Source organism: Devosia sp. (assembly GCF_036676215.1).
Taxonomy (GTDB): Bacteria; Pseudomonadota; Alphaproteobacteria; order Rhizobiales; family Devosiaceae; genus Devosia.
Genome location: NZ_JAKFDJ010000075.1, coordinates 54,120 through 110,347, shown reverse-complemented (window position 1 = coordinate 110,347; position 56,228 = coordinate 54,120). Strand labels below are relative to the sequence as shown.

At 63.9% G+C, this 56,228-nt stretch carries 54 protein-coding genes (2 of these 54 cut by a window edge); 31 read left to right on the top strand and 23 right to left on the bottom strand.

Going from position 1 to position 56,228, the window contains the following annotated elements; translation table 11 throughout:
- Both V6M52_RS08385 and V6M52_RS08380 read right to left on the bottom strand, forming a co-directional pair.
- On the bottom strand, positions 1-390 hold the 5' portion of the coding sequence (locus V6M52_RS08385; RefSeq protein ID WP_332700686.1) for a DUF1109 domain-containing protein. 249 nt of this gene lie to the left of the window's left edge; the window shows 390 of its 639 coding nt (coding positions 1-390); it begins with the start codon at positions 388-390; the stop codon falls past the left edge of the window.
- Positions 387-938 carry a sigma-70 family RNA polymerase sigma factor gene (locus tag V6M52_RS08380; RefSeq protein WP_332693761.1) on the bottom strand — a complete coding sequence of 184 codons (552 nt, stop codon included), beginning with the start codon at positions 936-938 and terminating at the stop codon, positions 387-389. Before V6M52_RS08380 ends, V6M52_RS08385 begins: the two co-directional genes overlap by 4 nt.
- Positions 939-1,107: 169 nt before the next feature.
- Between V6M52_RS08380 and V6M52_RS08375 the strand changes: the two genes are divergently transcribed.
- The 5 genes from V6M52_RS08375 (at position 1,108) to V6M52_RS08355 (ending at position 6,204) form a co-directional block, all read left to right on the top strand.
- The gene (locus V6M52_RS08375; protein WP_332700685.1) at positions 1,108-1,428 is read left to right on the top strand and encodes a pentapeptide MXKDX repeat protein; all 321 of its coding nucleotides are present in this window, start codon (positions 1,108-1,110) and stop codon (positions 1,426-1,428) included.
- A gap of 86 nt (positions 1,429-1,514) precedes the next feature.
- Positions 1,515-2,363: a cytochrome b/b6 domain-containing protein gene (locus tag V6M52_RS08370; protein ID WP_332700684.1), complete on the top strand. Its 849-nt coding sequence runs from the start codon at positions 1,515-1,517 to the stop codon at positions 2,361-2,363.
- The gene (locus V6M52_RS08365; RefSeq protein ID WP_332700683.1) at positions 2,360-3,148 is read left to right on the top strand and encodes a molybdopterin-dependent oxidoreductase; all 789 of its coding nucleotides are present in this window, start codon (positions 2,360-2,362) and stop codon (positions 3,146-3,148) included. Before V6M52_RS08370 ends, V6M52_RS08365 begins: the two co-directional genes overlap by 4 nt.
- A gap of 534 nt (positions 3,149-3,682) precedes the next feature.
- Complete coding sequence (locus V6M52_RS08360; protein WP_442881831.1) at positions 3,683-5,251, top strand: DEAD/DEAH box helicase; 1,569 nt, start codon at positions 3,683-3,685, stop codon at positions 5,249-5,251.
- A 65-nt stretch (positions 5,252-5,316) separates the two neighbouring features.
- A complete protein-coding gene (locus tag V6M52_RS08355; RefSeq protein WP_332693749.1) occupies positions 5,317-6,204 on the top strand; it encodes a 2-dehydropantoate 2-reductase in 888 nt (295 codons plus the stop codon).
- A gap of 35 nt (positions 6,205-6,239) precedes the next feature.
- Here V6M52_RS08355 and V6M52_RS08350 read toward each other — a convergent pair whose 3' ends face one another.
- The 8 genes from V6M52_RS08350 to V6M52_RS08315 all read right to left on the bottom strand — a co-directional run bounded on the left by V6M52_RS08350 (position 6,240) and on the right by V6M52_RS08315 (position 12,827).
- Complete coding sequence (locus V6M52_RS08350) at positions 6,240-7,655, bottom strand: alpha,alpha-trehalose-phosphate synthase (UDP-forming) (protein WP_332700682.1); 1,416 nt, start codon at positions 7,653-7,655, stop codon at positions 6,240-6,242.
- A gap of 23 nt (positions 7,656-7,678) precedes the next feature.
- The gene (otsB, locus tag V6M52_RS08345; protein ID WP_332700681.1) at positions 7,679-8,452 is read right to left on the bottom strand and encodes a trehalose-phosphatase; all 774 of its coding nucleotides are present in this window, start codon (positions 8,450-8,452) and stop codon (positions 7,679-7,681) included.
- Positions 8,453-8,756: 304 nt separating this feature from the next.
- Entirely contained in the window at positions 8,757-9,380 is a 624-nt protein-coding gene (locus tag V6M52_RS08340; protein ID WP_332700680.1) for a nucleoside deaminase, read from the bottom strand.
- A 59-nt stretch (positions 9,381-9,439) separates the two neighbouring features.
- Positions 9,440-10,222 carry an META domain-containing protein gene (locus tag V6M52_RS08335; protein ID WP_332700679.1) on the bottom strand — a complete coding sequence of 261 codons (783 nt, stop codon included), beginning with the start codon at positions 10,220-10,222 and terminating at the stop codon, positions 9,440-9,442.
- Between the two features lie 108 nt (positions 10,223-10,330).
- The gene (locus V6M52_RS08330; protein ID WP_332687501.1) at positions 10,331-10,822 is read right to left on the bottom strand and encodes an ureidoglycolate lyase; all 492 of its coding nucleotides are present in this window, start codon (positions 10,820-10,822) and stop codon (positions 10,331-10,333) included.
- Between the two features lie 9 nt (positions 10,823-10,831).
- Positions 10,832-11,260, bottom strand: coding sequence for a cupin domain-containing protein (locus V6M52_RS08325; protein ID WP_332687502.1), 429 nt, complete (start codon positions 11,258-11,260; stop codon positions 10,832-10,834).
- A 24-nt stretch (positions 11,261-11,284) separates the two neighbouring features.
- Complete coding sequence (locus V6M52_RS08320; RefSeq protein WP_332700678.1) at positions 11,285-12,106, bottom strand: bifunctional allantoicase/(S)-ureidoglycine aminohydrolase; 822 nt, start codon at positions 12,104-12,106, stop codon at positions 11,285-11,287.
- Between the two features lie 37 nt (positions 12,107-12,143).
- Positions 12,144-12,827 carry a glutathione S-transferase family protein gene (locus V6M52_RS08315; RefSeq protein ID WP_332687504.1) on the bottom strand — a complete coding sequence of 228 codons (684 nt, stop codon included), beginning with the start codon at positions 12,825-12,827 and terminating at the stop codon, positions 12,144-12,146.
- 111 nt (positions 12,828-12,938) lie between these two features.
- Here V6M52_RS08315 and V6M52_RS08310 point away from each other — a divergent pair, with 111 nt between their 5' ends.
- The gene (locus V6M52_RS08310) at positions 12,939-13,085 is read left to right on the top strand and encodes a hypothetical protein (protein WP_332687505.1); all 147 of its coding nucleotides are present in this window, start codon (positions 12,939-12,941) and stop codon (positions 13,083-13,085) included.
- 17 nt (positions 13,086-13,102) lie between these two features.
- Here V6M52_RS08310 and puuE read toward each other — a convergent pair whose 3' ends face one another.
- Complete coding sequence (gene puuE, locus V6M52_RS08305; RefSeq protein WP_332700677.1) at positions 13,103-14,518, bottom strand: allantoinase PuuE; 1,416 nt, start codon at positions 14,516-14,518, stop codon at positions 13,103-13,105.
- 150 nt (positions 14,519-14,668) lie between these two features.
- Between puuE and uraH the strand changes: the two genes are divergently transcribed.
- The 11 genes from uraH (at position 14,669) to V6M52_RS08250 (ending at position 29,629) form a co-directional block, all read left to right on the top strand.
- Complete coding sequence (gene uraH / locus V6M52_RS08300) at positions 14,669-15,025, top strand: hydroxyisourate hydrolase (RefSeq protein WP_332687507.1); 357 nt, start codon at positions 14,669-14,671, stop codon at positions 15,023-15,025.
- Positions 15,026-15,028: 3 nt separating this feature from the next.
- Positions 15,029-16,495, top strand: coding sequence for a xanthine dehydrogenase small subunit (gene xdhA / locus V6M52_RS08295; protein WP_332700676.1), 1,467 nt, complete (start codon positions 15,029-15,031; stop codon positions 16,493-16,495).
- Entirely contained in the window at positions 16,492-18,819 is a 2,328-nt protein-coding gene (gene xdhB, locus V6M52_RS08290) for a xanthine dehydrogenase molybdopterin binding subunit (protein ID WP_332700675.1), read from the top strand. The genes xdhA and xdhB overlap by 4 nt, the downstream gene beginning before the upstream one ends.
- A 166-nt stretch (positions 18,820-18,985) precedes the next feature.
- The gene (gene xdhC, locus V6M52_RS08285) at positions 18,986-19,849 is read left to right on the top strand and encodes a xanthine dehydrogenase accessory protein XdhC (protein WP_332700674.1); all 864 of its coding nucleotides are present in this window, start codon (positions 18,986-18,988) and stop codon (positions 19,847-19,849) included.
- 1 nt (position 19,850) lies between these two features.
- A complete protein-coding gene (locus V6M52_RS08280) occupies positions 19,851-21,383 on the top strand; it encodes an ABC transporter ATP-binding protein (protein ID WP_332700673.1) in 1,533 nt (510 codons plus the stop codon).
- Positions 21,364-22,446 carry an ABC transporter permease gene (locus tag V6M52_RS08275; RefSeq protein ID WP_332700672.1) on the top strand — a complete coding sequence of 361 codons (1,083 nt, stop codon included), beginning with the start codon at positions 21,364-21,366 and terminating at the stop codon, positions 22,444-22,446. Before V6M52_RS08280 ends, V6M52_RS08275 begins: the two co-directional genes overlap by 20 nt.
- Positions 22,443-23,372 (top strand): ABC transporter permease, encoded by a 930-nt coding sequence (locus tag V6M52_RS08270; protein WP_332700671.1) that lies wholly within the window; start codon positions 22,443-22,445, stop codon positions 23,370-23,372. Before V6M52_RS08275 ends, V6M52_RS08270 begins: the two co-directional genes overlap by 4 nt.
- 52 nt (positions 23,373-23,424) lie before the next feature.
- Positions 23,425-24,513, top strand: a complete 1,089-nt coding sequence (locus V6M52_RS08265; protein WP_332700670.1) for a BMP family ABC transporter substrate-binding protein — start codon at positions 23,425-23,427, stop codon at positions 24,511-24,513.
- A gap of 237 nt (positions 24,514-24,750) precedes the next feature.
- Positions 24,751-25,977, top strand: a complete 1,227-nt coding sequence (locus tag V6M52_RS08260) for a urate hydroxylase PuuD (RefSeq protein ID WP_332700669.1) — start codon at positions 24,751-24,753, stop codon at positions 25,975-25,977.
- Positions 25,974-27,269, top strand: coding sequence for a guanine deaminase (gene guaD, locus V6M52_RS08255; protein WP_332700668.1), 1,296 nt, complete (start codon positions 25,974-25,976; stop codon positions 27,267-27,269). The genes V6M52_RS08260 and guaD overlap by 4 nt, the downstream gene beginning before the upstream one ends.
- A 200-nt stretch (positions 27,270-27,469) precedes the next feature.
- Positions 27,470-29,629, top strand: coding sequence for a malate synthase G (locus tag V6M52_RS08250; RefSeq protein WP_332700667.1), 2,160 nt, complete (start codon positions 27,470-27,472; stop codon positions 29,627-29,629).
- A 10-nt stretch (positions 29,630-29,639) separates the two neighbouring features.
- Here the strand turns inward: V6M52_RS08250 and ade are convergent, their stop codons facing one another.
- Positions 29,640-31,349, bottom strand: a complete 1,710-nt coding sequence (gene ade / locus V6M52_RS08245; protein WP_332700666.1) for an adenine deaminase — start codon at positions 31,347-31,349, stop codon at positions 29,640-29,642.
- A 118-nt stretch (positions 31,350-31,467) separates the two neighbouring features.
- Between ade and V6M52_RS08240 the strand changes: the two genes are divergently transcribed.
- Positions 31,468-31,626, top strand: coding sequence for a hypothetical protein (locus V6M52_RS08240; RefSeq protein ID WP_332693916.1), 159 nt, complete (start codon positions 31,468-31,470; stop codon positions 31,624-31,626).
- Between the two features lie 298 nt (positions 31,627-31,924).
- Here the strand turns inward: V6M52_RS08240 and V6M52_RS08235 are convergent, their stop codons facing one another.
- Together V6M52_RS08235 and V6M52_RS08230 are read right to left on the bottom strand one after the other, a co-directional pair.
- Positions 31,925-34,150, bottom strand: a complete 2,226-nt coding sequence (locus tag V6M52_RS08235) for a putative bifunctional diguanylate cyclase/phosphodiesterase (protein WP_332700665.1) — start codon at positions 34,148-34,150, stop codon at positions 31,925-31,927.
- Positions 34,151-34,244: 94 nt separating this feature from the next.
- Entirely contained in the window at positions 34,245-35,447 is a 1,203-nt protein-coding gene (locus V6M52_RS08230) for an ROK family transcriptional regulator (RefSeq protein ID WP_332700664.1), read from the bottom strand.
- Between the two features lie 318 nt (positions 35,448-35,765).
- Between V6M52_RS08230 and V6M52_RS08225 the strand changes: the two genes are divergently transcribed.
- From V6M52_RS08225 to V6M52_RS08200, 6 genes are all read left to right on the top strand, one after another.
- Entirely contained in the window at positions 35,766-36,794 is a 1,029-nt protein-coding gene (locus V6M52_RS08225; RefSeq protein ID WP_332693906.1) for a sugar ABC transporter substrate-binding protein, read from the top strand.
- Positions 36,795-36,874: 80 nt separating this feature from the next.
- Positions 36,875-37,951: an ABC transporter permease gene (locus V6M52_RS08220; RefSeq protein ID WP_332693903.1), complete on the top strand. Its 1,077-nt coding sequence runs from the start codon at positions 36,875-36,877 to the stop codon at positions 37,949-37,951.
- Positions 37,948-38,766 (top strand): ATP-binding cassette domain-containing protein, encoded by an 819-nt coding sequence (locus tag V6M52_RS08215; protein ID WP_332693900.1) that lies wholly within the window; start codon positions 37,948-37,950, stop codon positions 38,764-38,766. Before V6M52_RS08220 ends, V6M52_RS08215 begins: the two co-directional genes overlap by 4 nt.
- Positions 38,767-38,922: 156 nt before the next feature.
- Positions 38,923-39,969 carry an NAD(P)-dependent alcohol dehydrogenase gene (locus V6M52_RS08210; protein ID WP_332700663.1) on the top strand — a complete coding sequence of 349 codons (1,047 nt, stop codon included), beginning with the start codon at positions 38,923-38,925 and terminating at the stop codon, positions 39,967-39,969.
- A gap of 144 nt (positions 39,970-40,113) precedes the next feature.
- Positions 40,114-40,899, top strand: coding sequence for an SDR family NAD(P)-dependent oxidoreductase (locus V6M52_RS08205; protein ID WP_332700662.1), 786 nt, complete (start codon positions 40,114-40,116; stop codon positions 40,897-40,899).
- Between the two features lie 57 nt (positions 40,900-40,956).
- A complete protein-coding gene (locus V6M52_RS08200) occupies positions 40,957-41,463 on the top strand; it encodes an MgtC/SapB family protein (RefSeq protein ID WP_332693890.1) in 507 nt (168 codons plus the stop codon).
- Between the two features lie 322 nt (positions 41,464-41,785).
- Here the strand turns inward: V6M52_RS08200 and V6M52_RS08195 are convergent, their stop codons facing one another.
- Positions 41,786-42,232, bottom strand: coding sequence for a hypothetical protein (locus V6M52_RS08195; protein WP_332693887.1), 447 nt, complete (start codon positions 42,230-42,232; stop codon positions 41,786-41,788).
- Between the two features lie 283 nt (positions 42,233-42,515).
- On the opposite strand from V6M52_RS08195, the gene V6M52_RS08190 reads away from it, so the two are divergent.
- The gene (locus V6M52_RS08190) at positions 42,516-44,258 is read left to right on the top strand and encodes a tetratricopeptide repeat protein (RefSeq protein WP_332700661.1); all 1,743 of its coding nucleotides are present in this window, start codon (positions 42,516-42,518) and stop codon (positions 44,256-44,258) included.
- Between the two features lie 75 nt (positions 44,259-44,333).
- Here the strand turns inward: V6M52_RS08190 and murD are convergent, their stop codons facing one another.
- Together murD and V6M52_RS08180 are read right to left on the bottom strand one after the other, a co-directional pair.
- Positions 44,334-45,623: a UDP-N-acetylmuramoyl-L-alanine--D-glutamate ligase gene (murD, locus tag V6M52_RS08185; protein ID WP_332700660.1), complete on the bottom strand. Its 1,290-nt coding sequence runs from the start codon at positions 45,621-45,623 to the stop codon at positions 44,334-44,336.
- Positions 45,613-46,944 carry a hypothetical protein gene (locus V6M52_RS08180; protein ID WP_332693878.1) on the bottom strand — a complete coding sequence of 444 codons (1,332 nt, stop codon included), beginning with the start codon at positions 46,942-46,944 and terminating at the stop codon, positions 45,613-45,615. Before V6M52_RS08180 ends, murD begins: the two co-directional genes overlap by 11 nt.
- 131 nt (positions 46,945-47,075) lie before the next feature.
- On the opposite strand from V6M52_RS08180, the gene V6M52_RS08175 reads away from it, so the two are divergent.
- Entirely contained in the window at positions 47,076-47,498 is a 423-nt protein-coding gene (locus V6M52_RS08175; RefSeq protein WP_332693875.1) for a YciI family protein, read from the top strand.
- A 27-nt stretch (positions 47,499-47,525) separates the two neighbouring features.
- On the opposite strand, the gene V6M52_RS08170 is transcribed toward V6M52_RS08175, so the two are convergent.
- On the bottom strand, positions 47,526-48,416 hold the full coding sequence (locus tag V6M52_RS08170) for a metallophosphoesterase family protein (protein WP_332700659.1): 891 nt from the start codon (positions 48,414-48,416) through the stop codon (positions 47,526-47,528).
- Positions 48,417-48,527: 111 nt separating this feature from the next.
- On the opposite strand from V6M52_RS08170, the gene V6M52_RS08165 reads away from it, so the two are divergent.
- Positions 48,528-49,004: an NUDIX domain-containing protein gene (locus tag V6M52_RS08165; RefSeq protein ID WP_332693869.1), complete on the top strand. Its 477-nt coding sequence runs from the start codon at positions 48,528-48,530 to the stop codon at positions 49,002-49,004.
- Positions 49,005-49,145: 141 nt separating this feature from the next.
- Here the strand turns inward: V6M52_RS08165 and V6M52_RS08160 are convergent, their stop codons facing one another.
- Positions 49,146-50,105: a glutathione S-transferase family protein gene (locus tag V6M52_RS08160; protein ID WP_332700658.1), complete on the bottom strand. Its 960-nt coding sequence runs from the start codon at positions 50,103-50,105 to the stop codon at positions 49,146-49,148.
- A gap of 349 nt (positions 50,106-50,454) precedes the next feature.
- Between V6M52_RS08160 and V6M52_RS08155 the strand changes: the two genes are divergently transcribed.
- The 3 genes from V6M52_RS08155 to V6M52_RS08145 all read left to right on the top strand — a co-directional run bounded on the left by V6M52_RS08155 (position 50,455) and on the right by V6M52_RS08145 (position 52,907).
- Entirely contained in the window at positions 50,455-51,012 is a 558-nt protein-coding gene (locus V6M52_RS08155; RefSeq protein ID WP_332700657.1) for a GNAT family N-acetyltransferase, read from the top strand.
- A gap of 96 nt (positions 51,013-51,108) precedes the next feature.
- Positions 51,109-51,735: a CoA pyrophosphatase gene (locus V6M52_RS08150; RefSeq protein WP_332700656.1), complete on the top strand. Its 627-nt coding sequence runs from the start codon at positions 51,109-51,111 to the stop codon at positions 51,733-51,735.
- On the top strand, positions 51,732-52,907 hold the full coding sequence (locus tag V6M52_RS08145; RefSeq protein ID WP_332700655.1) for a CCA tRNA nucleotidyltransferase: 1,176 nt from the start codon (positions 51,732-51,734) through the stop codon (positions 52,905-52,907). The genes V6M52_RS08150 and V6M52_RS08145 overlap by 4 nt, the downstream gene beginning before the upstream one ends.
- On the opposite strand, the gene V6M52_RS08140 is transcribed toward V6M52_RS08145, so the two are convergent.
- From V6M52_RS08140 to V6M52_RS08125, 4 genes are read right to left on the bottom strand one after another with little or no spacing between them, the layout of a single operon-like run.
- Positions 52,904-53,107 carry a DUF1059 domain-containing protein gene (locus V6M52_RS08140; protein ID WP_332693853.1) on the bottom strand — a complete coding sequence of 68 codons (204 nt, stop codon included), beginning with the start codon at positions 53,105-53,107 and terminating at the stop codon, positions 52,904-52,906. The two genes, V6M52_RS08145 and V6M52_RS08140, sit on opposite strands and share 4 nt — an antisense overlap.
- A gap of 3 nt (positions 53,108-53,110) precedes the next feature.
- On the bottom strand, positions 53,111-54,304 hold the full coding sequence (locus tag V6M52_RS08135) for an AAA family ATPase (protein ID WP_332700654.1): 1,194 nt from the start codon (positions 54,302-54,304) through the stop codon (positions 53,111-53,113).
- A gap of 8 nt (positions 54,305-54,312) precedes the next feature.
- On the bottom strand, positions 54,313-55,185 hold the full coding sequence (gene hemF, locus V6M52_RS08130) for an oxygen-dependent coproporphyrinogen oxidase (protein ID WP_332700653.1): 873 nt from the start codon (positions 55,183-55,185) through the stop codon (positions 54,313-54,315).
- Between the two features lie 20 nt (positions 55,186-55,205).
- Positions 55,206-55,676 carry a tRNA (cytidine(34)-2'-O)-methyltransferase gene (locus V6M52_RS08125; protein ID WP_332693844.1) on the bottom strand — a complete coding sequence of 157 codons (471 nt, stop codon included), beginning with the start codon at positions 55,674-55,676 and terminating at the stop codon, positions 55,206-55,208.
- Between the two features lie 246 nt (positions 55,677-55,922).
- On the opposite strand from V6M52_RS08125, the gene petA reads away from it, so the two are divergent.
- On the top strand, positions 55,923-56,228 hold the 5' portion of the coding sequence (petA, locus tag V6M52_RS08120; protein WP_332693841.1) for a ubiquinol-cytochrome c reductase iron-sulfur subunit. Its footprint extends 219 nt past the window's final position; 306 of the gene's 525 nt are visible here — the first part of the coding sequence; its start codon is at positions 55,923-55,925; its stop codon lies off the right edge, out of view.

Sequence of the window (56,228 nt, the reverse complement as noted above, 5' to 3'; positions counted from 1 at the left end):
GGGGCAGACCAGCGAGGTGCCGCCGATGATGAGCGGCATCATGTCGTCTGGTTCGGCGCGGGCAAGCTGGATGAAGGCGCCGATCACCAGCAGCGCGAGCAGGCCGAGCGCCGCAAACCACGGCCAGCGGATGCGGCCGTCAGGCCGGGCGAGGGCCATTGTGGCGACGCCGCCCAACAGGGCCACCGACAGCGTATAGCCGAATTTGGTCCAGAAGTTCATTGTGGACATGGCGGCGTCCAGGTCCGGCCGCATCCCGAGCCACATATTCATGGCAATAATGGCCACAAGGGTACTGGCAATGGTGGCGCCGATCAGCAGGCGCTGCAGCGCCATGGGGCGCACGGGCTTGAGATCGGCGGAAAGGTGGGCGATCAGGTCGTCGGTCATTTCGGCCCTCCCGCGAAGCGCGCGGCCAGCGATTTGAGGCCGCGGTGGATGGAGACCTTGGCTGCAGTCTCGGTAATGCCATGGGCCGCAGCCGCTTCGGCCACCGAAGCGCCGTCCACCCTGGTGCGGCGGATCAGGTCGCTGGTGCGGGGCGGAACGGCGTCGAGCACCGCGTCCAGATCGCGCCGAGCGATGGCGTCGGCGCTGTCGTCATGGGCGAAGATGGGCGCATCGTCTTCGAGCGGCACGGTCAGCCGGATCGACTGGCGGCGGACATGGTCGACGAATTTGTGATGCGCTACCGCATGCAGCCAGGCCGTGAAGGGGCGGCCCCGATCATAGGTCATGCGGCGGGTGTGAATGGCCAGCAGAGTTTCCTGCACGAGGTCCTCCGCGTGCGACGCGAAGGCGGGGGTGAGCCGCCGGGTGAAATACGGGCGCAGATGACGGCCGAGTTCGGCCAGCAGCGACCGATAGGCCGCGGCATCGCCGTCCAGCGAAGCAAGCATCAGCGCCCGCAGTCGCTTCTCGGTCGGATCAGTCTGCATTACTCGGTCATTCGGCCCCATGGCCGATATGGTTACATCGCCAGGGGAAATCAGGGAATGGCGATTTCTCGATCACGACAGCGTGAGTGGGTAACGGGCAGCAGGGACGCCGCGAATGGCATGGCATGAACCGCGCCGTTGGGGCGTGGTCGACGTCCGGGAGACAATCATGACCTCTGCACTGCGCGCCCTTTCCTTTGCCACTGTTACCGCCCTTTCCTTTGCCGCCGTTCCTGCCAGCTTTGCACAGGACGCCATGGCGACCGATGCCATGGCTGGCGACGCAATGGCGGCCGACGCGATGATGAGCGACGACGACCTCAAGCTTTGCCTCGAACAGGCGGCCATGATCACCTTTCCGCATGTGATGGACGTTGCGGCGGCCGCCTGCCATGAGGCCCATAACGGCATGATGGGCGACGCGATGGGCGGGGACGCGATGGCTACCGATGCCATGGCCACCGATGCGATGGCGCCTGCTACCAAGTAACAAATACGTGTTATCTGTCATTTTGCCCCGCACGGAGCCGTTGCTCATAGTGCGGGGCAGGTGGTCCCAGGACCAGCGGGGTAAACATGAGCGACGTATCCGGTCTGCCGGCGGCCAAGGGGCCGCTGATCTATCGCCAGTCGATCTGGACGCGGGTGACGCACTGGATCTGGGCGATCTGCCTGTTCTTTCTGCTGTTGACGGGCCTGCAGATATTCAATGCGCATCCGGCCCTCTATATCGGCCATGAATCGGGCTTCGAATATGAGAACGCCATCCTCGAGATCGGCGCGTTCAATACCGAAGCCGGGCCGCGCGGACGGACGACGATTTTCGGACAGACGTTCGACACGACCGGCGTGCTCGGCATGAGTGGCGCGGCCGAGCAGCCGGTTTTCACGGCCTTTCCCGGCGCAGTGACGATCCCGTCCTATCGCGATCTCGGCACTGGACGAGTGGTGCACTTCTTCTTTGGCTGGATCTTTGCCGCGACCATGATGGTCTGGTTCGTTGCCAGCTTCATCAACGGTCATATAAGGCGCGACATCGTGCCCGGGCCCGCCGACCTCAAAGGCCTGCCCAGGGATGTGGCTGAGCACGCGACCCTGCGTTTCAAGCATGGGCGCAACTATGCCCCGTTGCAGAAGCTGGCCTATTTCAGCGTGTTCTTCATCCTGTTCCCGCTGATCGTGGCCACGGGGCTGACCATGAGCCCTGGGGTCAACGCGGCGGCGCCGTGGATGCTCGACCTGTTCGGCGGGCGACAGACGGCGCGGACCATTCATTTCATTGTCATGCTGTTGCTGGTGGGCTTTTTCATCGTCCATATCGTGATGGTGCTGCTGGCCGGGCCGCTCAATGAACTGCGCTCGATGATCACCGGCTGGTATCGCGCCAGCCCGGGTACGCCGAGCATGGATGGAGACAAGCCATGAGCAACCTCATCACCCGTCGCAATTTCCTGCGGAGCTCGGCGGTGGCGGGTTCGGGGCTGGCTCTCGCCGGCTGCGACCAGTTCGATTTTCTCGGTTCCAAGGAAAACCAGGTCCGCAAGGTCATGGAACAGGCCAATGTGCTGACCTATCAGGTGCAGCGACGATTGATCGGGGCGCAGGCGCTGGCGCGCGAATATTCGGCCAGCGAAATCCGCCAGGGCATGAAGCCCAATGGCTCGGTGGAGCCGAGCACGCCCGAATACATGTTCCTGCAGGCGCAGAACTTCGCCGACTACAGGCTGACGGTCAAAGGCATGGTGGAGCGCGAGGTGAGCTTCTCGCTCGAGGAACTGCGCAACATGCCGGCGCGTAGCCAGATCACGCGGCACGATTGCGTCGAGGGCTGGAGTTGCATCGCCAAATGGACCGGCACGCGGCTGGGGGCGATCCTGGATATGGCGGGGGTGAAGCCGCAGGCGCGGTTCTGCGTCTATCACTGCTTCGACAATATCCAGCGGACGCTGAGCGGGGACATTCTCTACTATGAGAGCAGCGACCTGATCGATGCGTATCACCCCCAGACCATTCTCAGCTATGGCCTCAACGACCAGGTGCTGCCGGTGGCCAATGGCGCGCCGATCCGCCTGCGCATCGAGCGGGCGCTGGGCTACAAGCAGCCCAAATATCTGCACACAATCGAGCTGGTGGATGACCTGACGCCGTTCGGCAAGGGCAAGGGCGGATATTGGCCGGATAATGGCTATGACTGGTATGGGGGGATTTGAGGGCTCCTTTCGCTTTGGTCCGCGATAATGCAGTCGACACCCTCCCCCTTGTGGGGAGGGATCAAGGGTGGGGGTGGTTTGGCCCCTATTTAGGGGCTCTCGCACCCCCTCCCAGCCTCCCCCATCAAGGGGGAGGTGCCGTCCGGTGGATGGGCCGGATCGTGCCTTAGAGCCCCGGAGGATGGTAGGGCACGGCGCCCATCTTGCGTATCTGCATCCCCGCCATGCGCCGGCCCACCCCGAATTTCCTTGCTATTTCAGGTGCCTTCGCCCATATGACCTGCATCGTCGCGGCTGAGGCTTGAAGCCCAGCACACCATAATCGCGACGGACTTCTCTTCTTATCCCCTGCGGTGAGCGGCGAAGTCAGCCCGGAAACAGTTTGTCCGGGTTCGAGCCAGCACCCGCGCGATATCCCCCTTTTATCGCCCGATTGCACCTGTTGACCCGCCGACGCATAGCGTCCGGCGACATGCGCGCTTGCATTGTCCTGCGCGCGTTGCAGCGCCACATCGGCGCAGAAAGACGTGTCTTTTGAACGACTTCATTTCCCTCGGTCTGCCGACCGTACTCACCGACAGCCTGACTGCCGGCGGCTTTACCGAGCCCACCAAGATCCAGGCCCAGGCCATTCCAAAGCTTCTCGAAGGCCGGGACATGATGGGCATTGCCCAGACCGGTTCGGGCAAGACGGCGGCCTTCGGCCTGCCCATCCTGGCCGGCATCCTGACCCTGACCGGCCGTCCGCGGCCGCTGACCACCCGCGCTCTCATTCTTGCCCCGACGCGCGAACTGGCCGTCCAGATCGACGAAGCCATCCGCAAGTTTGCTGGCAGCAAGATGAAGCTTGATACCGTGCTGCTGCTGGGCGGCGTGTCGCGCTACCATCAGGTCAAGCGCCTCGAGCGCGGCGTCGACATCGTCGTCGCTACCCCGGGCCGCCTCAAGGACCTGATGGACGACGGCAAGATCAAGCTGGCCGAAACCCGCTGGCTCGTCCTCGACGAAGCCGACCGGATGCTCGACATGGGCTTCATTGCCCCGGTGCGTGCCGTGGTCAAGGCCATCGGCATCAAGCGCCACACCATGATGTTCTCGGCCACCATGGCCCCGGAAGTTGCGGACCTGGCCAAGAGCCTGCTGCAGGATCCGGTGCGCGTCGATGCTTCGGTCGCCGGCTCCACCGTGGTCAAGATCGACCAGCGCGTGATCCTCTCCGGCGCCAAGGCCAAGCGCGGCGTGCTCAATGAGCTGCTGGCCAGCGAGACCGAAAACATGGAACGCGTGATCATCTTCTCGCGCACCAAGCATGGTGCCGACCGCGTCGCCAAGAATCTCGAGATTGACGGCCACAAGGCTGCGGCCATCCATGGCAACAAGAGCCAGAATGCCCGCCAGGCGGCCCTCAAGGGTTTCACCACTGGTGACGTCCGGATTCTCGTGGCCACCGACATTGCCGCCCGCGGCATTGACGTGCCCGGCATCACCCATGTGGTGAATTACGAGCTGCCCGACGATCCGGAAAACTATGTGCACCGCATCGGTCGTACCGGCCGCAACGGCGCCTCGGGCATTGCCATTACCCTGTGCGACGGCACTGAGCGCGGCAAGCTGCGCGACGTGGAACGCCTGATCCGCCGTACGCTGCCCTATACGGGTGATCTGCATCTGGCCAACGATACCGGCGTGGTCGAAGCGCCGCGTTCGGCTTACAAGAAGCCGTCCGGTGGCCGTCCGGGTCCGCGTTCGTCGAAGAACCCGCGCGCGCCGCAGGCTGACCGCCGTTCGCCCGCCGAGCGCCGTCCGTTTGCCGAATTCGCCAAGGATGTCGGCGGCAGGAGCCAGCCGCATCACCAGCCTACGGACACCCCGCGTGCCCGTCCGGCGGAAGCGGCCCGTACCCGTCCGGAAGGCGCTCCGCGCACCCGTCCAGCGGAGGGTGGCCAGCCTGCTCGTGGCGTGCGCCGCGACATGGAAACCGGCAAGCCGATGGCCGCCAAGCCTGCTGGCGACAAGACCAAGCAGCGCTGGGGCAAGACGCAGAAGGAAGCGGCCCGCACCAATGGCCGCTCCAATGCGGATCGCCAGCGCGGTCGCGCCTAAAAGCCAATATCGACTAGATGAGAAGGGCGGCCCGAGGGCCGCCCTTTCTTGTTTGGAGCTTCGTCATGACGACAATCGCAGTCATTGGACCCGGTGCGATCGGCGGGACAGTTGCCGCCTGGCTGGCGCAGGATCCTGCTTTGGCGATCACCATCTGCGCCCGCACGCCGCTGGATGACCTGAGGGTCGAGACGCCGGGTGGGGTGATCACGGCGCGCCCCCAAGTGCTGACCGACCCGGCCACTGCGCGGCCGGTCGACTGGGTGCTGGTCGCGACCAAGACCTATGATGTCGAGTCAACCAAGGCCTGGCTGGACCATCTGGTCGATGCGCAGACGCGGGTCGCCATCATCCAGAACGGGGTCGAACATGTCAGGCTGTTTTCCCATCTCGTGCCACCCGAGCGCCTGGTGCCCGTGATGATCAACCTGCCGGCGGCGCGTAGCGCGCCGGGGCGGATCGTGCAAAGCCGACACGGAATCATCGCCGTGCCTGCCGGACGGAATGGCGACGAGCTGGTGGCGCTGTTTGCCCATACAGAGATTGAAGCGTCGGCCGACGCGGATTTCCTGTCGCAGGCCTGGATCAAGCTCTGCGGCAATTGCGCCGCCATCGTGCCAGCGCTCACGCTGAGAGCGACCGGCCCGGTTTGGAGCGAGGATCTGGAGACTATCGTCCGAGCGTTAGTCGAAGAATGTGCTGCGGTGGGTCGGGCCGAAGGGGCCAGTATTCCGCAAAGCGCCGTCGAGACGACAATCGCCAATTTCCGCAATATGGCCGAAGGATCAACGGGCGGTTCCATCCATGCCGACCGGCTGGCAGGCAACCGGATGGAAATCGATGCGCGCAACGGAGTCATTGTGCGGCTCGGCAGCAAACACGGCATTCCGACGCCGATGAACAAGGTGCTGGTGACCCTACTGGCGGCGTCGGGTAGTCCGTGGGTGAGGTGAAGAGGGTCTAGAGAAGGCGCGCGGCTGTGAGGCCGCTACGCCACCGACGCCAGATAGAGGATATCGCGTGTCGACGTGCCGTCGCGGGCGCTGACCGGTGCCAGTCGTTCGAGGAAGCTCTGGCTCCAATTGTCGATATTGTGCTTGCGCGCGGCGGCCATCAGCGACTGCCAGCGTTGCTTGCGTTCGTCGAGTGGCATGTCGAGCGCCATGCGCAGGGCCTCGGCGGTTTCGTCAGTGTCGAAGGGATTGACCAGAATGGCATCCTCGAAGATCTCGGCGGCGCCAGCGAAGCGGGAGAGCACCAGGACGCCAGGATCCTCGGGGTTCTGGGAGCCGATATATTCATGCGCCACCAGATTCATGCCATCGCGCAGTGGCGTCACCAGCCCGACGCGCGCCAGCCGGTAGAGTCCGGCCAGGCTTGGCTGGCCATAGGCGCGCTTCACGTAGGTTAGTGGCTGCCAATCGGGTTCGGCAAAGCGCCCCATGACCCGGCCGCACATGGCGTCCAGTGTGTCGCTGGTCTCCTGATATTCCTTGATACTGTCGCGTGAGGGCGGCGCCACCTGGAGCATGTGCACCAGCCGACGGAAGCGGCTGTTGTTGGCGAGAAGCTTTTCATACGCCTCGACGCGTTGCGGCAAGCCCTTGGAATAGTCGAGCCGATCGACACCAAGCACCAGTTCCTGCTCGCCCATGACGCGCTCCATGCGCTTGATCATCTTGTTGGCGGCGGGGCTGACGGCGAGTCGTGCGAAGGCGTCTGGATCCGAGCCGATGGGGAAGGCGGCCACTTCGGTGCGGCCGAAATCGACCGATTCCAGTGGCGAACCCGAGAGCGTCGAGGGGGTCTGGTGCTCGGCAAACTCGGTGAAAGCGGTTACGTCGCGATTGGCCTGCATGCCCACGAGATCGTAGCGCGACAGGTCGCGCATCAATTCCTGATGGTGCGGAATGGCATAGAGCGCATCGGTGGTGGGGAAGGGGATGTGGAGATAAAAGCCGATCCGGTTGCGTACGCCCAGATTGCGCAGTTCGCTGGCGAGCGGGATCAGGTGATAGTCATGTACCCAGATGATGTCGTCGGGCTTGAGCAGCGGCAGCAAAGCGCGGGCAAACTGCACATTGACCCTTCGATAGCCCTCGTACCAGTGCGCCTCGATGGTCGCGAGATCGAGCCGGAGATGGAAGCTCGGCCACAGGATCGAATTGGAAAAGCCGGCATAATAGGCGTGATGGTCTTCGCGGGTCAGGTCGATCTGGGCGACGGTCAAGCCGTCGATATCCTCAAGGCGGGCCTCGGCACCCGGGCTATCGACCAGCTTGCCCGACCAGCCAAACCAGAAGCCTTCGCGTTCCGCCAGTGCCTTGCGCAAGGCGACCGCCAGGCCGCCCGCGGCCGGACCCTTGCCCGGCGTTCGGTTTGAAACAACGATGATACGGCTCATGCAATGCCCCCGGTCAGTCCAGCTTAGTGTGTCAGATTAGCGTCGCGCTCCCGCGCCGCGATGTCTCCCAATCCACGGATCAACGCATGCACGGAGGCGACATTGGGAATGCGCATGCGCGCGGCCGTATCGCCTTCGCCGAGCTTGATGCCGACGCCGCCAAGATCCTGGGCAGCGACGAAGCCATCCTCGTCGGTGACGTCGTCGCCAATGAAGATAGGCGTGCGGCCCAGGAAGGGCTCTTCGCGCATGAAGGCGCGCAGGGCTTCGCCCTTGCTGACGCCGCGCGGTCGGGCCTCAAGCACCATCTTGCCGGCGACCAGGACGAAATCGGAAACGCTCCGGACGGCTTCTTCCATGGCGGTCCGCACGGCAGCTTCGAGTTCTGGCGCCTGGCGGTAGTGCAGGGCGACCGCCCCTTCCTTTTTCTCCAGCAGGAGGCTTGGATTGGCAAGGAGCAGCGGCTGCAGGGCCCGCGCGATGTCTTCGGCTCCACGAATGGAGGCGGGATCGACGGTTTCGACGAAGCCGTCGGCGCGGCGACGCTGGGTGCCGTGGGCACCGGCTATGGGCAGGTGCAGCGGGGCCAGATATTTGTCGATGTCGGCGATCTCGCGGCCGGTCAGCACGGCAAAGGCGCTGTCCAGCTCGCGCATGGCGTGCCGCAGCTCCTCGAGCAGCGTGTCGGCGACTTCAATGGCATCGGGAGTTTCTGCGAGTTCAACCAGCGTGCCGTCGAAGTCGGTAAAAATGGCGAGCTGCGGTACTGCGCGGGAAACGGCATCGATCTGCGACATCTTCTGGGCCTTCCAACAATGGGTCGGAAACAGAACGCGCTGTAGCGGAAATGGTTCGCTTCACATGGCTGACATGCGGGAACCGCTATTCTGAACAGAAGATTAATGCGCCATTGCTGCGGCGTTCAAACCCCTGGGACTAACAGAAGAGCCATGCGTCACCTTATGCCCGGATTGAACAAGATGTCCCAGTTCCTCCTCACCGCGCTTTTTGCCATCGCGCTGAGCTTCCTGACCTTCGCCGCCTCGTTCGCCGAGGTGCCGCGCAGCGAACTGGTGCCAGTGGCGGCAATCCAGCAATAGGTCAGGCCAGGGGAATGCCCTTGGCGCCCTTGCCCTTCTGGTAGGTGGCCGAGAGGTCGCCATAGAGCCCATTGAGGTCATCGAAGCGACCGAGCAGGGCCTCGCGGTTGTCGCGGTCGAGGCTGGCGATCATCTGCACGATATTGTGGCTGGCCCAATAGCGATTGGTGCGGTTGTAGAGTGGACGATCGGGCGGCACCGAGTCCTTGCCCGGATCGGGCACGGCATAGACTGCCTTCAGAATCTGGATGTCATAGGGGATGGCGAAGGCGTCGCGGCTGTCTTCGTGGCTGAACAGGTAATAGAAATTGTCAAAACCCGACCAGGTGATGCCCGAAAGGCAGAGCGAACAGGGTTCGTGTGTTGCCAGGAACAGGCAGTCCTTGACGTCGGGGCGCCGGTCGGTCGGCAGCTCGAAGAAGCGCTTGATGGCATGCATTTCGCCGTGCCAGAGCGGGTTCTCGATCTCGTTGTTGGTCTCGGCGACCACCACTGAAAGATCGGATTTGCGCAGGATGGCGGCGCCGAACAGCTTGTTGCCGCGCGCCACGCCGGCCCGCGTCACCGGGGCGATGTCGCGTTCGATGACGTCGAGCAGGCGAGAGACGAGAAGAGCGGTATCCATGGTGGCCCCGATTGCGATAGCCCGAGCCTAGTCACACCGCGCCCGGTTGGAAAGGCCGCTCAGTTTTGCCGGACCAGGCCCACCAGAGGTACGCCGGCCGCATCGAACAGCTTGAGGGTATCGCCTGCCAGTTCGTAGCCGACAGTGGCGCCGAGCGCAGCGAAGAAGCGGGTTTCCTGGGCCATGATAGCGGGAGCGCAGGCCATGCGGGTGCCAGCGATGGGGCCGAAGGTCAGAGGCGGGCCGGCGAAGCCGGCCTCGGTGAAGTAGTTGTTGCAGCCACTATTGCCACCGGCACGGTAGTCGGCAGCGATCGAGAAGGTCACCTTGCTCCCGGGCAGGGGCGGCTCCCCGCCGATGCTGGTGACGGTCCAGATGGTATCGAGCAGCGGGTTGGGCGTGTCGACCGGCGGCAGGATAGCCTCGGGCGCATCATGGGGCGGATCGGGCGAGAACGTGACCAGGATCAGGGTGTGGGCAGGCGCGCTAGCATCGACCGGAACGGGTTGCTGGCTCCTGAACAGCGTGCGGCCCTCGCTGCGGATTTCGGCAAGCAGGCCATAGCCGCCGCCGCCGGGTTTGACAACGCTGCTGCGCACGTCGAGCGCGAACTGCAGTGGGACATTGGCGCGCCCGACGACGTTGGCAGTGGCGCCGACGACGGGCGTGGCGCCGGGCAGGCGGACCAGCGTGATCTGGAGTTCCGCGCCGGGCGGCAATGCGATGCGTTCGCGGTAGGTGACTTCGCCGGTGAAGGTGATGTCGTCGGCAGCCGCCGGCATAATGAAGCCGATTAGCGCGACCAGAGCGACGACAAAGCGAACGAGCCGCGTGGGCACCATGATGACCTCCATCCCTTGCCTATCAAACTAGCGCAGGGGCGTTTCGGTTGCGAGACAGGATAGATGGTAGGGTTTACGGGCGTCGGAAATGTACATCCGCAGGGCCTGCTAGCGCGTCACCGTCCAGGGTAGGTCAAAGTGATGCTCTTCGAGATTAATACCCTCGCCGTCGCGGTCGACGATCAGGAAGTCCGCCTCGGCCTCCAACGGACACAGTACGCCGTGCCAGGCGTTCATGGCGATGTTGACGCCCTGGCCAGGGCCGGGGGCGAACGCACGCAAACGAACGGGGACGCCGCCATTATCTTCCGCGACGATGACCAGCCAGGGATTGGCCGAGAGCGGGTAAAAGGCCTGGCTGCCGAGCGGGTGGCGCTCGACGAGCCGGAGTGTCAGCGGCAGGTCATAGGGTTGGCCGCGAAAGATCGAGATCAGCGGCCGGGGATGGACCCCGCCCAGTTCGACCCGCGCCAGATCATGATAGCGCTCGGTCATGCCATTGTTGATCGGATAGTGCTGGGCACCCTCGATCTCGATCACCTGCCCGAACGGGGCGAAGGCCGCGGCGGTCAAGGGTTCGATAGTGATGAGCCGCGCCATCGGGGCCCCCTAGTTGAGCGGCACGGTATTGGCCTTGCCACCGCCGCCCATATAGACCGCGAGCAACTTCATGGGGATGCTGCCAGTATTGGTGCCGCTGTGCGGCACGTCCATGGCCTCGAACACACTGTCGCCGGCGCGGTAAATCTTGATGCGGCCCTCGCCATAGTCGACGGTGAGCTCGCCCTCCAGGATATGGGCGAAGAGGGGCACTTCATGGCGATGCAGGCCCGTCGTGCCCCCGGGCGGAATGGTGACGATGGCCGAGGTAATGTTGACCTCGCCTTCAGGATAGCGAAGCGGGTTACCCAACACATCAACACCGCCCTGAAGCAGCGGGGTGAGGAGGTTCTGATATTGCAGGCCCGTTTGATCCTCGGCCGAGGCCTGGCTCGAGAGCGCAAAGGCGACGAGGGCGGCGAACAGGTGACGCTTCATGGGTAGTTCCCTCCCAGGGAAACTCTAGAACGGCAGCTTCGCGTGCCGGTTGACGTCCTTGTAGAGCAGGTAGCGGAAACGGCCGGGGCCGGCGTAGCAGGCCTGCGGGCAGAAGGCGCGCAACCACATGAAGTCACCGGCTTCCACTTCCACCCAATCGCGGTTGAGCCGATAGACGGCTTTGCCCTCCAGGACATAGAGGCCGTGCTCCATGACATGGGTTTCCTCGAAGGGAATGACGGCGCCGGGCTCAAGGGTGACGATGTTGACATGCATGTCGTGGCGAAGGTCGGTCGGATCGACGAACCGCGTGGTGCCCCAGCGGCTGTCGGTGCCCGGCATCCAGATGATCGGCTCGTCCTGCTCATTGGCGACAAAGGCGGTGGGCGCCTCGATGCCCGGGACCGCCTCATAGCGCTTGCGCACCCAGTGAAAGCGCGTGGGCACCTGGCCCTTGTTGAACAGCGTCCAGACGCAGCCGGGCGGGAGGAAGGCATAGCCACCGGGCTTGAGCAGGTGGCTCTTGCCATCGACGGTGAGGCTGGCCTGGCCCTCGACCACGAAGAGAACGCCTTCAACCTCAGGATTGGGCTCGGGCTGGGTCGAGCCGCCGCCGGGCATGACTTCCATGATGTATTGCGAGAAGGTCTCGGAAAAGCCCGACATCGGCCGGGCGATGATCCAGGCCCGCGTCTGGTCCCAATGGGGCAGGTAGCTGGTGACGATGTCGCGCATTACCCCATGGGGGATGAGCGCATAGGCCTCGGTGAAGACGGCGCGGCCGGTATGAAGCGCGGCTTGCGCCGGCAGGCCGCCGGGCGGCGAAGCATAGGTTGAGTCGGCCATTGTGTTCCTGGGCAGTGCGGGTTCGCGCGGCGCGAACTCAGGCGGTCTGGCGATAATCGGCGACGATGCGGCCGGCGGCAAGGGCTTCGCGCTCATAGGCGCTGCGCCGCCAGGTCTCCCTGAGCGCTGCCGCGTACCAATCCTGCATAGCGGGCAGGTCGAGCAGGCGCCGGGCATAAGCGGCGGCCGGTTCGCTCAGCTGCAGATTGTAGGTCTGCACGCGGAAGGCGACAGCGGTGAAGAAGGCATCGACGGCCGTGAACCGGTCTCCGGCAAGGAATGGTCCGCCAAACCGGCTGAGGCCGGCGCACCACAGCGCGTCGATGCGGGCAATGTCCTGCGCCAGGCCGGGAGGGATCGAAGCCAGTTCGATGCGCAGGCCGACATTCATGCCGCAGATATTGCGCAGGTGAGGGAACCCCGAATGCATTTCCGCGGTGGCGGAGCGGGCAAAGGCACGGGCAGCCCGGTCCTCCGGCCAAACCTGCTTATAGCTCTCGGCGAGGTATTCGGTGATGGCGAGCGAGTCCCAGACGACGGTGTCGCCATCGATCAGGCATGGGAAGCGACCGCTGGGCGAGACCCCGGCGAAGGTGAGGCCGGGCCCATCGTTGAACGGGCGCACCTGTTCGTCGAAGGCAATGCCCAGGGCGCGCATCAAGACCCAGGGGCGCAACGACCAGGATGAATAGTTCTTGTTGGCAACGTATAGTGTGTACATGAGCAAGCCTCCCCTGCATCGCGCATAGCGCCTCGGCGGCCGCGCCGCAAGTCAGGGCGCGCAACGGTTAGGGTTACTAGATCTTCAACCTTTGGCGCGATAATGCCGGCTATGTACCAGCGTTCTGTCCATCCCGGGGTCGCGCCCCATTCCTGGCTGCAGCACTATCTGCCCTGGTTGGGCCTCTTTGCGTTGATGCTGGGCCTGTCACGGGAAGAGCCCGATATTGGCTTCGACCCGGATGAGTTGAACGGGTAGCACCTCTCTTCCGGAAGTTATCCCAGCAACGCCTGCAGCCGCAGCAGCGCAATCCGCTCCACCTGCGCGCAGGCGGCTACAAATTCCAGCTCCGCGCTATTGTCGATCCGCCTCTCGAAGGCCGCCAGGATGGACGCCTTGGTATTGTCGCGCACCGCGATGATGAAGGGGAAACCGAATTTTTCAACATAGGCGGTGTTGAGTGAAGTGAAACGCTCGCGCTCGGCGTCAGTCAATGCGTCGAGGCCGGCCGAGGCCTGCTCGGCCGTCGAGGCTTCGGTCAGGCGCTTGGCGGCGGCTAGCTTGCCGGCGAGATCGGGATGGGCCCGCAAGACGGCGAGGCGTTCTTCCGGCGTTGCCAGGCGGAACTGCGTGCGCAGCGCGAAATGGAGGCCAATGGCGGTGTCGTTGGCCGGGGCCAGCTCGCCCTCCCAGGCGCGCTCAGCGATCCAGGGGGAATGCTCGAAGATGGAGCCGTAGCGGGTGACGAACTCGGCCTTGTCGAGCTGGGAAGGAATGACCTCCGGCGCGACATAGGGATGCTCCCTGGCCCAATGCTCGGCGATGGCAAGACGGGTGGGCACCCAGACCTTGTCGAAGCTTTTGATATAGTCGACGAATTTCTTGAGCCCCTGATAGCGGCCCGGCTGGCCGACAAGGCGGCAATGCAACCCGATCGACATCATCTTGGGCGAGCCAGCCTGGCCCTCGGCATAGAGGCAGTCGAAACTGTCCTTCAAAAACTGGAAGTATTCCTCGCCATTGTCGAAGCCCGACGCGGTGACGAAGCGCATGTCATTGGCGCTGAGCGTATAGGGAATGATGAGCTGCGGCTTGCCCTGGTGCACGCGCCAATAGGGCAGGTCATCATCATAAGTGTCCGAGACATAGGCGAAGCCGCCTTCCTCGGAGACGAGATCGACGGTGTTGAGCGAGCACCGCCCGGTATACCAGCCGCGCGGCCGCTCCCCCGTGGCGATGGTGTGGATGCGGACAGCCTCGGCGATCTGCTGGCGCTCCACATCGGCCGGCATGTCCTTGTGCTCGACCCATTTGTAGCCGTGGCTGGCGATTTCCCAGCCGGCGTCCTGCATGGCGGCGAGCTGGGCCGGGGCTCGCATCAGCGCGGTGGCGACGCCGTAGATGGTGACGGGCAATTGCGCTTCGGTGAACAGCTTGTGCAGCCGCCAAAAGCCGGCGCGGGCGCCATATTCGTACATGGACTCGATGTTCCAGTGGCGCAGGCCGGGCCAGGGCGCGGCGCCGACCACGTCGGCGAGGAAGGCTTCCGAGCCTGCATCGCCATGGAGGATATTGTTCTCCCCGCCCTCTTCGTAGTTGAGCACGAACTGCACCGCCACATGGGCGCCGCCGGGCCAATTGGCGTTTGGCGGGTTGGGGCCGTAGCCATGCATGTCACGGGGATAGCGCATCGGTCTGCTCTCGTCTGGTGTTTGCAGAATAGTATGAGTCCTGGTCACGGGAACAAGATGCACAAAAATGGACCAGATGGTAAAAAATGAGCATTGCGCATCGGCGGTGATGCGGTAGTCTTGCTTCGGGGACGACGGACGGAGCAATTCATGGCGGGTAGTGGACGCCTCACGACGCATGTACTGGACACCATGCACGGCAAACCGGCGCGCGGCATGCGGATCGAATTGCTGTTTGTCCATGGCGACCACAATCACCATATTGCAGACAGCTATACCAATGCCGACGGGCGTGTGGATCAGCCTCTGCTCGACGAGCAGCAGTTCCAGCATGGCGAGTTCGAGATCCACTTCCATGTGGGCCAGTATTTCGAGCGGCTCGGCGTCGAACTTGAAACGCCGTTTCTCGACGTCGTGCCGATCCGCTTCACAATCTCCGAGGACAAGCACTATCATGTGCCCCTGCTGGTTAGTCCGTTCGCCTATTCCACCTATCGGGGGAGCTGAGGCATGACTGAGGTTTCGGGCGCCATACGCTTTATCCTCAACGATGAGGAAATCAGCCTTTCCGACGTGAAGCCTGATACCACGCTGCTGGACTGGCTGCGGCTGGAGCGCCGCCTGCGCGGCTCCAAGGAAGGCTGCGCCGAGGGCGATTGCGGGGCCTGCACGGTGCTGGTCGGGCGCCTGATGGGCGACGAAATCATCTATGACTCGGTCACCGCCTGCATCCGTTTCGTGGGAAGCCTACACGGCACCCATGTGGTGACGGTGGAGCATCTGCGCGGCGAGAACGGGCATCTGCACCCCGTGCAGCAGGCGATGGTGGACGAGCACGGCAGCCAGTGCGGCTTCTGCACGCCGGGCTTCGTGATGAGCCTTTATGGGCTGTGGATGCGGGACCCCGATCCGAGCCAAGGAGCCATCGAAAAGGCGCTGCAAGGCAATCTCTGCCGCTGCACCGGCTATGCGCCGATCATCCGTGCCGGCAAGGCGATTTCCAGCTATGGCTCGCCGCAGGGCGACCCGCTCTGGGCCGAGCGCATCGCGCTCAAGGGCAAGATCAAGGCCATCACCGACGGGACGCGGGTGGAATTGGGAGAGGGTGCCGATCGCATCATTGTGCCGGCGAGCCTCGACGATTTCGCCGCCGTCTATGAAGCCAATCCGACGGCGACCGTCGTTGCCGGTGCCACCGATGTGGGCCTGTGGGTCACCAAGTTCATGCGCACCATCGGGCCGGTGATCTTCATTGGGCACCTGCAGGAATTGCGGCGCATCGCCGAGAACGCCAGCGAAGTGCGATTCTATGCGGGCGTTTCGTACTCCGAAGCCCTGCCGGTGATCGCGGCGACCTTCCCCGATATGGCCGAACTCTGGAGCCGCATTGCCGGCGAGCAGATCCGCAACATGGGCACCATTGGCGGCAATATCGCCAATGGCTCGCCCATCGGCGATACCCCGCCACCCTTCATCGCGCTGGGGGCGAAGCTCCATCTGCGCCGGGGTGAACACCGGCGCGAGATCAAGCTCGAAGATTACTTCCTCGCCTATGGCAAGCAGGATCGGCAGCCCGGCGAATTCGTCGAGAGCGTCACCATCCCGCTTCTGCCGGCGGGCGAAAAGTTCGCCTGCTACAAGATTTCCAAGCGCCGCGAGGAGGATATCTCGGCACTGTGCGGGGCGTTCCGGGTGTTTGTCAGTGATGCCGGCATGGTGGGCATGGCCCGCATCGCCTTTGGCGGCATGGCAGCAACACCCAAGCGGGCCAGAGCGGTCGAGGCCGCACTGGTTGGCAAGGCCTGGACCATGGAGACGGTGGAGGCAGCAATTGCGGCGTTTGCTGAGGATTATCAGCCGATCTCGGACATGCGTGCCAGCGCCGACTATCGCCTGCTGGCGGCGCAGAACCTACTTAGGCGCTTCTTCCTCGAAACCACCGGTCAGGGCCAGCGGCTCAAGCGGGAGGTGGCATGAACAAGCACGAAGCGCCCATCAGCATTGCCAGCCTCCACACCGCCACCCGCCATGACAGCGGACCGAAACACGTCACTGGCACGGCCGAATATGTCGACGACATGATCGAGCCGGCGGGCACGATGCACGCCTATCTGGCGCTCTCGACGCGCGCGCATGCCGAGATCGTCGGCATTGATTATGAAGCCGTCAGAGCCGCGCCGGGCGTCATCGGGGTGCTGACGGCCGAGGACATTCCCGGCGAGAATGATGTCAGCCCCAGCCACAAGCATGACGAGCCGATCTTCGCCATCGGCAAGGTGCATTTCTGGGGCCAGCCGCTGTTCGCGGTGATCGCGGAGACGCGCGACTTGGCGCGGCGCGCAGCGCATCTCGTCAAGGTCGAGTATCGCGACCTACCGCACGCCACCAATGTCCGCGCCGCGCAGGCGGCGGGCCACAAGCTGGTGACCGAACCGCTCAAGCTCGAGCGCGGTGATATCGAGGCCGGACTGGCGGCATCGCCGCGCCGGGTCAAGGGCAGTATCGAGATTGGCGGGCAGGACCATTTCTACCTCGAAGGCCAGGTTTCCATCGCCGTGCCGGGTGAGGACGAGGACGTCACGGTCTTTGCCTCGACCCAGCATCCGAGCGAAGTGCAGCTCATGGTTGCGGCCGTGCTGGGCATTCGCCAGCATGCGGTGACGGTCAACGTGCGGCGCATGGGTGGCGGCTTCGGCGGCAAGGAAACGCAGGGCAACCTGTTCGCCGCAGTGGCGGCATTGGCGGCCAAGAAATGGAACCGCGCCTGCAAGATCCGGCCCGACCGCGACGACGACATGACCGCCACCGGCAAGCGGCACGATTTCGTGGTCGACTATGACGTGGGCTATGACGAAACCGGCAAGATTCACGCGGTGGATGCCGTCTACGGCGCCCGCGCCGGCTTCTCGTCGGACCTCTCCGGCCCGGTGACCGATCGCGCGCTGTTCCATGCCGACAATGCCTATTGGTATCCGGCGGTGCGGGTGCGCAGCGAGCCGCTCTATACCAATACCGTCTCCAACACCGCCTTCCGCGGTTTCGGCGGCCCGCAGGGCATGATGGCCTGCGAGCGCTGGATTGAGGACATCGCCTATGGCCTGGGCAAGGACCCGCTCGATATCCGCAAGGCCAACTTTTACGGCACCGATACCAACAATGTGACGCCCTATCACCAGACGGTGGAGGACAACATCATCCATCGCATCGTCGATGAGGTGGAGATATCGTCGGACTACCAGGCGCGGCGGGCGGCGATCCTCAAATACAATGCGGGCAGTCCGATCCTCAAGAAGGGCATTGCGCTGACGCCGGTCAAGTTCGGCATCTCCTTCACCGCCACCTGGTACAATCAGGCCGGCGCGCTGGTGCACGTCTACAAGGACGGCTCGATCCATCTCAGCCATGGCGGCACCGAGATGGGGCAGGGGCTCCACATCAAAGTCGCGCAGGTGCTGGCCGATGCCTTCGGGGTTGGGCTCGACAGCGTCAAGATCATGGCGACGACCACGGGCAAGGTGCCCAATACCTCGGCCACCGCCGCCTCCTCCGGCTCCGATCTCAACGGCATGGCGGCCTGGGACGCGGCCGAACAGATCAAGGCGCGGCTCCTGGCCCATGCGGCCAAGCTCTACGACGCGGATGAAGGCGACTGCCATTGGGTGCAGGGCGGTATGCAGGTCGGCCGCAAGTTCGTGCCATTCGCCGAGCTGGTCGCCTCCGCCTACTTGAATCGGGTGCAACTTTCCGCCGCCGGCTTCTACGAAACCCCCAAGATCCACTGGGATCGTGCCACCGGGCGTGGCCATCCGTTCTACTACTTCGCCTATGGCGCCTCGGTGAGCGAAGTCACCATCGATACTCTGACGGGCGAATATGTCGTCGATCGCGTCGATATCCTGCATGACGTCGGCAAGTCGCTCAATCCGGCCATCGATATCGGCCAGATCGAGGGCGGTTTCATCCAGGGCATGGGGTGGCTAACCACCGAGGAACTGGTCTGGGACGACAAGGGCCAACTGCGCACCATGGCGCCGTCGACCTACAAGATCCCGCTGGCCAGCGACGTGCCGCCGATTTTCAACGTGAAACTGGCCGAATGGTCGGTGAATGCCGAGCCGACCATCGGTCGCTCCAAGGCCGTGGGCGAGCCGCCGCTGATGCTGGCGATAAGTGTGGTCGAGGCGCTGTCGATGGCGGTGGCTAGCGTGGCGGATTACCGGGTTGCGCCGAGGCTGGATACTCCGGTCACGCCTGAGCGGGTGCTGATGGGTGTAGAGCGCATGAAGGGGGCGAGGGGGTGAGGACGGTGGTCATCTCGGCATCACCCCCTCCCAACCTCCCCCATGATGGGGGAGGTGCCGCTCCACTCGTTTTGCAGGATATTGCCACGTACGCAGGACTTCACCTCCCCCTTGATGGGGGAGGCCGGGAGGGGGTGACGTTTAGCCACGATGCAAGGGTGCGGCCATGACCACCCGATCCGCCGAACTCGCCACCTTCCTCGCGGCCAATCCTGCCGCCATCGTTTGCGAGCTGACGTCTGTTCGCGGCTCGTCCCCGCGCGAACAGGGCACGTTCATGCTCGTCGGCCCCGCCGACCTCTTCGGCACCATCGGCGGCGGCGCGCTCGAATATATGGTCATCGAGCATGCCCGCCGGCTGATCGCCAATGGCCAGGCCGAAGAGGCCATGGACGTGCCGCTTGGCCCCGAGATCGGCCAGTGCTGTGGCGGCCGGGTCGAAGTCGGCCTCAATTATGCCGATGCGGATATCCGGGCGGCGCTTGCTGCTCGGGTTTCGGCCGAAGATGCCGCGCTGCCGCATGTCTATGTGTTCGGCGCCGGCCATGTCGGCCGGGCGCTGGCGCAGATACTTTCACTGCTGCCGGTGCAACTCCAGGTCATCGATACCCGCCGCGAGGAACTCGCTCTGCTGCCGGCAGACATTGTGGCGCATGCCGTTGCCATGCCGGAAGCGGTGGTGCGCTCGGCCCCGCAGGGCAGCAGCTATGTCATCCTTACCCATGACCATGCGCTCGATTTCCTGATCGCCCAGGAAGCGCTGGCGCGGAAAGATGCACCCTATATCGGCATGGTCGGCAGCCGCACAAAGCGGGCTCGGTTTGCTAGCTGGTTCAAGGCCGAAGGCGGCGACGCCAGGGCGCTGGAGCGGCTGGTTTTACCAATTGGCCAGTATGGCCTTGGGGATAAACGACCAGCGGTCATAGCGGCACTGGCGGCGGCGGAAATTATGGTCCACATTGGGCAACGGGAAGCTGAAATCGCGCGGGCACGCGCCCCCAAAATCGAGGGGGCGGTGATTGGACGCTAGTATGCCGTATCGGCTTGAATTGACCGGCATTACCAAGCGTTTTCCCGGCGTTCTTGCCAATGACGACGTGACGTTTTCAGTGAGGCCGGGCGAAATCCACGCTTTGCTGGGCGAAAATGGCGCCGGCAAATCCACCCTGGTCAAGATGATCTACGGCATCATGCAGCCTGATGCCGGCGAAATCCGCTGGGATGGGCAGCCTGTCGCTGTGCCCAACCCCAAGGCCGCCCGCAAGCTCGGCATCGGCATGGTGTTCCAGCATTTTTCGCTGTTCGAGGCACTGACCGTGCTGGAGAACATCGCGCTGGGTATGGATGCCAAAATCCCGTCGCGGGAGCTGGAGGCCCGTATCCGCGAGGTCATGGCCAAATACGGCCTGTCGCTCGATCCACATCGCACCGTGGCGACGCTTTCGGTGGGCGAGCGGCAGCGCATCGAAATTGTGCGCGCCCTGCTGCTCGATCCAAAGCTGCTGATCATGGATGAGCCGACCTCGGTGCTCACGCCGCAGGAAGTCGAGCAGTTGTTCGATGTGCTGCGCAAGCTGGCAGCGCAGGGGTGCTCCATACTCTACATCTCGCACAAGCTGCATGAAATCAAAGCGCTGTGCGACACGGCGACCATCCTGCGCGGCGGCAGGCTGGTCGATACCTGCGACCCCCGGCAGGAGACCAGCCGATCTCTGGCCGAAAAGATGATCGGCGCTGGCCTCAAGGATATCGTACGGGGCGAAGGCCGCAGGCTGGGCCAGCCCAAGCTGATCGTCTCGCGGCTCTCCACGGTCAAGACCGGACATTTCGACGTGCCGGTCGACGATGTCAGCTTCACGGTTCGGGCCGGGGAAATCTTCGGTATCGCCGGGGTCGCGGGCAATGGACAGAATGCCCTGCTCGATGCGTTGAGCGGGGAAGTGCGCAGCGGCGACAAGGATGCCGTTACTCTGGATGGCGTCCCGCTCGGCCTGCTGGACACGACGGGCCGCCGCAAGCGGGGCCTCTGCGCGGTGCCCGAAGAACGCAACGGTCATGCCGCCGTGGGTGATTTTACGCTCAGTGACAACTCGGTGCTGACGGCGCGCGACCGGCTCGGCATGGTGATGATGGGGCTGATCAATTCGGGGGCCGCCAAGACCTATACCGGCAAGGTGATCGCCGATTTCGCCGTCAAGGCGCTGGGGCCGGCATCGACCGCCGGGTCGCTTTCCGGCGGCAACCTGCAGAAATACATAATGGGCCGCGAGATATTGCAGAAGCCAAGTGTGCTGGTGGTGAGCCAGCCGACCTGGGGCGTCGACGCCGGCGCTGCCGCGGCGATCCATCAGGCGCTGGTCGACCTGGCCGCGGCCGGTTCGGCCATCGTGGTCATCAGCCAGGACCTCGATGAGCTGCGTGCGCTTTGCGACACGCTGGCGGTGATCAATATGGGGCACCTGTCGCCGGCGCGGCCGACGGAGGACATGAGCGTTGAAGAAATTGGCCTGCTGATGGGCGGCGTGCATGGAGCGGCGGAGGTGCATGATGCAGTTCCGGCTTGAAAAGCGGCGCGAACCGTCCAAGGTCATGGTCTATACTACCCCGGTTGCGGCGGTGGTGCTGACCATGGTGGTGGGCGCGATCATCTTCTCGCTGATCGGCTATGACGGCGTCGGCGCGGTGCGGGAGATTTTCCTCACGCCGCTGACCAATTCGTTCAAATGGCAGGATCTCGGGGTCAAGGCGGCGCCGCTGATTATCATCGGCGTGGGCCTTTCCATCTCCTACCGGGCCAATGTGTGGAACATCGGCGCCGAGGGGCAATATATCATCGGCGGGCTGGCCGCGACCTGGGTGGCGCTGGCGACCCATGGCATGACCGGCTGGTGGATTTTGCCGGCAATGTTCGTCGCTGGCGTGCTGGGCGGCGCGGCCTATGCGTCCATCCCGGCCTTGCTCAAGACGCGGCTCAACGTCAATGAAATCCTGACCTCGCTGATGCTGACCTATGCGTCGGTGCAGTTGATCTATTATCTGGTGCGCGCGCCATGGAAGGACCCGATGGGCATGGGCTTTCCGCAGACCCGCGTCTTTTCGGAAGCGGCGCGCCTGCCGACGATCATTCCCGGCACCATCGTGCATCTGGGCGTGCCGATCGCGGTTGTGGTGGCGCTGATTGCCTGGTTCATCATGACCCGCTCGGTATTCGGCTATCGGATGCGGGTGGTGGGTGCAGCGCCGCATGCCGCGCGCTATGGCGGGTTCTCGGAAAACAAGACGATCTGGCTGGCGCTGCTGGTCAGCGGCGGGCTGGCGGGCATGGCCGGCATGCTCGAAGTGGCCGGGCCGTTCCAGCGCATGGTGCCAGGCTTTCCCACCAATTACGGCTTCACCGCCATCATCGTCGCCTTCCTGGGTCGGCTCAACCCGCTCGGGGTGATCTTTGCCGGCATTGTCATGGCCATCACCTTTGTCGGCGGCGAGGTGGCGCAGACCACTATCGGGCTTTCCAGTTCGGCAACCGGCGTGTTCCAGGCCATGATGTTGTTCTTCCTGCTGGCGGGAGATGTTCTCATCCGCTACCGCGTCAGGCGGGTGGTCCCGGCCGCGGAGGCGCGCGCATGAGCCCCGAACTGATCATCGCCATCATCGTCACCGTGGTCGGCGCCTCCACCCCGATCCTGATCGCCGCGCTGGGCGAGCTTGTGGTCGAGCGGGCGGGGGTGCTCAATCTGGGCGTCGAGGGCATGATGCTGGTGGGCGCCATCACGGCTTTTGTCATCGTCTTCCTCACCGGCAACCACTACCTCGCCATCCTGCTGGCGGCGGCGGCGGGCCTTGGCACCTCGCTGATCTTCGGCTTCCTGACGCTGAGCCTCTCTGCCAACCAGACCGCGACGGGCCTGGCGCTGACCATTTTCGGCACCGGTCTCTCGGCGCTGGCCGGGCAGGGCTACAGCGCCAAGCCGGTGACGCTGCTGCGGCCATTGTTTCCGGTCGAGATTGCCACCCACTCGGTGTGGCGCGTGCTGTTCGGCTATTCGGCGCTGGTCTATTTCGCCATGATCATGGTCGTGGCCATCTGGTATTTCCTCAAGCGCACCCGCGCCGGGCTGATCCTGCGCGCCGTTGGCGAAAACGATCTGTCGGCCCATTCCATCGGCTATTCGGTGGTCGGAGTGCGCTATGCCGCCGTCGCGTTTGGGGGCGCCATGGCGGGGATCGCTGGCGCGTGTTTCCCGCTGCTGCTCACCCCGCAATGGGCCGATCGGATGACGGCGGGCCGCGGCTGGATCGCTGTGGCGCTAGTGGTCTTTGCTTCGTGGCGCCCGTTCCGCCTGCTGGCCGGCGCCTATCTGTTCGGCCTGGTCATGACCATGGAGCTCTATGCCAAGGCCGGCGGTGGGCCGCTGGCTGCCATCCCGGCTGAGCTCTGGTCCGCCTTGCCATACCTCGCAACCGTCGCCGTGCTTGTGCTGATCTCGATCCGGCGCGATGCTTCCACCAATGCACCGGCCTGCCTCGGCAAGCCGTTTCTGCCCAGCAATTGAGGGCTGCCCAATGGCTCTCGATCATCAAGAAAAGTCATCCAGGAGAAACCAAATGACACTTTCACGTCGTAATGTCCTCAAGGTCGGCGCTGCTGCGGCCGCGCTGCCGCTGCTCGGCTCCAGGGCCTTTGCCCAGGCCGAACCGCTCAAGGTCGGTTTCATGCTGATCGGTACGCCCAACGACAATGGCTGGAATTTCGGCCACGCCACCGGTGCTGCCTTCATGAAGGAAACGCTGGGCGATCTGGTCGCCGAGCCGACGATCGTCGAAAACGTGCCGGAAGGCCCGGACTGCGAACGCGTGCTGCGCGAACTGGCCCAGTCCGGCCACAAGCTGATCTTCGCCACCAGCTTCGGCTATGGCGACTATGTCATCAAGGTTGCCCAGCAGTTCCCGGACGTAAAGTTCGAGCATGCCACCGGCTACCAGCGCTCGGACAACGTCGCGACCTACAATGCCCGCTTCTACGAAGGCCGCGCCGTCTGCGGCACTCTGGCTGGCCATCTCTCCAAGACCGGCAAGGCCGGCTATGTTGGCTCTTTCCCCATTCCCGAAGTGGTGATGGGCATCAACGCCTTCACACTGGCGGCGCGCAAGATCAATCCTGATTTCACCATGACCCCGGTCTATATCTCGACCTGGAACGATCCGGCCAAGGAAGCCGATACCGCCCGCGCCATGATCGACCAGGGCATCGACGTGATCGCTCAGCACACCGACGGTCCCGCTGCGCTGCAGGTTGCCGAAGAGCGCGGCATTGTCGGCGGCTTCGGCCAGGGCGCCGACATGAGCGCCTTCGCCCCCAAGGCACAGCTCACCTCGATCATCGACAATTGGGGCCCGCATTATGTCGAGGCCGCCCAGGCGGTGATCGACGGCACCTGGGCCAGCGGCGACCGCTGGCCCGGCATCAAGGAAGGCGAAGTGCAAATCGGGCCGTATAACGAGTCGATTCCCGCCGACGTCGTCGCTGCTGCCGAGGCGGTCAAGAATGGCCAGGCTGACGGCTCGTTCCACATTTTCACCGGCCCGATCAACGACCACACCGGTGCGGAACGCGTCGCCGCCGGCGTGACGATGACGGACGGCGAGCTGCTGAGCATGGACTGGTATGTCGAAGGCGTGAACCCGCCGGCTTGATCGATCGGTTGATCTGAATGGAAGGGGCGGCCGAGTCCGCCCCTTTTTCTCGGCTCCTTCGCCCTTCTCCCCTCGTGGGAGAAGGTGCCCGAAGGGCGGATGAGGGGGCGCGTGCCCTCCCAGGGCTTCTGGCATGGGATAGCGCAGTACCCCTCACCCTGACACTTCTGCTGAACGCAGAAGTGTCGTCCCTCTCCCACAAGGGCGAGGGGGAACGCGGTGAATGGGATAGAACGAATGCCCGATTATGCAATCTTGTTCGAATGGCTGAGCTTTGCGGTGCGCTGGCTGCATGTGATCACCGCCATCGCCTGGATCGGCTCGTCCTTCTATTTCATTGCGCTTGACCTGGGCCTGCGCAAGACGCCGAGCCTGCCGCCGCTGGCGCATGGTGAGGAGTGGCAGGTGCACGGGGGTGGTTTCTATCACATCCAGAAATACCTGGTGGCGCCGGAGTTTTTGCCCGAGCACCTGACCTGGTTCAAATGGGAGAGCTATTGGACCTGGTTCTCCGGCCTGATGCTGATGGCGATGATCTACTATGTCGGGGCTGACCTCTATCTCATCGACCGAAATGTGCTCGACGTGCCGGTCTGGGCGGCGATTGGTCTGTCTATCGGCTCCATCGTGCTCGGCTGGGTGCTCTATGACGCGCTCTGCAAGTCGCCCATCGGCAATTCCACCACCGGGCTGATGCTGGTGCTGTTCGCTATCCTCGTCGCCATGAGCTGGGGCTATACGCAGCTCTTCACCGGCCGCGCGGCGATGCTGCATATGGGCGCCTTCACGGCGACTATCATGGCGGCCAATGTGGCGATGATCATCATCCCCAACCAGAAGATCGTGGTGGGCGATCTCAAGGCGGGCCGTGTGCCCGATGCCAAATATGGCAAGGTCGCCAAGCAGCGCTCGCTGCACAACAACTACCTGACGCTGCCCGTCATCTTCTTCATGCTCTCGTCCCACTATCCGCTGGCCTTTGCCACGCAGTGGAACTGGATCATCGCCTCGCTGATCTTCCTCGTCGGCGTGGTCATCAGGCACTATTTCAACACCCGCCATGCGCGGAAGGGCAATCCGCACTGGACCTGGCCGGTCGCGGTGATCCTCTTCATCATCATCGCCTGGCTGTCTTCAGGCCCGAAGCTGCCGGGTTCGGCGGGAGAGGAGGTGGCGTCTCGTGCGGCCGAACCCTTTCTCGCAGCAACTCATTTCGAGGCAGCCAGCCTGACCGTGCAGACCCGCTGCGCCATGTGCCATACGGCCGAGCCGGCCTGGCCGGGCGTCTATGAAGCACCCAGGAACGTGATCCTCGACAATGATATCGCCATTGCCAACCACGCCAAGGACATTGCCATCCAGGCCGGCTATGCCCATGCCATGCCGCCGGGCAATGTCAGCGAGATGACCGATGAGGAGCGGGCGTTGATCGTCGAGTGGTTCCGCGAGGGCTCGGGGCAATGAGCCGGACCATATTGCGCGGCCGGGTGCTGACCTTCGTCAGCGAGCCCCAGGGCGTCGATGATACGGCGAGCTACCGCTATCTCGAGGATGGCGCGATCACCATTGAAGATGGCAAGATCATCGCCGTCGGCGATTTCGTCTCCGACGATATTGCCGAGGTCATCGACCACCGCCCGCACCTGATCCTGCCCGGCTTCATCGACATGCATCTGCACTATGTGCAGAGCCAGATGATCGCCTCCTATGCCGCTTCGCTGCTGGAATGGCTCAATACCTACACCTTCGTCGAAGAGCAGAAATTCGGCCAGCAGGGCCATGCCGGCGCCATCTCCAGTGCCTTTTTTGACGAACTGATCCGCAACGGCACCACTACGGCCGTCGCCTATTGCTCCAGCCACCCACAGTCGGTCGATGCGTTTTTCGCCGAAGCCGAAAAGCGCAACATGCTGATGGTGGGCGGCAAGGTGATGATGGATCGCAATGCGCCCGAGGCGCTGTGCGACACTGCCCAGTCTGGCTATGACGACACCAAGATGCTGATCGAGCGCTGGCATGGCCGGGGCAGGGGCCTCTACGCTATCTCGCCGCGCTTCGCCCTCACTTCGACGCCGGAACAGCTCGAGGCCTCCCAGACTCTGGTGGCCGAGCACCCCGATTGCTACGTGCAGACCCATCTCAGCGAGAATGCCGCCGAGATCACCTATGCGATGGAGCTCTATCCGGGCTCGCCCGACTATACCGGCATCTACGAGGATTATGGCCTGCTCGGTCCCAAGATGCTGCTGGGCCACTGCATCCATCTCAACCACCGCGAGACGCGCGTGCTGGCCGAGACCGGTTCAGTGGCGGTGTTCTGCCCGACCTCCAACCTGTTTCTCGGCTCCGGCCTGTTCGACCACGAGCGGCTCAGCAAGGCGGGCGTGCGCATTGGCGTTGCCACCGATATTGGCGGGGGCACCAGCTATTCGATGCTGCGTACGCTCGACGAGGGCTACAAGGTGCTGCAATTGCGCGGCCAGCGGCTGACGCCGCTCAACTCGTTCTACATGATGACCCTGGGTAATGCGCGGTCGCTTTCGCTGGAGGGCACGATCGGCGCTATCGCGCCGGGCAACGCGGCCGACCTTGTGGTGCTCAATGCCGGCGCCACCCCCGCCATGGCGCTGCGCCTGGCGACGGTGACGTCATTGGTCGAAGAACTGTTCCTGCTGCAGACGCTCGGAGACGACCGGGCGATCGCCGAAGTCTATGTCGCTGGCGCAAGGGCGAAGTCGACTTTAGGCGGGTTGTGAGGGCAATGGGCTTGCCATAGGTTGCGCTCGGGTTTGCGGGTCGAGCGCCTCTTCACCTCTCCCTGGGGGAGAGGTCGACCGTCTTCGGTCGGGTAAGGGGGCCTCCCCCACGCAACGGGCAAATGAGAAGGCCCCCTCACCGGGCGCGGTCGCGCCGACCTCTCCCCCAACGGAGAGGTAAGAAAGAAGAAGGACCAAGAATGACCACCTACCTCACGAAGTCCGGCCTCTCCGTCCATCCCCTGCTGGTCGATTTCGTCGAGAAGGAAGCGCTCCCGGGCCTCGCCGTTACGGCCGAGCAGTTCTGGTCGGGCTTTGCCGCAATCATTGCCGAGCATGGGCCCACCAATGTGGCGCTGCTGGGCAAGCGCGACCAGATCCAGGGTCAGATTGATGACTGGCATCGCAAATACGGTGCCGTCGCCAACAATCCGCAGGGCTATGAGTTCTTCCTGCGCGAGATCGGCTATCTGGTGCCCGAGCCGGCCGACTTCACCATCGAGACCACCGGTCTTGATCCCGAGATCACCACGCTATGCGGTCCGCAACTGGTGGTGCCGGTGTCCAATGCGCGCTACGCGCTCAATGCCGCCAATGCCCGCTGGGGCAGTCTCTACGACGCCTTCTATGGCACCGATGTCATCGGCCGCGATGGCGACCTTGCGCCGGGGCAGGGGTTCAATGCAGCGCGCGGGGCAGCGGTGGTCGACAAGGCCGCCACGTTCCTCGACGAGAATTTTCCGCTCGCCAGCGGCAGCCATCGCGACGTCACCGGCTATCACGTGATCAAGGATAGCGAGGCCCGCCATCTCCAGGTCGACACTGCGGCCGGCCGCACTGGCCTGCGCGACCCGGGCGCCTTCGTCGGCTATGGCGGCACCGAGGCCAAGGGCGAACTGGTGCTGCGCCATCACGGCCTGCATGTCATTCTCGTCATCGAGCCGGGCAGCCTCATCGGCGGCACGCACAAGGCGGGGCTGAGCGACATCATTGTCGAGGCGGCGCTCACCACCATCCAGGACTGCGAAGACTCTGTCGCCGCGGTCGACGCCGAGGACAAGGTGGGCGTCTATCGCAACTGGCTCGGCCTGATGAACGGCACGCTGGAAGATACCTTCCAAAAGGGCGGCAAGACCGTCACCCGCAAGCTCAATGCGGACCGGATCTACAAGGACGTCAACGGCGCGCCCCTGGTGCTCAAGGGGCGCTCGCTGCTGCTAGTGCGCAATGTCGGCCACCTGATGACCACCGACGCGGTGCTGTTCGATGGCAAGCCGATCGGCGAGGGGCTGATGGACGCGGCGGTGACCGTGCTCTGCGCCATGCAGGACAAGGTCAACAGCACGACGGGCGCCATCTACATCGTCAAGCCCAAGATGCATGGCCCGGAGGAAGTGGCCTTCGCCTGCGCCATCTTTGCCTCGGTCGAAAGGATGCTGGGGCTCGCGCCGCTGACCATCAAGATCGGCATCATGGATGAGGAGCGCCGCACCTCGGCCAACCTCAAGGCGGCGATCTACAAAGCCCGCCAGCGGGTGTTCTTCATCAATACCGGCTTCCTCGACCGCACCGGCGATGAGATCCACACCTCGATGGAAGCAGGCGCCGTGCTGCGCAAGGACGAGATCAAGTCGGAGCGCTGGATCGGGTCCTACGAGGATCGCAATGTGCTGATTGGGCTGGCCTGTGGCCTCTCGGGCAGGGCGCAAATCGGCAAGGGCATGTGGGCGCGGCCTGACGACATGGCGGCGATGATGGCCTCCAAGGCCGCTCATCCTAATGCTGGGGCCAATACCGCCTGGGTGCCGTCGCCCACCGCCGCGATCCTGCATGCGCTGCACTATCACGAGGTCGACGTGTTCGAGGCACAGAAGCGCCGGCATAACCAGGCGGTGCCGGGCTTGGGCGAACTGTTCTCAATGCCGATCCAGGCGCCGTTCTCGCTCAGCCGCGAGGAAATCACCCGCGAGTTGGAAAACAACGCGCAGGGCATCCTGGGCTATGTGGTGCGCTGGGTGCAGCAGGGCGTGGGCTGTTCCAAGGTGCCCGACATCAACAATGTCGGGCTGATGGAAGACCGAGCCACCTGCCGTATTTCCAGCCAGGCGGTCGCCAACTGGCTGCGCCATGGCCTGGTCAGCCGCGACGAGCTGACCTCAACCTTCGAGCGCATGGCCGCCGTCGTGGACGAGCAGAATGCCGGCGACCCGCTCTATCGCCCGATGGCTGAAAACTTCCAGTCTGTTGCCTTCCAGGCCGCACTCGACCTGGCCCTGCACGGCGCCGACCAGCCCAGCGGTTATACCGAGCCGCTGCTGCATGCGGCCCGGCGCAAGGTTAAGTCGCGCGACGGGCACTAGCCTGGTTGCCTCAGTCGACGAAGTCGAACTTGTCGACGTCGAACAGGCCGCGGTCGGTCATCTTGAGGTGGGGGATGACGGGCAGCGCGAGGAAAGCAACCTGCAAGAAAGGTTCCGGCAAGCTGCAATCAAGGGCGTAAGCTGCTTGCCGCAAAGCGTGCAGATCATGCGTCACCTCTTCGAACGGCTTGGGGCTCATCAGCCCCGCAATCGGCAGCGCCAGCTCTGCCGTCACCTGGCCGCCGTCCGAGACGACAAAGCCGCCGTGTAGCTCGATCAGCCGGTTGACGGCCACGGCCATGTCCTCGTCGGTGGCGCCGATGACAGTGATGTTGTGGCTGTCATGGCCAACCGAGGAGGCGATGGCGCCGCGCTTGAGGCCAAAGCCCTTGACGAAGCCGCGGCCGATATTGCCGTTCTTGCCGTGCCGCTCGATCACCGCGACCTTGAGCACATCGGCCTCGAGATCGGGCCGAGTGCCGCGATCGCTGCTCGGCAGAACCGCGGATTCGCGGAAGGTCAGGATCAGGCCCGGCTTGACGCCGATCACCGGCGTCTGGTTGCGGTCGGCGCGGACCGGCACGATGAAGTCGTCCGGGGCGACAGGCTTGGCCTTCATCGAGCTCAAGCCGACCGCGGCGACGGGCCGGCGCGCGGCGAACAGGTGCGGTCCCACCAGTCGTCCGGCGGTCACCACATCGCTGACGCGGCAATCCTCAAGGCTATCAAGCAGGGCGATATCGGCGCGCCAGCCGGGGGCGACGAGCCCACGGTCATTGAGCCCAAAGATGCGGGCAGCCGAGTGGCTGGCAGCGCGGTACACATGATGCAGCGGCCGGCCCATGGCGATCAGGCGGCGGATGGAGCTATCGAGGTGTCCCTCCTCGGCGATGTCGAGCGGGTTGCGGTCATCGGTGCAGAGCGCCACGAAGGAGGAGGTGTTCTCGTCGAGCACTTCGGCCAGCGCCTTGAGATCCTTGGAGACCGAGCCCTCGCGGATCAGGATGGCCATGCCCTTGGCCAGCTTCTCGCGCGCCTCGGCGGCGCTCGTGGCTTCATGGTCGGTACGGATGGCGGCGGCCAGATAGCCATTGAGACCCATGCCGAGCAGCAGCGGCGCGTGGCCGTCGATATGGCCGTCCTGAAAGGCGGTGAGTTTGGCGATGATACCGGGATCGGCATTGAGCACGCCGGGGAAGTTCATCATTTCGGCGAGGCCGATGACCTTTGGATGGGACCGGAAGGGTTCGAGGTCCTCGATCTCCAGCGCCGCGCCGGCGGTCTCGAAGGCGGTGGCGGGCACGCAGGATGAGAGGTTGACCCGTACATCCATCACCGTCTGTTCGGCGCAATCGAGGAAATAGCGGATGCCTTCGGTGCCCAGCACATTGGCGATCTCATGCGGGTCGCAGATCACTGTGGTGACGCCATGCGGCAGCACACAGCGGTCGAATTCGAAGGGGGTGACCAGCGAGGATTCGATATGCAGGTGCGTGTCGATGAAGCCTGGCACAGCAAAGCGGCCCTTACCGTCGACGACGGTCTTGCCCTCATAGCTCGCGTGGGTGCCGACTATGCGGTCGCCGACGATGGCGATGTCGGTCTCGGCCAACGCGCCGGTGATCACGTCGAGCAGGCGCACATCCTTGATGACAAGGTCGGCTGGTTCCTTGCCCTGTCCGGCCATGATCATGCGGGTGAGGGCGGCGGCAGTGGTCATAGGGCAATCCTGGGTATCATTCATGGCCGAGGGTCGGCCGGCATGCGGGCCGCGTCAAGGCCAGCGGAACCTGCATGGCATGGGACACGTTTGCCATCAACCGACAGAGGAGAGCGTCATGGAGACCTATGATCCGAAGAAGAGCCAGACCGAAGTGCGGCAGGGCAGCCCGCGCAGGATGAATCTACGCGTGCTGATCACGTCGTTGAGCGGCATCATCGTGCTCTTCGCCGTCATTTACCTGGTCTATTCGCTCACCCAATCCAACCCCACCTGACCCTACTATCTGCGCGAGCTTGCCGGCGTCGAGATTTCCGTCAACCGGCGAGGCCCCTGGCGCAGCTCGAGGTGGGGCGCTCGGACGCGGCGCGCCGGCCGCAGATGGCCCAGGTGGCGCGAGGTGTCCGAAGTGCTCCGCAATACGCCGGCGACCTGCCGGAACTCCTATATCGCGCCCTGCCTGTTCAAGTTGTTTGACGATGTCGGCTGAGGGCGGTGTGGGAGGGGGCGGGCAAAGGGTGCGCTGGTCTGCTGGCGCGCGAAAAACGGCTGGGTGTCGTACTCGCGGCAATGGCCTAGGCCGGCACGGCCTCGGTGCTAACGTCCTTGGGCGCATTGGCCATGTCGGCGAAGATCGCGGTGATCTGTTCCGCCGGCACCCCGCCCGAAAACAGGAACCCCTGCAAGGTGTTGCAGCCCAGTTGCCCCAGTATCGTTGCCTGCCCCTCGGTCTCCACTCCTTCGGCGGTGACTGCGAGGTCCATGGCATGGGCTAGGCTGACGATGGCCTGGGTGATGGCCACCGATACGTGGCCGTCGGCGAGCTGGGAGACAAAGGAGCGGTCGATCTTGATGCGGTCGACGGGGTAGCGCTTGAGGTAGCTGAGCGAGGAATAACCAGTGCCGAAGTCGTCCAGCGCAATGTGGATTCCGGCGGCACGGAAGGCACGCAGGTTCTGTCCCGAGAGATGCTCATTGTCGAGCAGGATCGATTCGGTGATTTCCAGCTCCAGATCGCCCGGCCGCATGCCGGTTTGGCTCAGGATGTCGAAGACCTGGCTGGAAAAGCGCGGATTGCGCAGCTGGGTGGGCGATATATTGACGGCGATGGTTCGGCCGGGCGCCGTAGCGCCAAGCTCGCAGGCCCGGCGCAGCACGAATTCGCCCAGGACCTCGATGAGACCGGTGTTCTCGGCCACGGGAATGAAGCGCGCGGGGGATATCTGACCATATTTCGGGTGGTGCCAGCGCGCCAGGCTCTCTGCGCCCATCACCTTGCGTGTTCGCTGGTCGACCAGCGGCTGGAAGACGACCGAAAGCTGGTCGTCACGCTGCAAGGCTTCGCGCAGTTCCTCTTCGATGGTGTGCTGGAGCTGCAGCAGTTCGTTCATGTGCTCTTCATAGACGACGGCCCGGTTGCGGCCGCCGGCCTTGGCCTCGTAGAGCGCGATGTCGGCCTTGCGCATCAGTTCCTGCGGATCGGCATTGCTGCCGGAGGCATGGACGATGCCGATGCTGGCGCCAACATGCGCCCTGAAACGGCGAAGATCGAAAGGCTGGCCGATCGCCTCGACGATCTGGGTCGCCAGAGCAAGGGTCGTCCCGTGGTCGCGTTCCTGGATCAACATCACGAATTCGTCGCCGCCGAGCCGGGCGATCGTCACGGCAGGTCCGACGATTGCGCGTATACGGTCGCCGACGGCGCAGATCAGTTCATCCCCAGCCTGATGGCCCAGCGTGTCATTGACCTGCTTGAAGCGGTCGAGATCGAGCATCATCAGTGCCAGATTTGCGTCAGGTCCCGTGCGTTCCGCGAGTATACGGGCCAGTTCGACATCAAAGCTCGTCCGGTTGGGCAAGCCGGTCAGCAGGTCGTGGGCCGCCTGGTGCTCTGCATGGCGTCGCCCCGCGTCAAGCGCTGCCGATGAGTGGCGCAACTGCCGCAACAACAGCAGGACCAGGATAGCCGCGACGATGAAGGCGGCGACCAGGGCCGGGCCGGTCTGAAGCAGCAGCATCAATCCGGGCCGGTCGCGGTCCCACTCGAAGAAGGCAACGAAACGTCCCGTGGTACTGAAAATCGGGTAGACGGCGCGACCGGGATCATCGGTCCGGCTGAGGCTGAAACGGCCCTGTTCGAACCTGTGTTCGCGGGCCAGATGGGCGGCGGCGTTGCCATCGAGAAACTGCACGGCGGCGATCAGGGGTTCGGTGCCGGGCGATTGGGTGATGGCGCCCGTATCGGAAACCAGGGCCATTGCGCCGATCAGGGCGGGGACGCCCTCAACCACCGCAAAATCAGCCAGGGCGCGCGGCTCGGGTGGCTTTCGGGGCGGGGGCAGGATGTGGGGCAGGGCCCGAAGGCGGTCAACCAGCAACTGCACCGGGCCCAACTGGCGGGCATAGGCCTCCGCATCGACCGCGTTGCCATTGCGCATCATGTAGAGCGGGCGGTTTGCGCCGTCGAACACGACGGTTTGGTGATGTCCGAAGAACTCCTGCGTCCAGGTGCCGAGATTGATGTGAACCCAGTTGAAGTTGAACATCAGCCGCGTGTTGATCACGGAGTCGTCCCAGACGCCGACGCTGGCCAGTTCGTGGATCAACCGGGCGCGCCGGGCGTCCATGACCTCGTGGATCATTTTGGTCTGCCGTTCGAGAGAACGCTGGTCGATGCTTGCGGTGGACCACAAGACGAAGCCGAGTGTCGCGACGGCCGTTATGCCCAGCGCCAGAACGACGGGCAACAGAAAGGCCGCGGAAAAGTGCCGGCGCTCGAGTGTCGAGGTTTTGGACGGCATCTAGCTACCGGTTTAGGCCATACGGGTGCAAAATGTAGCCGAGTGGTCGTTGCGGACTGGTTACCAAACCGAAATTGTGTTTGTGTTCAGCGGATTAGCTGTTTTCCTTGAACAGAACTTCGCGATCCTGCGTGAAATTGGCCAGCAGTGGCAGGCAGGCCCCGCCGATTTCGCGCGCGCCAAAGCCCATCGTGCCCTCCGCGATGGTGAAGGGCGCCAGTCCCTGCAGGTCGAAATTGATCAGGGCCGCCCTAGCGGCCCGGACCAATGCCGCACGGACGGTCTCGGGAAAGGCGCCGTCGATGACGATGGTGCGGAAATCGATGATGGAGACGGCACTAACGGCAGCGATGGCAAGGCTGCGCGCCGCATCGGCGATCCATTCGTTCAGCGGCTGACCCAGTTCGCCCCATTGGCCCGGCTCGCGCCACAGCACCTGCGGGTCAACGCCGGCGGCGGCGAGGCGGTCGGCCAGGACATAGATCGATGCGCTGCGCAGGATCTGCTGGAATCCGCCATCGCTGGTCGGCACAGGCAGGGGGCCGATGGCGCCGCCATAGCCGGTTCGTCCGGGGAACAGGTGACCATTGAGCACAACGCCGCCGCCGATAAAGGAGCCGAGAAAGATATAGAGAAAATCTTCCCCATGCTGGCCATTGCCGAGCACAAGTTCGGCCGCGCAGGCGGCGGTGCCGTCATTGTGGAAATAGACCGGCCATGGGCTGATGGCGGCAATGTCGCCGCGAATATCGGCCTGGCGCCAGGCTTCGAGCACGTCCGGCGGCGCGCCGAGCTGGGATTCCCAGTTCCACAATTCGAAGGGCGAAGCGATGCCGAAGCCAGCAATGCGCAGTCGCTCCGCGTCGTTCAGTGACCGGGTCAACTCAGCGATACCGCGCCTGGCCAGGGCACGGATGATCTCGGGCGTGGGGTAGGGGTGCGGCTCGTGGATACGGCCCAGCACAGTGCCGGCGAAATCCATCAGGACGATGTCCGAACTGCGACGGCCGATCTTGAGGCCGAGGAAGAAAGCGCCGCGTGGATTGAGGGCATAAGGCACAAGCGGCTGGCCGACCTTGCCGCGCAACGGATCCAGCCGGATGACGATTCCGTCTGCCTCGAGGCCATTGGCGATGGTGGATATGGTTTGCGGCGAGAGCCCGGTCCGGCGCGCGATATCGGCCTTTGGCAGGCTGCCATGCCGGCGGATCAGGGATAGCACGAGACGCTCATTATAGAGCCGCACACCTGTCTGGTTGGTGCCCCGGTTCAGATCATCCAGACCGATGCGTCCCATCCCCCTTCTGACCATCAAGACGCCCCTCCGTTAACCGCCGCGCGCTGTTTCAGGATCAGCCATAGGCGGCATGAAACGCCAAATTGCAATCGATTTCATTGACTTATGGCGCTCCCTCGCGACTAGGAAAGGGCAACGATCGCGCTCTGTCAATTAATAAATCACTTGGACAAACTTATTGACAGCCGCGCTTCAATGCACTGTTATGACCGCCGTGGGGACGGGCAAGGAGGATATCTTACCCGGACCATGGCGGATCGACGGCCCCGGAAAAGCGGGCCGCGGACGCCCCTGTGAAATCCTCGGGAGGATATTTTGATGGGTAAGTTTGTGAAGGTCGCGGCCGCCGGGGCCGTGATGCTCGGCCTTATGTGCGGTACGGCCGCCTATGCACAGGAGGTCATTGTTGGCCTCATAACCAAGACTGAAGGCAATCCGTTCTTCGTAAAAATGCGCGAGGGCGCTCAGGCCAAGGCCGATGAGCTCGGCCTTGAGCTGCGCACTTTTGCGGGCAAATTCGATGGCGACAATGACAGCCAGATCGCGGCCATCGAAAACCTCATCGCCTCCGGTGCCAAGGGCTTCGCCATCGTGCCATCGGATTCCAGCGCTATCGTGCCGACCATCCAGCAGGCCCGCGATGCCGGTCTCCTGGTGATCGTGCTTGATACCCCGCTCGATCCGATCGATGCTGCTGACGCGACCTTTGCTACTGATAATCGCCAGGCCGGTCGCCTGATCGGCCAGTGGGCTGCCGGAACGCTGGGCGCCGAAGCTGCCAATGCCAAGATCGCTATGCTCGATCTGGCTGTGAACCAGCCGACGGTGGACTATCTGCGCGACCAGGGCTTCATGGAAGGCTTCGGCATCGACGTGATGGATCCCAATAAGTACGGCGACGAGACCGATGCCCGTATCTGCGGCCATGAAATGACCGCCGGTGCCGAAGATGGTGGCCGTACTGCCATGGAAACGCTGCTGCAGAAGTGCCCGGATATCAACGTGGTCTACACCATCAACGAACCATCCGCTGCCGGCGCGTTCGAAGCGCTCAAGGCTGCTGGCCGCGATGATGGCTCCGTGCTGATCGTCTCGGTTGACGGCGGCTGCCCAGGCGTAGCCAACGTCAAGGACGGCGTCATCGGTGCCACCAGCCAGCAATATCCGCTGCTGATGGCCTCGCTGGCCATGGAAGCCATCAAGGTGTTCGCCGAAACCGGCGAGAAGCCTCCGGTATCGCCGGGCCTGGACTTCTTCGACACTGGCGCTGCGCTGGTGACGGACAAGCCGGTCGATGGCGTTACTTCGATCGATACCGCGGCTGGCGCTGAGCGCTGCTGGGGCTAAGCTGGCCTGACGCATGTCGCAGGCCGCCCTCCGGGGCGGCCTGTTTCCGGTTTTCCAAGTGACCCTGGGGAGGGGCATTGATGAGTGATGATGCAAGCGGCAGCGCGGTAGCCGAAAAGGGTCTGGCCGGTGCGGCCCAGTCGGTCGCGAGTTTCGAGGAGGAATCGCCTGGCGTAATCCGCCGGATACAAGCCTTTCTCCACAGCTATCCTACGGCCATCCCTTTCATCGTCCTGATTGTCGGCATCGCCATCTTCTCGGTCGCCGCCGGCTCCAAATTCTTTGCGCCGTTCAACCTGTCGCTGGTGCTGCAGCAGGTGACCATCATCGGCGTGCTGGGCATTGCCCAGACACTCATCATTCTCACCGCCGGCATCGACCTGTCGGTCGGCGCCATCATGATCCTGTCCTCAATCGTGATGGGCCGGCTGTCGGTCGTTGCCGGCGTCCCGGTCGAGATCAGCTTCGTGCTGGGTCTCGCCACGGGGATATTGTGCGGCCTGATCAATGGCGTGCTGGTGGCGCTGGTCAAGTTGCCGCCCTTCATCGTGACCCTGGGCACCTGGTCGATCTACGGCGCGATGATCATCTTCATCTCCAATTCCGAGACCATCCGTAGTCAGGATATCGCGGCCATCGCGCCCATGCTGCATTGGATGGGTGCGCGGGTGGCGCTGGGCGGAGGCGCGATCCTCACGGCCGGGTCCATGGTGATGATCCTGATCGCGGCGTCGATCTGGTACATTCTCAACCGCACCGCCTTTGGGCGCCACATCTACGCCACGGGCGATGATCCCGAGGCGGCGCGTCTGGCCGGCATCAACACGAAAATGACGCTGATCGGCGTCTATACGCTGGCCGGGTTCATCTGCGCTCTGGCGAGCTGGGTGCTGATCGGCCGCGTCGGCGCCGTGTCCCCACTGGGCAGCCAGACGGCGAACCTCGATTCCATCACTGCCGTTGTGATCGGCGGCACCTCGCTGTTCGGCGGGCGCGGCTCGATCGTCGGCACGTTGCTGGGCGCGCTCATCGTGGGCATGTTCCGCAACGGCCTGGCGCTGGCCGGCGTCGACGTGCTCTGGCAGGAATTTGCCGTTGGCGCCCTCATCATCATCGCAGTCACCACCGACCAGTGGATCAGAAGGATCTCGGCATGAGCCTGGACCAGACGGCAGCGGGCCTTACCGCAACCCCCATCGCCGGACCCCAACCGATCCTCTCGGCCCAGGGGCTGCAGAAACGCTACGGCAAGGTAGTGGCGCTCGATCATGCTGATTTCGAGCTGATGCCGGGGGAAATCCTGGCCGTCATCGGCGACAATGGCGCCGGCAAGTCCACCCTGATCAAGGCGCTCTGCGGCGCCGTGATCCCCGATGCAGGCACCGTCAAACTCGATGGCTCGCCGGTGCATTTCAAGTCACCGATGGAAGCCCGGCTCGCCGGCATCGAGACAGTGTACCAGAACCTGGCTTTGTCGCCGGCTCTCTCGATCGCCGACAACCTGTTCCTCGGCCGCGAGATGCGCAAGCAGGGGCCGCTGGGTAATATCTTCCGCCTGCTCGATCGCTCGAGAATGAACAAGCTCGCCCGCGAGAAGCTCAGCGAACTTGGCCTGATGACCATCCAGAACATCAACCAGTCGGTCGAGACCCTCTCGGGTGGCCAGCGGCAGGGCGTGGCCGTGGCCCGTGCCGCCGCGTTCGGCTCCAAGGTGGTGATCATGGACGAGCCCACCGCAGCTCTGGGCGTCAAGGAAAGCCGGCGCGTGCTCGAACTGATGCTGGACGTCAAGCGGCGGGGCATGCCCATCGTGCTGATCAGCCACAACATGCCGCATGTCTTCGAGGTGGCCGACCGCATCCATATCCATCGGCTGGGCAAGCGGATCGCGGTGATCAATCCCAAGGACTATTCGATGTCCGACGCAGTGGCGATCATGACGGGAGCGATGCAACCGCCTGCAATGGCCTGATTTCAAGTGATGCCGGTCTGCAAATGATGACTTTCTGCGCTTCCGGTGCTCACGTACTGATGTACGCTGCGCTCCGGTTCTCGAAAGCCAGCATTTTCGACTCGGCCTGACTTGAAACTCGGGCCAATCCCCCCGTGCCTTTGGCAGGAATTTGTAATGACCCAAGTCCGCGCCCTCGTCCTTGAACGCCAGCACGAGCTGGCCCTGCGCGATATCGATCTGCCGCTGGATGTCGGCCCGGGCATGGTCAAGATCGCCATTCACACCGTAGGGGTCTGCGGCTCAGACGTGCATTACTATACCCACGGCAAGATCGGGCCCTTCGTGGTCAACGCGCCAATGGTGCTGGGCCACGAGGCAGCGGGGACGGTGACCGAGGTCGGCGCCGGCGTGACCCATCTCAAGATCGGCGACCGCGTCTGCATGGAGCCGGGCATCCCCGATCCCAATTCACGGGCCAGCCGGCTGGGCATGTACAATGTCGATCCGGCGGTCAATTTCTGGGCGACGCCGCCGGTGCATGGCGTGCTGACGGCAGCAGTGGTGCACCCGGCAAACTACACGTTCAAGCTGCCCGACAATGTGAGCTTTGCTGAAGGCGCAATGGTCGAGCCCTTCGCCGTGGGCATGCAGGCCGCCACCAAGGCCAGGATCACGCCCGGCGATACGGCCGTGGTGCTGGGGGCAGGGCCCATCGGCACCATGGTGGCATTGGCCGCACTGGCAGGCGGCTGCGCGCGCGTCATCGTGGCCGATCTGGCGCAGCCCAAGCTCGATATCGCGGCCCAATATCAGGGCGTGATCCCGGTCAATATCCGCGACAGGAATGTGGTCGAGGAGGTCGCGCGGCTGACCGAAGGCTGGGGCGCCGATGTGGTGTTCGAATGCTCGGGCTCGCCCCATGCCTGGAAGACCATCATGGATCTGCCGCGTCCGGGTGGGGCCATCGTGGTGGTCGGCCTGCCGGTGGATCCGGTGGCGGTCGATATCGCCGGTGCCTCGGTTAAGGAATTGCGGATCGAGAACGTCTTCCGCTACGCACATCAATATGACCGCGCCATCGCGCTGATCGCCTCGGGCAAGGTGGACCTCAAGCCGCTGATTTCCGAGACGTTTGCTTTCGAGGATTCCAAGGCTGCGTTTGACCGAGCGGTGGAAGCAAGGCCGAGTGATGTGAAACTGCAGATCAGGGTGGCGAGGTAGCCCCTTCATCCGGCGCTCCGCGCCACCTTCTCCCGCATGGAGAGAAGGGGATCGGCTGAGAACTTTCGGCTCCATCCCCTTCTCCCCTTGTGGGAGAAGGTGCCCGAAGGGCGGATGAGGGGGCTTCGGCAAGGGAGAATACACATGGACCTGAACCTGCGCGACAAAGTTGCCGTCATCACCGGCGGCACGGTCGGCATTGGGTTGGCGGTCGCCGAGGGCCTTGCCGCCGAAGGCGCCAATCTGGTGCTGGTCGGCCGCAACAAGGAGCGCGCCGATGACGAGGCGGCGCGCGTTGCCGACAGGTTCGGCATCATCGTCACCGCCATCGCTGCCGATGTCGCCACAGCCGACGGCTGCGACGCGGTCATCAAGGGCACGGCCAAGGCCTTTGGCGGCGCCGATATCCTGATCAACAATGCAGGGACCGGGTCGAACGAGACCATTGCCGAGGCCGACGACGCCAAGTGGCAATATTACTGGGACCTGCATGTGATGGCCGCGGTGCGGCTGGCGCGCGGGCTGGTGCCGGGTATGAAGACGCGCGGTGGCGGCGTAATCCTCCACAATGCCTCGATCTGCGCCGTGCAACCGCTGTGGTATGAGCCGATCTACAACACCACCAAGGCGGCACTGATGATGTTTTCCAAGACCCTCGCCAACGAGGTGGTTGGGGACAATATCCGCGTCAATACCATCAATCCCGGCCTGGTGCTGACGCCGGACTGGGTCAAGACGGCCAAGCAGATCGCTGGCGAGGACGGCTGGCAGGCGCATTTGCAGGGCGTTGCCGACGAGGCCGGCGGCATGAAGCGCTTCGCTACCCCGGAGGAACTGGCAAACTTCTTCGTCTTCATGTGCTCGCACAAAGCCAGCTATTCCACCGGCTCCACCTATTTCGTCGATGGCGGCTGGCTCAAGACGGTCTAGGAACCAAGCGCGCCATTCAGGGTTGTGACCACAGCGTCACAAACTCGGACTTTCGCCATGGATGTCGGCAACGAATTCGGTTTCGTGCAGACCTATCTGCCCCAGCACATCATCGCCATCCGCCTGCTGATCGCCGCCCTGCTCGGCGCGATGATCGGCTTCGAGCGTGAGATCAACACCGCCGAGGCGGGGTTGCGAACCCATATCCTGGTGGCGGTTGCCGCGGCGCTCTTCACCATCCTCGCCTTCGAGATATTTCACACAATCGAGACCGCCGGCGGACCTCAGGCCGATCCGATCCGTTCCGTGGAAGCAGTGACCGCCGGCATTGCCTTTCTTGGCGCCGGCGCGATCTTCCGGTCGGGAGCGGGCGTTCAGGGGCTGACCACGGGCGCTGGCATGTGGCTCGCAGGGGCGGTCGGCCTGGCGACTGCGCTGGGCTACTATATCGTTGCGTTCGGCGTGGCCTTGTTGGCGGTGATCGTGCTGGCCGCGTTGCGCGCCCTGGCCCACAACATCATCCGGCATGAAAGCCACCGGAAGGACACAGGCAAGCAGGCCTGATTTCTTCCAGCTATCTTGCAGCATGCTTGCGGTTTTCTGGCCCGAACGGGCCGCGGGGAGAAGCAATGGACCTCGGCATCAGCGCTGAGGGACCCGCGCGCTGCCAATTTGCCTCTCCCCCCGTACGGCCGCGACCGGGAGGTGTCGCGACCGCGCCCCTGCATCAGCCCCCTTGGAGTAGGGCCGGTGCCCTCTCAGCCGCGGGATGCGCGGACAAAGAGGTAGGAATGATCGGGGGGACGCTTGGGAATGCAGGGGCAGTCCGAAAACCGCTGATGCAGCGTCCCACCCGACCGTGGCATGCAACCTGTGGACGCAGGTATTACATGCCAACCGCATCAAGGCGCTGACTGCGCGCCCAGAAACTGACTATGTTCGCTGCCTCGCGCCGATAGGCGTCGAGTTCGGCATGCCGGACGAAGACCGCTGCCGCCCCGGCGGTCTGTAGGCCGTCGCGTTGCGCGAGGTCGGCCGGTTGCACCATTGCGACGACCAGAACGCCTTTCTGGCGCATCAGGGGCTGGATGGAGGCGACGAATTCGAGATTGGCACTGCTGTGGGCCTTGAGGTCGACGATGACCAGACCGGGCCAGTTGGTTGCGGGGTCGGCCAGTACAGAGGTCAGGCGGGCGCGGCCCGCATTTGCGTCGCCATACCACCTGATGTCGGGCGCGCCATGGGCGAGCAACATGCGCGTCAGCAGATGCGCCGAGTGCTGGTCGTCATCAACGAGCGCCACGAATGGCTGGTTTTCCGGATTTTCGCTCAATACACACCCTGTTGCCCCAAGCCGCGCGGGGCAATCTCGCAAAAAGAAACGAATACCTGCGCACCGCGGGAGCGGTGACGGCCGGTACTGTTCAAAACCAGATGGTCAAACTCCGATCGGGGCCTAGCCGAGCAGAGCAGAGCCGCATTGCATGCGACAGCGACCGGCCCTATGCGGCAAGCGCGCGCGTCGCGGTAGGCAAGCTTAGGTAACTTCCACGTAACCTGCCCTTGCGTTTTACATGTAAAGTGCCACTATGCAGGTTATCGGGGAGGTGGTTTTCTTGACCGGGCCTGTGCCGAATCGCGAGGCGATCCTGACGGTTCTCGAGCGACTGCTCTCGTGGTCGGAAATCGCGCGCTCTCCGCAGCTTGCCCGTTTTCTGGACTATATCGTACGGCGCAAGCTGGACGGCGACGTCCAGTCCATCAAAGCCTATTCCATTGCCGTGGATGTGTTCGGCCGCGCTGTGGATTTCGACCCGCAAGCAGACCCGATCGTGCGGGTGCAGGCGCGCCGTCTGCGTAGCTTGCTCGATGAATACTATCGTGGCCCCGGCCTTGGCGAGACCTTGCAGATACGCCTGCCGGTGGGGCGCTACATCCCCGAGTTCATCGAGAACTCCGAAGGTGACGAGCCCGGCGGCCAGGCGCCGCTGCCGCCCAAGGACGCCGAGGCCCCGCGCGGGCCCTCCAGCAGATTGCCGATGTCCTGGTATATGCTCGCCGTCATGGCATTGGTCACCGCTACGGTCGCCTACGCGCTCGGCGAATGGGGGCGGGGGCGGGATCTGTTGGCTCAACCCGGTGGCGCGCCGCAGCGCCCGAGCGTCGGCATTGTCGAGTTCCAGGATCTATCGGTCGGCGCAAATCTGTTGCCCCAGGTGTCGGGGCTGGCCATCGAACTGGTGACCGATCTCGAGCAGTTCGGGACCTTCGATGTCCGATATGGGGGTGATGGCGAAGCCAATGTCATGCCGGACGATTTGCCGCTCAACGATTTCGTGCTCAGCGGTATCGTGCGGCTCGATGCGGGCGTGGTGCAATACAGCGCCATCCTCACCGAAAGCCGGACAGGCAGTGTGGTGTGGAATCACACGCTTGCCGTACCCCCGGCCGAGGCGATGACGCCGGGCGTGCTGGATGGAGTATCGAAGGCGTTCGCGCTGGTGCTCGGCAGCCCTCGGGGACCGCTGCACGCCGCAGCCCGGCAAATGCTCATATCTGGCACAGCAGAGCAGGTGGAGATCAGCCCCTATTTCTGCAGGGTGCTGTTCGATTTCTATCGCGAAACGGGTGGCGCGGTGGAGGCCGAGCGGGCCGATGCCTGCTTTGCCGCCCTGCCGGAGACCGACAGGCAAAGTGCCGAGGCCCTTGCCGCCACGGCCAGTCTGGTGGCCGAGCGTGGCAGCCCTTCCATGGCGGTCGAGACAAGCCTGGCCGACCGGTTTCGCATCGCCGGGGTCGGCCTGGAGCGCGCCATGGATCTTGATCCGATCAGTGGCTTCGTGTGGGAACAGCGGGCCCGGCTGCGTGAGGCGCAGGGCGCGCTTGCTCTGGCGCGGGGCGATTTCGCCTCGGCCGTCCAGCTCAACCCTGCCAATGCCGACGCGCTGGCCGGCTTTGCCCGCATTCTGGCCCTTGGCGGCAGCTTGAGCGAGGCGGAGCCCATGGCGCGCGATGCGGCGGAGGGAACGCCCAATCCACCGGCCTGGTATCACGGGGTGCCGGCCCTGCTGGCTCTGCGGGATGGTGATCTTGCCAGGGCGATCGCGAGCGCCGAGCGCTATGCCGAGGCCGACCGAGAACTGGGGCCGATCCTCGCCATCATGGCGGCGCAACGAGCAGGCGATAGCGCGGTGGTCAACCGCTATCTGCCGCAAGTGCTCGATGTGCCGGCGTTCCGAGCCAAGGGCGTGCTGCCGCGCCTGCGCGAGCGTATCAGCGATGAGTCGCTGGTGGAGTCGATCCGCGGTGCGCTGGTCGAAGCGGGCGTTCCGCCGCAGGCATTGATGCGCGCCTTCTAGGCGGCTAGTGCGCCAACGCCAACGATGCGCCTACGCCGCGGTCCGTTCCACGAGAACTGCCAATTTCGACACCTGCTAGCCGAAAATGGCTTGCGCGAGTTCGACAAATCGGAGCCCACGGGCCTCGAAATTCTTGAACTGGTTGTAGGACGGGGCGCCCGGCGACAGGATCAGTGCGTCGAAGTCATCGCGATGCTGGTGCAGAGCGTGCATGGCTGCTTCGAGATCGAGTGCGGGCAATACTGTTATGTGCGGCGCCGCGATATGGGTGGCTGCCGCAAGGCGCATGCCGGTCACCGGCAGGCAGGCGACAGTGGTCACACCATAGCCCGCAAGCAGCCCCGCCAGTTCGCCATAGTCCTGTTCGCGCTCATGGCCGCCGCCGATCAGCGCCAGGCGATAGCCCTTATAGGCGGCAAGCGCGGCCTTGGTGGCCTCGGGGGTGGTGGAGATTGAATCGTTGACGAAAAGCGTTCCGCCGAACTGGTGCTCTTCCAGCCGGTGCGGCAGGGGGATGAACGCGGCAATACCATGCACCACGCCCTCGAGCGTCGCGCCGGCCGCCAGGGCGATGCAGGCGGCCAGATGGGCATTGTCGAGATTGTGGGCGCCCTTGAGGCGAGAGCCGGCCGCGGCCTTGTCGATGGCGGCTGTTTCCTCAGGCGTCAGGTCGCGGATCAGCCGGCGGTGGTCGCGCACCGCCATGGCCACCCGCGCATTGCCCTTGGCCGCCGCACCCAGGGCGATGGGGAAGCCGCCTTCGCGGTCGATCAGGTGCAGCTTGTCGCGATAGTAGCGCTCAAGCGAACCGTGCCAGTCGACATGTTCGGGATAGAGATTGGTCACTGCCGCGATATCGGGCAGAAAGCTCATATCAGCGGTCTGGTAGCTGGAGAGCTCGAAGATCACCACGGGATGCTGGTCGGCGATATCGAGGGGCGCCAGGCCGACATTGCCGGCCAGGCCCGCGTCGATGCCCGATTTTGTCAGCATCAGATGCACCAGCGTCGCGGTGGTCGATTTGCCCTTGGTGCCGGTAATGGCGATGACCGTGCGGCCGACACGATAGGCGGCGCCCCAGAGATTGAGGTTCGAGGTGACCGGAATGCCGGCGTCGCGGGCGATGTCGAACACATCCTTGTAGCGCGAGACCCCCGGGCTCTTGACGATGTGGCCGAAGCGGTGCGCCCTTATGGCCGCTATCAGGTCCGCCGGGGCAATGACCTCGGTATCGGGAATATCGGCGTCGCCGCTGTCGACGGTAACGAAGACCTTGAGATCGGGCTGGCGCGCCTTGAGGAAGGCGCGGGTGGAGAGGGCCTCGCGCCCGGCGCCATAGAGCAGGATAGGTTCTTCAAACCGCATAGGCGGCCACCTTGGCGGCAAGTGCGGGGGGAATATGATGATCGTGGCTGTCGGTCAGGCATTCGGCCATCGCCGCCTGCAGCTTGGGCTCGCCATATTGGGCGAAGAGATCGGCCTTGACCGCACGAACCACGGCCGCCTCGTGCCAGTCGGCGTGGCGCGTCAGTGTGTAGAGGCAGGCCGCGGCTTCGAGGATTTCGCCCACGCATTCCCACGGCTTCTGTCCGGCCAGCCCTGCTAGCTCGCGGAACGAGCCCTCATTGGCCGGATTATCGAGCAGGTCCTTGCCGAAGATCGCCAGTAGCCGCTCCTTGGGCATGAAGGGGGCAAAGATCAGGAAGACGAAGTGGCATTTTGGGCATTCGCCGCACCAGAGCGGACCATCATGACCGGCCAGCCGGAAATTGCGATTGCAGCTGGAAAACACGCGGTCGAACTTGGTTTCGTGCGTGAACAGCGAGGCAATACGGGCTTCTGAATAGGGGCGCAGCAGCGAGAAATATTTGAGCGCGCCGCCGGTGGCATCGCTCAGGATCGCGGCGATCAACAGTTCGAAGCCAAGCGATTTGGAATATTGGTGATTGGTTTCGCGCCCATCGAACTCGACATTGCCCTCGCTGGCCGAGCGCTCGTTGGAGAGCACGATCTGGTTGTAGCCGTAGAGCAGGGCGCAGAGGGCGGCGATCATCGAGTTGATCGCGGTTGAGGGCACGTGGCCATTGTAGTAGCCGGGCTCCTGGCCCAGCCGGATCATTTCGGGATCGAGCGTGCGGGTGACATAGACCGGCGGCGTGCCGATGGTCTCGACCGAGGTCAGGATCGGGCCCTTGGGGTTGACGGCGAAGGGCGTGAAATCGACCCCGACATGGCTGAGCAGATCGACGCTGACCAGCGAATCCTTGCCCCCGCCGATGGGCAGCAGGGTGCGATTGGGCAGGGTCACGGCGGGCCCGGTCTCGTCTGCGTCATGCGGCGCCTCGATCGAGAGCTTGCCGAAGCGCATCAGGTTGTTGCGCGCGTAGAACTCGCCCAGGCCGTTCTCATAGATATCAATGGCGAAGGCGCGCTCGGCCTCGGAAAGGGCGATTTCGGGCGCGGCGATCACGAAGGGTGCGCGCAGCTTGAAATAGCTGACGCCCAATACCACCGCGGTGAGATCGAGCAGTTTCCGGAATGCCGGGCTCGCCGCCGCCGCAGCATCGGCACCGGCCGGGAGGCCGAGCGTTTCGACGAAGCGCAGGCCGTCCAGGCCATAGCCGAAACTGGCGCTACCCGTCGCCGGGTCGAATTGCGGGCGCTCGATACGGAATTGTTCGGTCAAGGCTTGGGGTACTCGCGAGGTTGGCTCATCATATAGGTGATTTGCCGGCGTGGCGGGAGTGGGGCACTTTCGCGCCCATGTCGTCTTATGGTCAGGGGCCGTTTGGCTCCGCCAATGGAGGAGTGAATACAATGCGTGTCATGGTTATGGTCAAGGCAACCACAGACAGTGAGGCGGGCATCATGCCGCCGACCGAGCTGCTGGAGGCCATGGGCAAGTATAATGAGGAACTGGTCAATGCCGGCATCATGCTGGCTGGCGACGGCCTTAAGCCGTCGGTCAACGGCAAGCGCATCGCCTTCGACGGTCCCGGCCGCACTGTCATCGATGGCCCGTTTGCGGAAACCAAGGAACTGGTTGCCGGTTACTGGATGTGGGAAGTGCGCGACATGGATGAGGCCGTCGCCTGGGTCAAGCGCTGCCCCAATCCGATGCCCGGCTATAGCGAAGTGGAAATCCGCCCGGTCTTCGAAATGTCCGATTTCGCCGCCGAGATGACGCCAGAGGTGGAGGCAATCCACAATCGGGTGCGGGACAAGACCGAAGGCCGGTAGGGCTCTCCCCCGGACGACGGCTCGAAGTCAGCTGATCCGCATCTGCAGGCGCATGACAATGTCACTGCCCAGGCGCTGGTAGCCATATTCGCGCATAGTGCAGGCCCAGCCGTCGCCGGAGCGCTCGATGCGGAACAGATTGTAGCGGGCCGGGTCGTTGAGCGTGCCGCCCTGCGCTGCGCTGGCGGCGGCCACGCCGACCACCGGCACTTCATGCCCCTTGCCGGGAATGGAGTGGATCGAGGCGCGATGGGTATGGCCATGCAGGATCAGCTCGGCGCCGTGCTGGGCGATCACCTGCCGGAACAGCTTGTGCCCCCTGAGCCCGAATGAGGGGTGCTGTAATTCGGGATTGGGCGGGTGATGGATCAGCACGGTGCGGAAATATCCCGCCTCGCCCATGACATGCAGAATGCGGGCCAGCCGCTCGGCCTGTGCTTCGTCGAAGCGGCCGATGGCGAGGAAGGGGCGAGTTGGCACGGCGCTGGAGCAGGAGATGATGGCCAGCTCGCCAATGCGACGCACAAAGGGAAAGACCGCTTCGTCGAGCGTCTCGCCCTGCATGTACTGGCCCCAAAGTTCCTGGGCGGATTCCAGCGCGCCGGGCACATAGGCATCGTGGTTGCCGGGGCAGACGGCGATCTTGTCGGCGGCGCCGAGCGCCTCCAGCCACTTACCGGCGCGATCGATCTCCGAGCGCAGCGCCAGGTTCACCAGGTCGCCAGTGACGGCGGTGAAATCGGCGTTCTGGGCCTGCATATGGGACACCAGGCTTGCCAGGGTCTCGCTGTTGAGTTCGTCGTGGCGGCGCAGCTTCCAGTTGAGATAGCCGGTCAGGCGCTTGCCGAGAAGGTCGCGCCAGCCCACCTCGGGCATCGGGGAAAGGTGGATGTCGGAGATGTGGGCCAAAGTAATCATTGCAGGCCTAATGCCAGAAGGGGGCGGGCAAGAAAACGGTCAATCGCTGCAGTGGTCGATTTTGTCGCCATCAAGTCTCTGCTACCGGTGGGTTCCCAAGGAGGGGTTTTGATGCAGATGAATCGCATGCAGCGACTGGTCGCCAAGGTGTTCCTGACCTCCAAGGGCCTGTGGCACCGCATGACCCTGGGTGCCCGCGTCATGGTGGTGGATGGCGATAAAGTGCTGCTGATCCGGCACAAGCACGTGCCGGGCTGGCAGTTTCCCGGCGGCGGGGTTGGTCCGGGTGAAACAATCGAACATGCAGGGGCTCGCGAGACGCTGGAGGAAACCGGCTACCGCGTAATCGGTTCCATGGAGCTGTTCGGCATCTATCACAATACCAGCCCGGTGACGAACCGCGACCACGTGGTCTTCTACATTGCCAGGGGTTTTGAAAAGGCGTTTGACCGCAAGCCCGACAACGAAATCGCCGAGGTCGGCTGGTTTGACCGCCACGCCTTGCCCGAAAAAGTGACCCCAGCCACCTCCCAGCGCATCGACGAATATTTCGACCACGCGCCGAAACGGGATGTGTGGGGGTATTAGCCCCTTACCACTCCCTTGGGGGAGAGGTCGGCGCGTAGCGCCGGGTGAGGGGGCCTTTTCTGGGTCGGGTGCGCAGGGAAGGCCCCCTCACCCGATCCAAGAGGGTCGACCTCTCCCCCGAAGGGAGAGGTAAGGCAGACACTACTTCAAAAACGGCAGCTCCGGCCCGATGGGGATGATCCGCGTCGGGTTGATGGTGATGTGGCTCCAGTAGTAGTGCGTGCGGATGTGGTCGAGATCGACCGTTTCCTTGACGCCGGGAACCTCGTAGAGCGCCTTGAGATAGTGCGAGATGTTCTTGTAGTCGGCGATCCGCTGCCGGTTGCACTTGAAATGGCCGACATAGACCGCGTCAAACCTCACCAGGGTGGTGAACAGGCGCCAGTCGGCCTCGGTGATGGTGTCGCCGGTGAGATAGGCGGTTTCCCCGAGCAGGCCTTCGACCCAGTCGAGCGCCTCGAACAGCTTGGCCACAGCCTCGTCATAGGCCTCCTGCGTGGTGGCGAAGCCGGCCTTGTAGACGCCATTGTTGATGTCGTCATAGACGCGGGCGTTGATCGGGTCGATCCTGGCCCGCAGGGCTTCGGGATAGTAGTCATCGGTGTTGCCGGTCAGCTCGTCGAATGCCGAGTTGAACATGCGGATGATTTCCGAGCTCTCGTTGGAAACGATGGTGCCCGTCTGCTTGTCCCACAGCACCGGCACGGTAATGCGACCGGTATAGTCCGGCACCGCCTGGGCATAGACTTGCCACAGCGTGTCCTTGCCAAACAGGGCATCGCCGGTCGAGCCTTCGTCGGTACGAAAGCTCCAGCCGGTCTCGTCGGGCATCTTGGGCGAGACGATAGAAACCGAGATCAGGCTTTCGAGGTCCTTGAGCTTGCGGAAGATCAGGGTGCGATGGGCCCAGGGGCAGGCGAGGGACACATAGAGGTGGTAGCGCCCGGCCTCGGCCGCGAAGCCGCCGGTGCCCGAGGGGCCGGGGCTGCCATCGGCGGTGACCCAGTTGCGGAAGGCCGGCGTGGTGCGCACGAATTTGCCGCCGCTCTTGCGCGTGTCATACCAGGCATTGTGCCAAGCTCCGTCGATCAATTGTCCCAAGATCGAACCCTTTCCGTCATGTTCTCGACTCGTTGCCGGGGTCAACTCCCGGCCATTGGCTGCGTTGCCTGACACATAGTCGGGGGCCAGGCGAGCGATAAGGCGGCCTAACGGCAACTGTCCGTTGTGCATTTTGAACACAGATGCCCTGCGCGTCTTGAATTTACGGGGCGCGGCCATGATTTTCATTTTACGCGAGGCGCCCATGGTGCTAATGCGATTTCAGGCGTGGAGGCGCCCAGGATGGTAAAGGTTTTGCTGGTGACACGACGACCGTAGCGGTCTTTTGAAGCGGCGCTTTTTCAAGCGCCGGGTTTGTCCTACGCATCCCAAATCCTGGATCATTGTCATGTCCCTCACTGCTGCGCCTTCGGCCGCGTCCGCTGCTGTCTCCGCTTCCTCCATATCCGGGCCCACCGTGCGTCCCGCGACCGAGCAGGACGACGCCTTCATTGATGATTTGCAGTCCATCGCTTTCGGCCCCGGCCGGTTTGCGCGCACGGCGTTCCGCATTCGCGAACGCTTCCCCATCGACAAGAGCCTCAGCCTGATCGCTGAAGTCGACGGCACTGCCTGTGGCTCGGTGTGGATGACCCCGATCAGCATCGGCGGCATCAATGGCTGGATGCTTGGCCCGCTGGCCACCCATCCCAATTTCCGCAAGCTCGGAGCCGGCAAGCTGCTGGCTCGTGAAGTGACCAAGCGCGCCATGGCGCGGGGCGATGGGCAGTTCGTCATGCTGGTGGGCGACCGCGACTATTACTGCCCGCTGGGCTGGGAGCCGACCACCGTGGGCAATATCGAGTTCCCCGGTCCGGTCGATCCGACCCGCGTGCTGGTCTTCGCCGAAGACCCGACCCTGGCCACGACCCTGTCGGGCGCGATTGCCGGCTGGCGGCAGGGCTGAGGCTCTTCACCTCTCCCCCCAAGGGAGAGGTAAGGGGTGCACTTCCGGCACATCCTCGCTTAAGCTCCCGTTCCCGAAACGAATTCCGGTGCCTTCTTGTCGTCCGACGACATAATCATTAACCGTCTGGCCACGCGCCTGCTGACTGCGCCGCCGCCCATGCCGGCGGTGCATATGCTGGTGCCTGATTGGGCGCCGACCCAGCCGTTCAGCCGCCCGCCGGTGCCGGCGGCGGTGCTGATTGCCCTGATACGACGTCCCGAGGGCCATACCGTGCTCTATACCGAGCGCTCGCCGGACCTACGCGCCCATTCGGGGCAGGTGGCGTTCCCGGGTGGCAAGGTCGATGCCGCCGACACCGATGTTGCCGCGGCGGCTCTGCGCGAGGCTTTCGAGGAAGTGGGAATGGAGCGCGCTGATGTCAGGGTCATCGGCTTCATGCCGACCTATTTCACCGGCACCAACTATCTCATCACCCCCGTCGTCGCCACCGTTGAGCCGAGTGGGCCCTTCGTGCCCAATCCGGGCGAGGTGCATTCGGTGTTCGAAGTGCCGTTGCAGCGCATCCTCAGCCCTGAAAGCTATGGCGAATTCCGCATCAAGCGTGATGGCAAGGAACACCGCACCTGGCAGATCGACCATGATGGTCACCGCATCTGGGGCATCACCGCCAATCTGACCCGCCGCTTTCGCGATTTGGCCATGGGGGAGGCCGTGTCATGAGCGGCGATCCACTGCGTTCGGCGGAATGGCTGTGGCGCGCCGAGACGCAGGCGATCCTGCTGGCGCTGGATGGCGCCAAGCGCCGAACGCGGGCGGTGGGTGGCGCCGTGCGCGACACCATCATGGGCCGCCAGCGCGAAGCAGCCGATATCGACCTGGCCACCGAACTGCTGCCCGAGGAAGTGATCGAGCGGGCCAGGGCGGCCGGTATCGCCTTTTATCCCACCGGCATCGACCACGGCACGGTGACGCTCAGGCTGGGCGAGACACTGGCCGAGGTGACAACCCTGCGCCGGGATGTCAAAACCGACGGCCGCCGCGCCGTGGTCGCCTTCGGCACCGATTGGGTCGAGGACGCACGTCGGCGCGATTTTACGCTCAACGCCCTCTATTGCGCTGCGGATGGCACCCTCTACGATCCGCTTGGTGGCGCCGATGATGCCCGCAACGGCATCATCCGCTTCATCGGCGATGCCGCCCAGCGCATTGGCGAGGACGGGTTGCGCGTCTATCGCTTCTTCCGCCTGTCGGCGAGCCATGGTGACGAGCAGTTCGATTCCACTGGCCTGGCTGCCTGCGCCGCAGCCGTGACGCAGCTCGATCATCTGTCGCGTGAGCGGGTGGGCAGCGAAATCCTGCGCATGCTCGACCTGCCGAAGATCGTCCGCACGCTGGCGCAGATGTCGGAGATCGGCTTGCTGACGCTTGATGGGCCGGTACTGACGGCGCTTGAGGCCTATGAAAAACTGGGTGGCAGTTCGGCGGCGGCGCGGCTGGCGCTGATCGCCGGCGACCGCCTCGACGCGGCTAAGGAAGAGTGGCGGCTGGCCAAGGACACGGTCAACTTTGCCCGGGCCATCGCGAATGCCGCTGACTTGTTGGCCGATGACCGGGTTGCCGAGGCCGCCTATCGCCACGGCGAAGCTGCCGTCGAGGGATTGGCTATTGCTGCTGTTTTGGGGAATTGGGGGCCAGCGCGCCTGGCCGAAGCGGCGCGGTTGCTGGCGGCGACAGTGGTCCCGCCCTTTCCGGTTTCAGGGCACGATCTTGCCGGCCTCGGCATGACGCCGGGACCGGACATGGGTCGGGAACTGGCCCGTCTGGAACAGGCCTGGATCGAGAGCGGGTTTACCCTCGGCAAAGTCGAGCTTCTGGCGCTGGTGCGCTCCTAGTGCTTGGTCGCCTTGCGGGGCTTAACTTTGACATCGACGATGCGCTCCTTGATGCGCTCGATCATGTCGGGGCGCACCTCGGTCTCGCCGTGATAGGTCCGCAGATTTTCGACGGCGCGGCGAACCACCTCGGCTTCACTCTCGGCTTCGGCATGCCAAGTGGCGCCGGGGATCAGTGAGCCCGACTCAAAGCGTTTCATTGCTCATCTCCTGTTGTTGATGTGCCAAGGCACAACGTCAGGAAAAGGCGAGGGTTCCGCCAAGTCGTCCACGAAGTCCCCGAACTGGCTCAGCCCTTCAAGCCATGTGCCACCGTCGCGCCGCACGACTGCCCGCGGCAGGATGCCGGTTTCCGCCGCCAGTGCGTCCGCAAGCACTTGGGAATGGGTGACGACCCAGACCTGCGTGCGCTGTGCCGCCTTGGCGATGATGCGCGCCAGCGCCGGCAGCAGGTCTGGATGCAGGCTGGCCTCCGGCTCGTTGAGCGCGATGAGCGGCGGCAGGCGATAGGCCAGCAGCGCCCCCATCAGCGCCAGGAACTGCAGCGTGCCGTCCGACAGTTCATGTACGCCGAAATCACGCCGGGGCGTATCGGGGAAGCGCATGGTGAAGCTGGCATGGGTGCCGGGCGGCGGCACGGTGAGCCTGGCACCGGGAAAGGCGTCTTCCACCGCTGCATGCAGGTCCTGGGCATCCCCTCTGATATGGACCAGGGTGGCGAACACGGCTGCCAGGTTGCCGCCGTCGGCATCCAGCATCGGGGCGGTCACCGCCAGCGACGGTCGGCGCAGCATGGCCTCCGTGTCGGTACGAAAACCATGGTAGAAGCGCCAGGCCGCCAGCGCGTAGCGCACCGCGTCGATTTCCGGCACGGCGCCGCGCAGGCTGGATAGCGCGGTTTCACTGCCCAAAAGCGTGTCTTCCATCTGCCGCCGGTTGCCTTCGTCATCGCGATACCATGCCGCCACGCCCTTGCGTTCCAGCAGGGCGACGTCGCGCTTTCCCTGGCGGATGGTCAGCGTTTCCCGCTTGATCTGGGGCTCGAGTTCGAAAACGGCCTCGTATCTGGAGTCGCCGAAACCGATCTCAACTTCGTAGTGGGGCGCCAGGCCGCCCGCGTCATCGGCCAGCACATCTTCGAGCCCTACGCGCAGCACCATGCGCGGCGGTTCGGTCGCCTTGCGCTCGCCGGCCCACATGGCAGACCCCAAGCCACCTTCGCGCGCCAAGGCGAGCGCCAGGTCGCCCGTAGCCGCCGCTCGCACCAGCTCGAGTGCGCGATAAAGGTTGGTCTTGCCGACGCCATTGGCGCCCACCAGCACCGAAAGTTGCCGCACCGGAAAGTGGATGGAGCGGACGGACCGATAGCCGGCAATGTGGATATCGGTCAGGCCCATGCTTTCCCTTACGGCCAGCGCACTTCCGGCGGCATCGATGACAGGATCGAGTTCACATTGCCGCCGGTCTTGAGCCCGAATGTGGTGCCGCGATCATAGAGCAGGTTGAATTCGACGTAGCGGCCGCGGCGGACCAGTTGTTCGTGCCGGTCCGCTTCGGTCCACTCTGTCTCGAAATTGCGGCGCACCAAATCGGGATAAATCCCGAGGAATGCCTCGCCCACCGCCTTGGTGAAATCGAAGTCGGCGTTCCAGTCGCCGGAATTGTGGTGATCGTAGAAAATACCGCCAATGCCGCGATGCTCGTTGCGATGGGGCAGGAAGAAGTAATCGTCGCACCATTTGCGGTAGCGCTCATAGTCCACGCCCGGGCGGTTGCCGCAGGCCGCTCGCATGGCGGCGTGGAAATCTACCGTATCGCGATCATCCTGCACCCGGCGGCGATCAAGCACCGGGGTCAGGTCGGCGCCGCCGCCGAACCACTGCTTGCCGGTGACGATCATGCGCGTGTTCATGTGAACGGCCGGAACATGGGGGTTCCAAGGATGCACGATCAGCGAAATGCCGGCGCTCCAGAACTGCGCGCCGGCCTCGGTGCCCGGCATCTGCTTGGCGAAATCCTCGGAGAACTCGCCATGCACCGTCGAGATATGCACGCCCGCCTTTTCGAAGACGCGGCCGTGCAGCATGCCCATTTCGCCGCCGCCGCCAGCGGCCCGGTCCCAGGGCGTGATCTCGAACTTGCCCGCCGGCATATGCGCATTGGGGCCGCTCACATCGGCCTCGATGCTCTCGAATGCCGCAATGATCCGGTCGCGCAAAGCGCGGAACCAGGCTTGGGCGGTGGTCTTCTTGTCGTCGATGTCGTCGGGGAGTGTCATGGTATCCGTGAAATGAACCGTCATGTGAGCCCTGTAAACCCGTCCGTCTGCCTTTTTGCTTCGCCCAGGATAAGTGTCGCCGCCAAGGCAACATTGATCGAACGCAAACCCGCGCGCATCGGAATGCGGATGCGCAGATCCGCGGCATCGGCCACCGCGTCCGGCACACCGGCGCTTTCACGGCCCACCATCAGGATGTCCTCGGGCTGGTAGGCCACGTCATAAGCCGAGGTCTCCGCCTTGGTCGTCAGCAGCACCAGCCGGCGCCCGGCCTCGCGCCGCCAGGCGTCGAATTGGCTCCAGCTGACATGCTCCTGCACGCTGGCATGGTCGACATAGTCCAGCCCGGCGCGGGCGAGCGACTTGGCAGAAAAGGGGAAGCCGGTGGGGTGAATGAGGTGGATCGTGGTGCCCAGGCAGGCTCCGAGCCGGATCAGGGTGCCGGTATTGTTGGCAATGTCGGGTTGATAGAGGGCGAGGTCGACCGGCATGTCGGATTTCCATTCATTTGAAGGCGTCTGTAGGCGGGTGCGGCAGGCCGTGGCGGCGAGCGGGCCGGGTATAGTGTCGCACTTCACCGGTGTCACTCGTGGGCACTCTGGACAAGTTCCTATGACAGTGCAAAAAGAACCGCCACTGACGGGCCGCTTGAGGGCGGACGGCTGCTGATTCCGCCTAGGTGGGAAATGGTTTGCCGCGCCGGCCGCGTCTGATGTGATTGTACGGGGATACGGACCTTGGCCACGCAAGCTCAACATTCAACAACGCGGCGGGATTTCATCTTTGTCGCGACGGGTTCGGTGGCCGCTGTCGGCGCCGCCGCCACCGTCTGGCCGCTGATCAACCAGATGAACCCCGATGCCTCGACGCTGGCGCTGGCCAGCATCGAATTCGATATTTCCGCCATTCCCGAGGGCCAGTCGGTCACCATCATGTGGCGCGGCCTGCCGGTCTTCGTGCGACATCGCACCCCGGCCGAGATCGAGGAAGCCAGGGCGGTGCCGCTGAGCGACCTCAAGGATCCCGCGACCGACGAGCAGCGC

Excerpts from the sequence above, each read along its gene's own strand:
- V6M52_RS08380 (WP_332693761.1), bottom strand. The coding sequence starts at position 938 with ATGCAGACTGATCCGACCGAGAAGCGACTGCGGGCGCTGATGCTTGCT.
- V6M52_RS08375 (WP_332700685.1), top strand. The coding sequence starts at position 1,108 with ATGACCTCTGCACTGCGCGCCCTTTCCTTTGCCACTGTTACCGCCCTT.
- V6M52_RS08370 (WP_332700684.1), top strand. The coding sequence starts at position 1,515 with ATGAGCGACGTATCCGGTCTGCCGGCGGCCAAGGGGCCGCTGATCTAT.
- V6M52_RS08365 (WP_332700683.1), top strand. The coding sequence starts at position 2,360 with ATGAGCAACCTCATCACCCGTCGCAATTTCCTGCGGAGCTCGGCGGTG.
- V6M52_RS08355 (WP_332693749.1), top strand. The coding sequence starts at position 5,317 with ATGACGACAATCGCAGTCATTGGACCCGGTGCGATCGGCGGGACAGTT.
- V6M52_RS08350 (WP_332700682.1), bottom strand. The coding sequence starts at position 7,655 with ATGAGCCGTATCATCGTTGTTTCAAACCGAACGCCGGGCAAGGGTCCG.
- otsB (WP_332700681.1), bottom strand. The coding sequence starts at position 8,452 with ATGTCGCAGATCGATGCCGTTTCCCGCGCAGTACCGCAGCTCGCCATT.
- V6M52_RS08340 (WP_332700680.1), bottom strand. The coding sequence starts at position 9,380 with ATGGATACCGCTCTTCTCGTCTCTCGCCTGCTCGACGTCATCGAACGC.
- V6M52_RS08335 (WP_332700679.1), bottom strand. The coding sequence starts at position 10,222 with ATGGTGCCCACGCGGCTCGTTCGCTTTGTCGTCGCTCTGGTCGCGCTA.
- V6M52_RS08330 (WP_332687501.1), bottom strand. The coding sequence starts at position 10,822 with ATGGCGCGGCTCATCACTATCGAACCCTTGACCGCCGCGGCCTTCGCC.
- V6M52_RS08325 (WP_332687502.1), bottom strand. The coding sequence starts at position 11,260 with ATGAAGCGTCACCTGTTCGCCGCCCTCGTCGCCTTTGCGCTCTCGAGC.
- V6M52_RS08320 (WP_332700678.1), bottom strand. The coding sequence starts at position 12,106 with ATGGCCGACTCAACCTATGCTTCGCCGCCCGGCGGCCTGCCGGCGCAA.
- V6M52_RS08315 (WP_332687504.1), bottom strand. The coding sequence starts at position 12,827 with ATGTACACACTATACGTTGCCAACAAGAACTATTCATCCTGGTCGTTG.
- V6M52_RS08310 (WP_332687505.1), top strand. The coding sequence starts at position 12,939 with ATGTACCAGCGTTCTGTCCATCCCGGGGTCGCGCCCCATTCCTGGCTG.
- puuE (WP_332700677.1), bottom strand. The coding sequence starts at position 14,518 with ATGCGCTATCCCCGTGACATGCATGGCTACGGCCCCAACCCGCCAAAC.
- uraH (WP_332687507.1), top strand. The coding sequence starts at position 14,669 with ATGGCGGGTAGTGGACGCCTCACGACGCATGTACTGGACACCATGCAC.
- xdhA (WP_332700676.1), top strand. The coding sequence starts at position 15,029 with ATGACTGAGGTTTCGGGCGCCATACGCTTTATCCTCAACGATGAGGAA.
- xdhB (WP_332700675.1), top strand. The coding sequence starts at position 16,492 with ATGAACAAGCACGAAGCGCCCATCAGCATTGCCAGCCTCCACACCGCC.
- xdhC (WP_332700674.1), top strand. The coding sequence starts at position 18,986 with ATGACCACCCGATCCGCCGAACTCGCCACCTTCCTCGCGGCCAATCCT.
- V6M52_RS08280 (WP_332700673.1), top strand. The coding sequence starts at position 19,851 with ATGCCGTATCGGCTTGAATTGACCGGCATTACCAAGCGTTTTCCCGGC.
- V6M52_RS08275 (WP_332700672.1), top strand. The coding sequence starts at position 21,364 with ATGATGCAGTTCCGGCTTGAAAAGCGGCGCGAACCGTCCAAGGTCATG.
- V6M52_RS08270 (WP_332700671.1), top strand. The coding sequence starts at position 22,443 with ATGAGCCCCGAACTGATCATCGCCATCATCGTCACCGTGGTCGGCGCC.
- V6M52_RS08265 (WP_332700670.1), top strand. The coding sequence starts at position 23,425 with ATGACACTTTCACGTCGTAATGTCCTCAAGGTCGGCGCTGCTGCGGCC.
- V6M52_RS08260 (WP_332700669.1), top strand. The coding sequence starts at position 24,751 with ATGCCCGATTATGCAATCTTGTTCGAATGGCTGAGCTTTGCGGTGCGC.
- guaD (WP_332700668.1), top strand. The coding sequence starts at position 25,974 with ATGAGCCGGACCATATTGCGCGGCCGGGTGCTGACCTTCGTCAGCGAG.
- V6M52_RS08250 (WP_332700667.1), top strand. The coding sequence starts at position 27,470 with ATGACCACCTACCTCACGAAGTCCGGCCTCTCCGTCCATCCCCTGCTG.
- ade (WP_332700666.1), bottom strand. The coding sequence starts at position 31,349 with ATGACCACTGCCGCCGCCCTCACCCGCATGATCATGGCCGGACAGGGC.
- V6M52_RS08240 (WP_332693916.1), top strand. The coding sequence starts at position 31,468 with ATGGAGACCTATGATCCGAAGAAGAGCCAGACCGAAGTGCGGCAGGGC.
- V6M52_RS08235 (WP_332700665.1), bottom strand. The coding sequence starts at position 34,150 with ATGCCGTCCAAAACCTCGACACTCGAGCGCCGGCACTTTTCCGCGGCC.
- V6M52_RS08230 (WP_332700664.1), bottom strand. The coding sequence starts at position 35,447 with ATGGGACGCATCGGTCTGGATGATCTGAACCGGGGCACCAACCAGACA.
- V6M52_RS08225 (WP_332693906.1), top strand. The coding sequence starts at position 35,766 with ATGGGTAAGTTTGTGAAGGTCGCGGCCGCCGGGGCCGTGATGCTCGGC.
- V6M52_RS08220 (WP_332693903.1), top strand. The coding sequence starts at position 36,875 with ATGAGTGATGATGCAAGCGGCAGCGCGGTAGCCGAAAAGGGTCTGGCC.
- V6M52_RS08215 (WP_332693900.1), top strand. The coding sequence starts at position 37,948 with ATGAGCCTGGACCAGACGGCAGCGGGCCTTACCGCAACCCCCATCGCC.
- V6M52_RS08210 (WP_332700663.1), top strand. The coding sequence starts at position 38,923 with ATGACCCAAGTCCGCGCCCTCGTCCTTGAACGCCAGCACGAGCTGGCC.
- V6M52_RS08205 (WP_332700662.1), top strand. The coding sequence starts at position 40,114 with ATGGACCTGAACCTGCGCGACAAAGTTGCCGTCATCACCGGCGGCACG.
- V6M52_RS08200 (WP_332693890.1), top strand. The coding sequence starts at position 40,957 with ATGGATGTCGGCAACGAATTCGGTTTCGTGCAGACCTATCTGCCCCAG.
- murD (WP_332700660.1), bottom strand. The coding sequence starts at position 45,623 with ATGCGGTTTGAAGAACCTATCCTGCTCTATGGCGCCGGGCGCGAGGCC.
- V6M52_RS08175 (WP_332693875.1), top strand. The coding sequence starts at position 47,076 with ATGCGTGTCATGGTTATGGTCAAGGCAACCACAGACAGTGAGGCGGGC.
- V6M52_RS08170 (WP_332700659.1), bottom strand. The coding sequence starts at position 48,416 with ATGATTACTTTGGCCCACATCTCCGACATCCACCTTTCCCCGATGCCC.
- V6M52_RS08165 (WP_332693869.1), top strand. The coding sequence starts at position 48,528 with ATGCAGATGAATCGCATGCAGCGACTGGTCGCCAAGGTGTTCCTGACC.
- V6M52_RS08155 (WP_332700657.1), top strand. The coding sequence starts at position 50,455 with ATGTCCCTCACTGCTGCGCCTTCGGCCGCGTCCGCTGCTGTCTCCGCT.
- V6M52_RS08145 (WP_332700655.1), top strand. The coding sequence starts at position 51,732 with ATGAGCGGCGATCCACTGCGTTCGGCGGAATGGCTGTGGCGCGCCGAG.
- V6M52_RS08140 (WP_332693853.1), bottom strand. The coding sequence starts at position 53,107 with ATGAAACGCTTTGAGTCGGGCTCACTGATCCCCGGCGCCACTTGGCAT.
- V6M52_RS08135 (WP_332700654.1), bottom strand. The coding sequence starts at position 54,304 with ATGGGCCTGACCGATATCCACATTGCCGGCTATCGGTCCGTCCGCTCC.
- hemF (WP_332700653.1), bottom strand. The coding sequence starts at position 55,185 with ATGACACTCCCCGACGACATCGACGACAAGAAGACCACCGCCCAAGCC.
- V6M52_RS08125 (WP_332693844.1), bottom strand. The coding sequence starts at position 55,676 with ATGCCGGTCGACCTCGCCCTCTATCAACCCGACATTGCCAACAATACC.